Annotated in this window: 54 protein-coding genes, 2 other RNA genes and 4 pseudogenes (1 of these 60 cut by a window edge); 43 read left to right on the top strand and 17 right to left on the bottom strand. The window is 66.4% G+C overall.

Annotated features, from left to right (window positions below):
- Positions 1–117, bottom strand: a pseudogene (locus tag F7R02_RS11970) (IS5/IS1182 family transposase); the annotation flags it as partial.
- Positions 118–255: 138 nt separating this feature from the next.
- Between F7R02_RS11970 and F7R02_RS11975 the strand changes: the two are divergent.
- The 11 genes from F7R02_RS11975 (at position 256) to F7R02_RS12030 (ending at position 11097) form a co-directional block, all read left to right on the top strand.
- Complete coding sequence (locus F7R02_RS11975; RefSeq protein ID WP_003488448.1) at positions 256–888, top strand: ParA family protein; 633 nt, start codon at positions 256–258, stop codon at positions 886–888.
- 15 nt (positions 889–903) lie between these two features.
- Positions 904–1380 (top strand): SixA phosphatase family protein, encoded by a 477-nt coding sequence (locus F7R02_RS11980; protein WP_003488452.1) that lies wholly within the window; start codon positions 904–906, stop codon positions 1378–1380.
- A 3-nt stretch (positions 1381–1383) separates the two neighbouring features.
- Positions 1384–1956 (top strand): YceI family protein, encoded by a 573-nt coding sequence (locus F7R02_RS11985; protein ID WP_003488454.1) that lies wholly within the window; start codon positions 1384–1386, stop codon positions 1954–1956.
- A complete protein-coding gene (locus F7R02_RS11990) occupies positions 1953–3971 on the top strand; it encodes a phospholipase D family protein (protein WP_029827816.1) in 2019 nt (672 codons plus the stop codon). Before F7R02_RS11985 ends, F7R02_RS11990 begins: the two co-directional genes overlap by 4 nt.
- A 348-nt stretch (positions 3972–4319) precedes the next feature.
- Complete coding sequence (locus F7R02_RS12000) at positions 4320–4748, top strand: hotdog fold thioesterase (RefSeq protein WP_003488457.1); 429 nt, start codon at positions 4320–4322, stop codon at positions 4746–4748.
- A 75-nt stretch (positions 4749–4823) separates the two neighbouring features.
- Positions 4824–5669 (top strand): lysophospholipid acyltransferase family protein, encoded by an 846-nt coding sequence (locus F7R02_RS12005; protein WP_015471568.1) that lies wholly within the window; start codon positions 4824–4826, stop codon positions 5667–5669.
- A gap of 59 nt (positions 5670–5728) precedes the next feature.
- The gene (locus tag F7R02_RS12010; protein ID WP_005912163.1) at positions 5729–6718 is read left to right on the top strand and encodes a YheT family hydrolase; all 990 of its coding nucleotides are present in this window, start codon (positions 5729–5731) and stop codon (positions 6716–6718) included.
- 20 nt (positions 6719–6738) lie between these two features.
- A complete protein-coding gene (locus F7R02_RS12015) occupies positions 6739–7002 on the top strand; it encodes a hypothetical protein (RefSeq protein ID WP_033485749.1) in 264 nt (87 codons plus the stop codon).
- Positions 7003–7128: 126 nt separating this feature from the next.
- On the top strand, positions 7129–9201 hold the full coding sequence (locus F7R02_RS12020; protein ID WP_033485748.1) for a tetratricopeptide repeat protein: 2073 nt from the start codon (positions 7129–7131) through the stop codon (positions 9199–9201).
- Between the two features lie 190 nt (positions 9202–9391).
- Positions 9392–10003 (top strand): YbhB/YbcL family Raf kinase inhibitor-like protein, encoded by a 612-nt coding sequence (locus F7R02_RS12025; RefSeq protein ID WP_078568451.1) that lies wholly within the window; start codon positions 9392–9394, stop codon positions 10001–10003.
- An 83-nt stretch (positions 10004–10086) separates the two neighbouring features.
- Positions 10087–11097 (top strand): zinc-dependent alcohol dehydrogenase family protein, encoded by a 1011-nt coding sequence (locus F7R02_RS12030; protein ID WP_016848723.1) that lies wholly within the window; start codon positions 10087–10089, stop codon positions 11095–11097.
- A gap of 54 nt (positions 11098–11151) precedes the next feature.
- On the opposite strand, the gene F7R02_RS12035 is transcribed toward F7R02_RS12030, so the two are convergent.
- Both F7R02_RS12035 and F7R02_RS12040 read right to left on the bottom strand, forming a co-directional pair.
- Positions 11152–11967, bottom strand: a complete 816-nt coding sequence (locus F7R02_RS12035) for an META domain-containing protein (RefSeq protein ID WP_078590774.1) — start codon at positions 11965–11967, stop codon at positions 11152–11154.
- Between the two features lie 278 nt (positions 11968–12245).
- Positions 12246–13043: an undecaprenyl-diphosphate phosphatase gene (locus tag F7R02_RS12040; protein ID WP_003488476.1), complete on the bottom strand. Its 798-nt coding sequence runs from the start codon at positions 13041–13043 to the stop codon at positions 12246–12248.
- 221 nt (positions 13044–13264) lie between these two features.
- Between F7R02_RS12040 and glnA the strand changes: the two genes are divergently transcribed.
- The 7 genes from glnA (at position 13265) to F7R02_RS12080 (ending at position 21234) form a co-directional block, all read left to right on the top strand.
- Positions 13265–14674 (top strand): type I glutamate--ammonia ligase, encoded by a 1410-nt coding sequence (glnA, locus tag F7R02_RS12050; protein WP_003488480.1) that lies wholly within the window; start codon positions 13265–13267, stop codon positions 14672–14674.
- A 276-nt stretch (positions 14675–14950) separates the two neighbouring features.
- Positions 14951–15289 (top strand): P-II family nitrogen regulator, encoded by a 339-nt coding sequence (locus tag F7R02_RS12055; protein ID WP_002808480.1) that lies wholly within the window; start codon positions 14951–14953, stop codon positions 15287–15289.
- Positions 15290–15311: 22 nt separating this feature from the next.
- A complete protein-coding gene (locus F7R02_RS12060) occupies positions 15312–16754 on the top strand; it encodes an ammonium transporter (RefSeq protein ID WP_033482816.1) in 1443 nt (480 codons plus the stop codon).
- Positions 16755–17018: 264 nt separating this feature from the next.
- Positions 17019–18074 carry a two-component system sensor histidine kinase NtrB gene (locus tag F7R02_RS12065; RefSeq protein ID WP_003488485.1) on the top strand — a complete coding sequence of 352 codons (1056 nt, stop codon included), beginning with the start codon at positions 17019–17021 and terminating at the stop codon, positions 18072–18074.
- The gene (gene ntrC, locus F7R02_RS12070; protein WP_033480317.1) at positions 18067–19494 is read left to right on the top strand and encodes a nitrogen regulation protein NR(I); all 1428 of its coding nucleotides are present in this window, start codon (positions 18067–18069) and stop codon (positions 19492–19494) included. Before F7R02_RS12065 ends, ntrC begins: the two co-directional genes overlap by 8 nt.
- A gap of 441 nt (positions 19495–19935) precedes the next feature.
- Entirely contained in the window at positions 19936–20538 is a 603-nt protein-coding gene (locus tag F7R02_RS12075) for a superoxide dismutase family protein (RefSeq protein WP_167521019.1), read from the top strand.
- Positions 20539–20586: 48 nt separating this feature from the next.
- Positions 20587–21234 carry a superoxide dismutase family protein gene (locus tag F7R02_RS12080; RefSeq protein ID WP_139371085.1) on the top strand — a complete coding sequence of 216 codons (648 nt, stop codon included), beginning with the start codon at positions 20587–20589 and terminating at the stop codon, positions 21232–21234.
- 149 nt (positions 21235–21383) lie between these two features.
- On the opposite strand, the gene F7R02_RS26895 is transcribed toward F7R02_RS12080, so the two are convergent.
- Genes F7R02_RS26895 through F7R02_RS12095 form a run of 3 tightly spaced genes read right to left on the bottom strand, consistent with a single transcriptional unit; the run spans position 21384 to position 23084 of the window.
- Positions 21384–21737, bottom strand: a complete 354-nt coding sequence (locus F7R02_RS26895; protein WP_235900892.1) for a hypothetical protein — start codon at positions 21735–21737, stop codon at positions 21384–21386.
- Positions 21738–21765: 28 nt separating this feature from the next.
- A complete protein-coding gene (locus F7R02_RS12090; RefSeq protein WP_167521020.1) occupies positions 21766–22203 on the bottom strand; it encodes a VOC family protein in 438 nt (145 codons plus the stop codon).
- Positions 22200–23084: a hypothetical protein gene (locus tag F7R02_RS12095; RefSeq protein WP_172397280.1), complete on the bottom strand. Its 885-nt coding sequence runs from the start codon at positions 23082–23084 to the stop codon at positions 22200–22202. The genes F7R02_RS12090 and F7R02_RS12095 overlap by 4 nt, the downstream gene beginning before the upstream one ends.
- Before the next feature lie 88 nt (positions 23085–23172).
- Between F7R02_RS12095 and F7R02_RS12100 the strand changes: the two genes are divergently transcribed.
- Positions 23173–24468 carry an acetyl-CoA C-acetyltransferase gene (locus tag F7R02_RS12100; RefSeq protein ID WP_078591056.1) on the top strand — a complete coding sequence of 432 codons (1296 nt, stop codon included), beginning with the start codon at positions 23173–23175 and terminating at the stop codon, positions 24466–24468.
- 214 nt (positions 24469–24682) lie between these two features.
- Here the strand turns inward: F7R02_RS12100 and F7R02_RS12105 are convergent, their stop codons facing one another.
- The 3 genes from F7R02_RS12105 to F7R02_RS12115 form a co-directional block, all read right to left on the bottom strand.
- Complete coding sequence (locus tag F7R02_RS12105) at positions 24683–25948, bottom strand: heme biosynthesis protein HemY (protein ID WP_078591057.1); 1266 nt, start codon at positions 25946–25948, stop codon at positions 24683–24685.
- The gene (locus tag F7R02_RS12110; RefSeq protein WP_078591058.1) at positions 25945–26922 is read right to left on the bottom strand and encodes a uroporphyrinogen-III C-methyltransferase; all 978 of its coding nucleotides are present in this window, start codon (positions 26920–26922) and stop codon (positions 25945–25947) included. The genes F7R02_RS12105 and F7R02_RS12110 overlap by 4 nt, the downstream gene beginning before the upstream one ends.
- 103 nt (positions 26923–27025) lie before the next feature.
- Positions 27026–27805 (bottom strand): uroporphyrinogen-III synthase, encoded by a 780-nt coding sequence (locus F7R02_RS12115; RefSeq protein ID WP_005921156.1) that lies wholly within the window; start codon positions 27803–27805, stop codon positions 27026–27028.
- A 204-nt stretch (positions 27806–28009) separates the two neighbouring features.
- Between F7R02_RS12115 and F7R02_RS12120 the strand changes: the two genes are divergently transcribed.
- The 7 genes from F7R02_RS12120 (at position 28010) to F7R02_RS12150 (ending at position 32373) form a co-directional block, all read left to right on the top strand.
- On the top strand, positions 28010–28819 hold the full coding sequence (locus F7R02_RS12120; protein WP_005912201.1) for a glycosyltransferase family 25 protein: 810 nt from the start codon (positions 28010–28012) through the stop codon (positions 28817–28819).
- A gap of 323 nt (positions 28820–29142) precedes the next feature.
- Positions 29143–29613: a YiiD C-terminal domain-containing protein gene (locus F7R02_RS12125; protein WP_017156408.1), complete on the top strand. Its 471-nt coding sequence runs from the start codon at positions 29143–29145 to the stop codon at positions 29611–29613.
- Between the two features lie 28 nt (positions 29614–29641).
- A complete protein-coding gene (locus F7R02_RS12130; protein ID WP_003488512.1) occupies positions 29642–30064 on the top strand; it encodes a hypothetical protein in 423 nt (140 codons plus the stop codon).
- Positions 30065–30138: 74 nt separating this feature from the next.
- On the top strand, positions 30139–30573 hold the full coding sequence (locus F7R02_RS12135; RefSeq protein WP_005912207.1) for a rhodanese-like domain-containing protein: 435 nt from the start codon (positions 30139–30141) through the stop codon (positions 30571–30573).
- Positions 30574–30682: 109 nt separating this feature from the next.
- On the top strand, positions 30683–31195 hold the full coding sequence (gene secB, locus F7R02_RS12140; protein WP_003488515.1) for a protein-export chaperone SecB: 513 nt from the start codon (positions 30683–30685) through the stop codon (positions 31193–31195).
- Positions 31196–31210: 15 nt separating this feature from the next.
- Positions 31211–32236 (top strand): NAD(P)H-dependent glycerol-3-phosphate dehydrogenase, encoded by a 1026-nt coding sequence (locus F7R02_RS12145; protein WP_003488517.1) that lies wholly within the window; start codon positions 31211–31213, stop codon positions 32234–32236.
- A gap of 60 nt (positions 32237–32296) precedes the next feature.
- A non-coding RNA gene (locus F7R02_RS12150) (sX9 sRNA) lies at positions 32297–32373 on the top strand.
- A 317-nt stretch (positions 32374–32690) separates the two neighbouring features.
- Here the strand turns inward: F7R02_RS12150 and F7R02_RS12155 are convergent.
- Positions 32691–33287: an OmpO family porin gene (locus F7R02_RS12155; RefSeq protein WP_003488520.1), complete on the bottom strand. Its 597-nt coding sequence runs from the start codon at positions 33285–33287 to the stop codon at positions 32691–32693.
- A 376-nt stretch (positions 33288–33663) separates the two neighbouring features.
- On the opposite strand from F7R02_RS12155, the gene poxB reads away from it, so the two are divergent.
- The 6 genes from poxB (at position 33664) to F7R02_RS12185 (ending at position 41180) form a co-directional block, all read left to right on the top strand.
- On the top strand, positions 33664–35373 hold the full coding sequence (poxB, locus tag F7R02_RS12160; protein ID WP_172397282.1) for a ubiquinone-dependent pyruvate dehydrogenase: 1710 nt from the start codon (positions 33664–33666) through the stop codon (positions 35371–35373).
- Positions 35374–35422: 49 nt separating this feature from the next.
- Positions 35423–36865, top strand: coding sequence for a sensor histidine kinase (locus F7R02_RS12165; RefSeq protein ID WP_078591059.1), 1443 nt, complete (start codon positions 35423–35425; stop codon positions 36863–36865).
- Positions 36850–38196: a sigma-54-dependent transcriptional regulator gene (locus tag F7R02_RS12170; protein WP_078591060.1), complete on the top strand. Its 1347-nt coding sequence runs from the start codon at positions 36850–36852 to the stop codon at positions 38194–38196. Before F7R02_RS12165 ends, F7R02_RS12170 begins: the two co-directional genes overlap by 16 nt.
- A gap of 189 nt (positions 38197–38385) precedes the next feature.
- Positions 38386–39138, top strand: coding sequence for a hypothetical protein (locus F7R02_RS12175; RefSeq protein WP_078591061.1), 753 nt, complete (start codon positions 38386–38388; stop codon positions 39136–39138).
- A 102-nt stretch (positions 39139–39240) separates the two neighbouring features.
- The gene (locus tag F7R02_RS12180) at positions 39241–39858 is read left to right on the top strand and encodes a hypothetical protein (protein ID WP_005912215.1); all 618 of its coding nucleotides are present in this window, start codon (positions 39241–39243) and stop codon (positions 39856–39858) included.
- 92 nt (positions 39859–39950) lie between these two features.
- Positions 39951–41180, top strand: a complete 1230-nt coding sequence (locus F7R02_RS12185; protein ID WP_005928629.1) for an MFS transporter — start codon at positions 39951–39953, stop codon at positions 41178–41180.
- 348 nt (positions 41181–41528) lie between these two features.
- Here F7R02_RS12185 and F7R02_RS12190 read toward each other — a convergent pair whose 3' ends face one another.
- Positions 41529–42005 carry a tRNA (cytidine(34)-2'-O)-methyltransferase gene (locus tag F7R02_RS12190; RefSeq protein ID WP_078591062.1) on the bottom strand — a complete coding sequence of 159 codons (477 nt, stop codon included), beginning with the start codon at positions 42003–42005 and terminating at the stop codon, positions 41529–41531.
- A 26-nt stretch (positions 42006–42031) separates the two neighbouring features.
- The gene (locus F7R02_RS12195; RefSeq protein ID WP_078591063.1) at positions 42032–42493 is read right to left on the bottom strand and encodes an XAC0231 family protein; all 462 of its coding nucleotides are present in this window, start codon (positions 42491–42493) and stop codon (positions 42032–42034) included.
- Between the two features lie 386 nt (positions 42494–42879).
- On the opposite strand from F7R02_RS12195, the gene F7R02_RS12200 reads away from it, so the two are divergent.
- The 4 genes from F7R02_RS12200 (at position 42880) to F7R02_RS12215 (ending at position 46617) form a co-directional block, all read left to right on the top strand.
- On the top strand, positions 42880–43200 hold the full coding sequence (locus F7R02_RS12200) for a DUF4156 domain-containing protein (RefSeq protein ID WP_003488921.1): 321 nt from the start codon (positions 42880–42882) through the stop codon (positions 43198–43200).
- Between the two features lie 101 nt (positions 43201–43301).
- Positions 43302–44318 (top strand): 3-oxoacyl-ACP synthase III, encoded by a 1017-nt coding sequence (locus F7R02_RS12205; protein WP_005912222.1) that lies wholly within the window; start codon positions 43302–43304, stop codon positions 44316–44318.
- Between the two features lie 111 nt (positions 44319–44429).
- The gene (locus F7R02_RS12210; RefSeq protein WP_172397281.1) at positions 44430–45599 is read left to right on the top strand and encodes a Fic family protein; all 1170 of its coding nucleotides are present in this window, start codon (positions 44430–44432) and stop codon (positions 45597–45599) included.
- A 115-nt stretch (positions 45600–45714) separates the two neighbouring features.
- A complete protein-coding gene (locus tag F7R02_RS12215; protein WP_078591064.1) occupies positions 45715–46617 on the top strand; it encodes an alpha/beta fold hydrolase in 903 nt (300 codons plus the stop codon).
- 154 nt (positions 46618–46771) lie between these two features.
- On the opposite strand, the gene F7R02_RS12220 is transcribed toward F7R02_RS12215, so the two are convergent.
- Complete coding sequence (locus tag F7R02_RS12220; RefSeq protein ID WP_078591065.1) at positions 46772–47155, bottom strand: YkgJ family cysteine cluster protein; 384 nt, start codon at positions 47153–47155, stop codon at positions 46772–46774.
- A gap of 321 nt (positions 47156–47476) precedes the next feature.
- On the opposite strand from F7R02_RS12220, the gene oleC reads away from it, so the two are divergent.
- The gene (gene oleC, locus F7R02_RS12225; RefSeq protein ID WP_078591075.1) at positions 47477–49138 is read left to right on the top strand and encodes an olefin beta-lactone synthetase; all 1662 of its coding nucleotides are present in this window, start codon (positions 47477–47479) and stop codon (positions 49136–49138) included.
- Here the strand turns inward: oleC and F7R02_RS12230 are convergent.
- A non-coding RNA gene (locus tag F7R02_RS12230) (sX9 sRNA) lies at positions 49133–49205 on the bottom strand. The genes oleC and F7R02_RS12230 overlap by 6 nt on opposite strands.
- 163 nt (positions 49206–49368) lie before the next feature.
- On the opposite strand from F7R02_RS12230, the gene oleD reads away from it, so the two are divergent.
- Together oleD and F7R02_RS12240 are read left to right on the top strand one after the other, a co-directional pair.
- On the top strand, positions 49369–50379 hold the full coding sequence (gene oleD, locus F7R02_RS12235; RefSeq protein WP_078591066.1) for a 2-alkyl-3-oxoalkanoate reductase: 1011 nt from the start codon (positions 49369–49371) through the stop codon (positions 50377–50379).
- A 64-nt stretch (positions 50380–50443) separates the two neighbouring features.
- The gene (locus tag F7R02_RS12240; RefSeq protein ID WP_003468167.1) at positions 50444–50602 is read left to right on the top strand and encodes a DUF1328 domain-containing protein; all 159 of its coding nucleotides are present in this window, start codon (positions 50444–50446) and stop codon (positions 50600–50602) included.
- An 84-nt stretch (positions 50603–50686) separates the two neighbouring features.
- On the opposite strand, the pseudogene F7R02_RS27325 reads toward F7R02_RS12240, so the two are convergent.
- A pseudogene (locus tag F7R02_RS27325) lies at positions 50687–50901 on the bottom strand (hypothetical protein); the annotation flags it as partial.
- 126 nt (positions 50902–51027) lie between these two features.
- Positions 51028–51159 (bottom strand): annotated as a pseudogene (locus F7R02_RS27330) (D-alanine--D-alanine ligase A); the annotation flags it as partial.
- A 221-nt stretch (positions 51160–51380) separates the two neighbouring features.
- Between F7R02_RS27330 and F7R02_RS12260 the strand changes: the two are divergent.
- From F7R02_RS12260 to F7R02_RS12275, 4 genes and pseudogenes are all read left to right on the top strand, one after another.
- Positions 51381–52025, top strand: a complete 645-nt coding sequence (locus tag F7R02_RS12260; RefSeq protein ID WP_011050185.1) for a ubiquinone biosynthesis accessory factor UbiJ — start codon at positions 51381–51383, stop codon at positions 52023–52025.
- Positions 52022–53695, top strand: a complete 1674-nt coding sequence (ubiB, locus tag F7R02_RS12265; protein WP_078591068.1) for a ubiquinone biosynthesis regulatory protein kinase UbiB — start codon at positions 52022–52024, stop codon at positions 53693–53695. Before F7R02_RS12260 ends, ubiB begins: the two co-directional genes overlap by 4 nt.
- 9 nt (positions 53696–53704) lie before the next feature.
- On the top strand, positions 53705–54208 hold the full coding sequence (locus tag F7R02_RS12270) for a cupin domain-containing protein (RefSeq protein ID WP_078591069.1): 504 nt from the start codon (positions 53705–53707) through the stop codon (positions 54206–54208).
- Positions 54209–54456: 248 nt separating this feature from the next.
- Positions 54457–55226, top strand: a pseudogene (locus F7R02_RS12275) (pseudouridine synthase).
- Positions 55227–55615: 389 nt separating this feature from the next.
- On the opposite strand, the gene F7R02_RS12285 reads toward F7R02_RS12275, so the two are convergent.
- A protein-coding gene (locus F7R02_RS12285) for a DUF2059 domain-containing protein (RefSeq protein WP_139370909.1) crosses the window boundary here: on the bottom strand, positions 55616–56122 show its 3' portion. 72 nt of this gene lie beyond the right edge of the window; 507 of the gene's 579 nt are visible here — the last part of the coding sequence; its start codon lies beyond the right edge, outside the window; it ends in the stop codon at positions 55616–55618.

The raw sequence follows: 56122 nt of genomic DNA on the forward strand, positions 1-56122 counted from the left end.
GATCAGCCCGAGCAGTTGCTGCCACGGAACCACCTGCTCCATCTCGGCCAGGAAGATCTCGCGCCGGGTCTGCTTGCGCTTGCCCAGGCCCTCAGCGTCACCGAACGTCAGCTGCATAGATGATCCTATACATGATGAGGCGGGTAGTGTCGCGTATCTGTGGTGCGTTGTTCAGAGCTTCCTTAACGCGTTTCGACTACTTCCTCACCTTGCCGCGGTGTACGCTGCCGGCTTGCTCCCGGAAGCGAGGCGTGCATGAAGACAGTCCTGGTGGCCGCCTCCAAAGGCGGCGTCGGCAAGACCACGATCGCCACCAATCTGGCCGCACATGCGGCGTTGCAAGGCCAGCGCACCGTGCTGGCAGATGCCGATCCGCAAGGCTCGTCCACCCGCTGGGCAGAGCGCCGCGCCAGCCTGGAAAGTGCGGTCTTGCCGATCGATGCCACCAAGCGCCGCAGCTGGCAGAGTGCCGTGCCGGACGGCACCGATACCCTGATCGTCGATGCGCCGGCCGGCGCCATGGCCGAGGACCTGAGCGGCTTTCTCGACCACGTCGATGCCATCGTGGTGCCGGTGTTGTCCTCGGCGCTGGATATCGAAGCGGTGGTCGGATTTCTCAACACGCTGGCCAAGGTGCCGCGCGTGCATCAGCGCAAACTGCCGGTGGGCCTGGTGCTCAATCGTGCCCGCCCCTGGACCCAGACGTCGCAACAGGCCGCCGACATGATCGGCAGCTGGCCGTATCCGCTGGTGACCCAACTGCGCGACACCCAGGCCTATGTGGTGATGGCCGGGCTGGGACGCAGCTTGTTCGACTACCGCTCGGCGCAGGTGCGCGACCATCAACAGGACTGGGAGCCGCTGTTCAAGTGGCTCAGGAAGTCCTAGAACCGGAAAGTTCCTATGCGCGAATTGATCTTGTTGCGACACGCCCACGCCGAACCGGCCGATACCGGCCAGGCCGATTTCGATCGCCCGCTGTCGCCGCATGGCATTGCCGAGGCCGAAGCGGCCGGGCGTTGGTTACGCGAGCAGCGGCTGGTGCCCGACCGGGTGCTGTGCTCACCGGCCCGCCGCGCCCGCGAAACCCTGGAGGCGGTGCTCGAGCTCACCGGCTACATCGAACAACGGCTGGACGAACGCATCTATGAGGCCACGCCCGGCACCCTGGCCAGCCTGGTGGACGAACATCGCGAGGCCGAGCGCCTGCTGCTGGTGGGCCACAACCCTGGCCTGGAACGGCTGGCCGCGCTGATGCACAGCGGCCAGACCGGCGATTACCGCGGCATGCCCACCGCCTCGATCGCGTTGCTGGCATTGCCGCTGGACGCCACCATCGAGCCGGGCATCGCCCGCCTGACCGCCTTCTGGTGGCCTTGATCCGTGTCATCGTCGCTGCGCTGGTACGCCTGGCTCGCGCTCTGGGTCGTGTTCCCCTGCATGGCGCAGCAGAAGGTGCAGTCCATCGACCCGGCGCAATCGCGCTTCGGGTTCGAGATCAAGACGCGCTTCGGGACGAAGATCGAGGGGTTTTTCCCGCGTTTTCGCGGTGACGTAGTGACGTTGGCCGATGGGCGTCAGCAGGTGCGTTTCCGGCTGGACGCCACTCAGGTGGAGATCCCCGGCAAGGACCGGTATACCAGCTGGATGCGCGGCGAAGATTTTTTCGACGTTGCGCAGTACCCGGTCGTCGAATTCGAGTCGCTGCCGTATGTCGACGAAGTGGTGAAGCAGGGGGGGGACATCGTCGGCAACCTGACCATCCGCGGAATCACGCATCTGGAAACGCTGCATGTGGTGCCGGCCGAATGCACGCGGCCGGGCTATGATTGCGACGTGATCAGTCGAGGGACGGTCCTGCGTGGACGTTACGGAATGAATGCGTGGCAGATGGCCCTGGGCGACAGGGTGACGTTCATTCTGCGTGGGCGCTTGCAGGAGGCGCGGCGCCCGTGACGTATCTGTTGAGGGTTTGCGTGCTGGCAACGTTGTTGCTCGGCACCGGATGCGCCAGCCTGTCACAAACCGAACGCAACCGTGCCGCCGGTGTCGCCGCTGCGGCACGCAGCACGGTGGTCAATTGCACCCAGGCCAATCGCTGTGCGCAACCCTCGCCATTGCGCGCGCTGGGCGGCGAAGCGATCACCGCCTCCACACCAGTAGCGCCGCGGCATTACGCCACCATCGTCGACCATGGCGAAGAATCGCTGGTGGCCCGGCTCAACCTGATCCGAAGCGCCACCCGCAGCATCGATCTGCAGACCTACATTTTCGATAAGGACGACAGCGCGCGCATGGTGCTGGACGCACTGGTGGACGCCGCCCAGCGCGGGGTCAAGGTGCGCATCCTGATCGATCAGTTGTCGGCGATCGCCGATCTGCAGATTCTCGGTGCGCTCGCCAGCAGCCATGAAAACCTGCAGCTGCGCATCTACAACCCCACCTTCGGCAAGGTCAAGCTCAATTACTTCGATTATGCCGGCAGCGTGCTGTGTTGCTTCCGCCGCTTCAACCAGCGCATGCACAACAAGCTGCTGGTGGTGGACGACGTGCTGGGCGTGGTCGGTGGACGCAATTACCAGGACGACTATTACGACTGGGACAGCGAGTACAACTTCCGCGACCGCGACGTGATTCTGGCCGGGCCGGAAGTGCGCGCCATGGCCGCCAATTTCGATGCGTTCTGGCGTGCCCGGCGCAGCGTACCGGCCGAGCGTCTGAACGATGTCGGGCGCCTGCTGCTGGAGCAGGGCGTGCCGACGATGCCGCCGGCCGAGTTCCGCCGGCCCGACCGGGTGGCGCGAGTGGACCGCGAAGCGCGCGACCCGCAATTCGTGCGCGACGCCTTCGTGACCCCGGCCATGCCGGTGAAGCGTGTGCTGTACGTGGCCGATCTGCCGCAAAAACACCGCCGGGAACATGCGGCCAAGGCAGTGTCCACGGCGCCGGAACTGGATGGCCTGATTGCCGGCGCGCAGCAGGAAGTGCTGCTGCAGACCCCCTACCTTGTGTTGTCCGACCAGGCGCAGGCGATCTTCCGCACGTTGCGCAAACACCCGCAGCCGCCGCGCATCGTGGTGTCGACCAATAGCCTGGCCGCCACCGACAACCCCATCGTGTATGCGCTGTCGTACAAGTTCAAACGCCGCAACATGCGCGAGCTGGGCTTCAATGTGTACGAGTTCAAGCCGTTTCCGCTCGATGCCCCGGTGGATTACGCCAACCTGGTGACGGACCCGCTCAACCCCGCCTCCGACGTCAATCAGGACAGCCGCAACAATCGCCTGATCGGCGGCAGCGCAGCGGGCAATGCGATGCGCGGCAGCAGCGGCCCGGAGGGCAACGCCAGCGCGAGCGCCGGCAGCGTGCTGCGCGGCAGTGGTGGCGGCCGTGCGCCGGGCGGGAGCGAAGTCGATCGGCGCGTGTTGCGGACCGAAACGCGGCCCTCGTTCCTGGGCACGCGCGCGGTCAACAAGCCGCTGCCGGTGACCCGCGCCGGTGCGCGCATGGGCTTGCATGCCAAGTCGTTGGTGGTGGATCGCCGCATCGGCGTGATCGGGACGCACAACTTCGACCCGCGCAGCGAAAACTACAATACCGAAGCGGCCGTGGTGATCGACGATGCGCGCTTTGCGCAGGCGTTGGCTGCCAGCATCGAACGCGACATCGCTCCGGAAAATGCGTGGACGGTGGCGCCGCGCGAAAAGCCGCCGGTGCTGAGCGGGTTGAACTACAGTGTGGGCAAGGTCTCCGAAGCCTTGCCGGTGCTGGACTTCTGGCCATGGCGCTACGCCACCAACTACCAGTTCCAGCCCGGCCCGGATTGTCCGTTTCCGCTCAAGCGCCAGGACCCGCAGTTCCGCCAGTGCTATGTGGCGGTGGGCGATTTCCCGGAGGTCAATGTCGGCCCGAAGTGGCTGCTGGTGCGCATGCTGACCGCTTTCGGCGCCGGGCTGGTACCGATTCTCTGATCGGCTGGCGTGCCACGCAGGTCGCAGCAGCGGATGCCTGACCGTGCAGCACGTTGTGGTTGGATGGACGCAGTTTGGCTGCGGATCGGCTCCTGGACGCCGGAAATCGTCGAAGCGGCTGCAGTTGCCACGGGCCAGGGTCGCGCAACGCAGCGGCGCCGCCAACGAATGCTGTCAGGCGCGGTACCACTGCCCAGTTGCATCGCACCCCAGGCGGCAGGATGCTCTTGCGCTTCCCGCTTCCCGCTTCCCGCTTCCCGCTTCCCGCTTCCCCATTCCCCATTCCCCATTCCCCATTCCCCATTCCCCATTCCCCATTCCCCATTCCCCATTCCCCATTCCCAGCCCATGACCTTCCGCGAACCCGTCGATCTAGCCGCCCTCAATGCCGCCAGCCGCGATACCTTGATCGAGCATCTGGGCATCGTCTTCACCGAGGCCGGTGACGATTGGCTGCGCGCCACCATGCCGGTGGATGCGCGTACCAGGCAGCCCTATGGCCTGCTGCACGGTGGCGCCTCGGTGGTGCTGGCCGAAACGGTGGGCAGCAGCGCCGGCAACCTGTGCGTGGATATGACGACCCAGATCTGCGTGGGGCTGGAGATCAATGCCAATCACCTGCGCGCTGCCACCCAGGGGCTGGTGACCGGCACTGCGCGGGCGGTACATGTGGGGCGTAGCACGCATGTCTGGGACATCACCATCGAAAACCCGGCCGGCAAACGCGTCTGTGTGTCGCGATTGACCCTGGCGGTGGTTCCACGCAGCAATGGCTGAGCTCGCCCGGCAGCGGCATGCACGGAACAGCGTCATCCGCTGCCGGCACTGCGCGGCGGCCACGCTGCTGTCACAATGGTTGCGCCTCCTTCCCCCGTTACCGGTTCCGTTCGTCGAATGAGCGAGTCATCCCTGGACGCCACGCGCGACGCTGGCGGCGCGTTGCGTTGGTTCCGGTATCTCTACCGGGTGCCACTGTTGTTGCTGCATCTGTGTCTCGGCCTGCCGGTCACCATGCTGTGCGTGGTGGTACCGGCGCTGGCGCGGATCCGCATCGGGCACGACGACACTCTGGAGGAGCGGATGATCCGCTGGTGGCAGGGCACCTTGATGCGCGTGTTCGGCTTCCGCCTGCGTCGCTTCGGGACGCCGCTACCGGGCGCGACCCTGTTCGTGGCCAACCACGTCAGCTGGGTGGATATCTCCATCCTGCACAGCCAGCGGGTGATGGGGTTCGTGGCCAAGCGCGAAATTGCCGGCTGGCCGCTGGTGGGCTGGCTGGCGACCAAGGGCCAGACCATCTTCCACCAGCGCGGCAATACCGAATCGCTGGGCGGGGTGCTGCAGGAAATGCTGCTGCGCCTGCAAAGCGGCAAGCCGGTGGGGGTCTTCCCGGAAGGACGTACCCGTGGGGGTACCGAAGTGGGCCCGTTCCATGCGCGCATCTTCCAGGCAGCGGTGGAAGCCGGCGTGCCGGTACAGCCGGTGGCGCTGCGGTACGGGTTGCGCGGCAACGCGCAGGCGGTGGTGGCCTTCGGTGAGCGCGAGAGTTTCTTCGCCAATATCGTGCGCCTGCTGGGCGAGCCGTCGCGGCTGGCCGAAGTGCATTTTCTCGAGCCGATTCGCGCGCTGGATATCGAAGGCCGTCGTCGCATGGCCGAGACCTCGCGCCAACGGATCGTCGCAGCGATGGAGTCCTAGCCGACGATGCGCACGCGCCTCTCCCCTGCGGTCAGCCGCAACGCCGGTGCGATACGCGCATGAACGCCTCCGACTACTTGCCGCCGCGCTGGCTGCGCAATCCGCACGTGCAATCGGTGCTGGGCAGCAGCGCCCTGCGGCGCATCCGCAGCCGCCAGTTGCTGGCCGCCAGCGGCGCTGTCACCAGCGAACATATCCTCGATGGCGGTGACGGTGTGCGCCTGCAGGGCTGGATGAGCGTCCCGCCCGGCGATGCGCCGCCACGCGGCACCGTGCTGTTGCTGCATGGCTGGGAGGGCAGCGCCGATTCCAATTACATGCGCCTGACCGCCGCGCGCCTGCTCGGTCTGGGCTACCAGGTGTTCCGGCTGAACTTCCGCGACCACGGCGGTACTCACCATCTCAATGTGGACCTGTTCCACTCCGACCGCATCGAAGAAGTGGTCAATGCCGCAGGCGATCTTTGGCGGCGTTTTCCTGCGCCGCAATTGCTGGCTGCAGGGTATTCGCTGGGCGGCAATTTCGCGCTGCGGCTGGCGCTGCGTGCGCCCGCCGCCGGCCTGCCGCTGGCGCGCGTGGCGGCGGTGTGCCCGTTGCTGGACCCGGCCGCCACCATGACCCAGCTGGAAAAGGGCCCGCAGTTCTACGATTGGTACTTCCGCCGTAAATGGCGCGAATCGCTGCTGCGCAAGCGCAAGCTGTTCCCCGAGCAGCACGGGTACGACGACGCCACCCTGGCGCTGGACATGCGCGGGCTGATGGCCTGGCTGGCGGTGAAACACACCGGGCATGGCTCGCTGGAAGCGTACTTCGACAGCTATTCGATTGCCGGCCAACGCCTGGCCAACCTGCAGGTGCCGGTCGACATCCTGATGGCCGAAGACGACCCGGTGATTCCGTTCGAAGATTTCGCTGCCTGGCAGTTGCCGGCGCATGCGCAGCTGGAAATCGCGCGCTGGGGCGGGCATTGCGGCTTTCTGGAAAACGCCCGCGGCGACGGCTTTGCCGAACGTTGGGTGGCCGAGCGGCTGGCGTCAGCGCGCCAATGATGTCGAGACGACATCCGTCCATGGATGCAATGGTCGCCGTCTTGGCAGTGGTTGTCGGTTGCGCGATGGTCTACTTCAGCGCGATCAGCCTCTACACCTATCTGCAGACCGGGGAGATCCTGTTCCGCTCACGCGCAGGGTCGGTTTCCGTGGGCGCCCATGCTGCGCTCTGGCATCTGGGCCAGGTGGTGTTTGGGGCGTTCTGCGTGGCCTATGGCGCCAGCGTGCTGCGTCGGAAGTTGGCATGCGTTTCAACCTCTGGCCGGGGCGAACGAGCGATGTGAGTTCGCACCGCCGATAACGCCCACCTTGCACGCCGGCGCCGCGCCAGACGGCAGCGTCCGTTGCACATGCAAGCCGCCGCAGCGCGCATCGTTACAATAGCGGTTTGTCCGGGACCCGCCGCCGCCATGCAAGACGCCATTCTTCAAGCCCTGCGCCGCAATGCGGCCGACGATGCGGTGGCGCTGGCCCGCGAGTGGGTCACCAACGCGCCAGACCACGCCGCCGCCCACCGCTGGCTGGCGCTTGCGCTGCAGCAGCAAGGGCAGCCGGCGCTGGCGCTGGACAGCATCGACACCGCGCTGACGCTGACGCCCGAAGACGCCGACCTGCACCTGCTGCGCGCCGGCGCGTTGCTGGCCACGCGCGATCTGTCTGCCGCCGATGCCGCGCTGTCGCGCACCACTGCGCTGGATCCCAACCAGTTCAATGCCTACGTGATGCAGGCGCATCTGGCGGTGGCGCGCGGCGATCTGGACGAGGCCGACCGGCTCAGCCGCACCGCCGCGCGGCTGGCGCCGGAACATCCGCAATTGCTGGCGGTCGATGGCGTGGTCGAGATGCGCCGCGGCCAGGACGACCGCGCGCTGTCGCTGCTGACCCGCGCTGCCGAGCAGTTGCCCGACGATGCCCGCGTGCTGTTTTCGCTGGGCTTTGCGTATCTGCAGAAAGAGCATTTCGCGTTCGCCGAGCGTGCCTTCGAGCGCGTGATCGAGCTCAATCCGCCCGGCACCGCGCTGCGCGCCTTCATTGCCCAGCTGGCCCAGCGCCAGGGCCGCCTGGACGACGCGCTGGCGGCGATGCAGGGCGTGCTCGACCAGCCCGACGGCGATCTGCCGGCCATGCGCCGGCTTGCCGGCGAGATGGAACTGCAGGCCGGTCGCCCCGATCAGGCCGCCGCGCACCTGCGCCTGGCACTGGCGCACTGGCCGGCCGACCGCCGCACGCTGCACGCGCTGCTCACCGCCTGGGAGCGGCTGGGCGCGGTGGACGATGCGCGCGACACCCTGGATGCGGCGCTGGCCACCTCGGCCACTGCGCACGACCTGTGGCTGGCGCGCCTGGCAGTAGAGCCGGTCGGTGGGCCGCAGGCGCAGGCAGTGATCGAGCGCTGGCTGCTGGCCATGCCCGAACACCTGCCGGCCCTGGAAGCGCTGATGCGCGTGCACGACATGCAGGGCCAGGCCGACGAGGCGGAAATGGTGGCGCGCCAGATCGTGGCGGTGGAGCCGGGCCGCATCAGCGGCGAGCAGCGCATTGTCGAAGCCTTGCTGCAACGCGATCCACCGGCGGCGATCGCCTGCGTCGAATCGTTGATCGAATCGCTGCCTGCACCGCAGCAGACCGTGCTGCGGCCATGGTTGGGCAATGTGCAGGACCGCGCCGGCCAGCCCGATGCCGCCGTGGGTACCTGGATGCAGTTCCACCGCGAACAGGCCCAGCATCGGTTGCCGTTGCCGCCGCAGGCAGCCAGGCAGCCGACGCAGTGGCCTGCGCTGGGCAGCATTCCCGACACCGTCACCGCACGCCCGCTGTTCGTGTGGGGCACGCCCGGCTCGCATGTCGAACGCCTGGTCGCGGTGATGGGGGCGGCCACCCCGCTGGTCCGCGGCGACCGCTATGGCACCACGCCGCCATCGGATGCGCTGCAGAGCTACCGCACCCTCGAACAGCTGGCCTCCGGCGAACTGGCACCGACGGCGCTGGTGGAAGGCTGGAAGGCGCAACTGCCGCGCCGCGGCATCGACGATGGCAATGTCATCGACTGGTTGCTGTGGTGGGACAACACCTTGTTGACCGCGCTGCGCCCGCACCTGCCCGAGGGCAGGCTGGCGATTGCGCTGCGTGACCCGCGCGACATGTTGCTGGACTGGCTCTCGGCCGGTGCGTCGGCGCCGCTGGCACTGCAATCGCCGCAACAGGCCACCGACTGGTTGCTGATCGCGCTGGAACAGCTGGCCACGCTGCACGAGCGCGACCTGTACCCCCACCGCATCATCCGGCTGGACGGGATCGAAGACGACCCGCAGGGAATTTCGACGGCCCTGGAACAGGCGTTCGGGCTGAGCTTCCCGCTGGTCGAACCGCGTGGCCCGGCGCGGTTGGCCTCCGGCCGCTGGCGCGATTACCGCGGCGTGCTCGGCGCCCAGTTCGATCTGCTCACCCTGATCGCGGTGCGCTTCGGTTACCCCCAGGACTGAGGCGCCATCAACGCGGTCGCGCCCACGGCAGGTGGGCGTGGCCGCATTCGCGTCGTTGCATCGTGTGCAGGCGCGGTACGTACGCGGCGGTAAACCCGGCCGAGCGCATCAGAAGGTTCCATGGCGGCGTCTTCCGCTGTGGCGCAGACCCAGGCACCCTGACCCGTATCGCTTCCCTCGGAGACCCGCCATGCGTCTGACCAGCAACAGCATCGAAAACGGCAAGCCCATCGCGGTGGAGTTTGCCGCCGGCACGCCGGAGGGCTTTGCGCCCAACCGCAATCCGCACCTGGCCTGGAGCGAGACGCCGGCCGGTACGCAGTCGTTTGCGCTGCTGTGCCTGGACCCGGACGTGCCGACCGTGCCCGACACCGTCGGCCGCGACGACTTGCAGATTCCCGTCGAGCAGCCACGCACCGATTTCGTGCATTGGGTCATGGCCGATATCCCCGCCGATGTGCATGAGATTGCGGCGGGAAGCTGCAGCGACGGCTTCGTGGTCAAGGGCAAGCAGCAGCCAGCCGGCCCGGCCGGTGCCCGGCAGGGCCTGAATTCCTACACCCAGTGGTTCGCCGGCAATGCCGACATGGCCGGCGACTACCGCGGCTACGACGGCCCGTACCCGCCGTTCAACGACCTGCGCGTGCACCGGTATTTCTTCCGCGTGTTCGCGCTGGACGTGGCCAAACTTGGCCTGCCCAGCAGCTTCACCGCCGCCGACGTGCTGTCGGCGATGCAGGGTCATGTGCTGGCCGAAGCGGCGTTGTACGGCACCTACACGCTGAACCCATCGCTGCGCTGAGTGATCGCGCCGATGGCGGCGGTCGCTCCATCCCCCACGACGCCAGCCACGTTCGGCCGGCGCCGCAGCACAGGCAATCCCCCTTGAAAGCATTCCAGATTGGCAATCAAACCGGCCTTGAGAGCCTGGTTGCGGTCGAGATGCCCGAACCAGTTGCAGGAGCCGGTGAGGTCATCGTCGCTCCGCGACTGGTCGGGCTGATCAACCGCGACCTGCAGATCCTGAAAGGCACCTACGGCGGCAAGCTTGCGCCTACGCGCGTTCCGGTTGCCGAGGGTGTGGGCATCGTGACCTGCGTCGGAGCCGGCGTCAGCCAGGTCGCGCCAGGCGACCGTGTCGTCAGTGGGCACTTTCCCACCTGGCTGGATGGCAGGTTCCGCGCCGAGATGTTCGCCCACGACCTGGGCGTGACCCATGACGGCTGGCTGGCCGAAAAGGTGTCGCTGCCCGCCAGCGCCTTGATCAAGGTGCCTGCGTCGCTGGAGGACGCGGATGTCGCTGCGCTGGCATCGGCCGCGGTGACTGCCTGGCACGCCCTGGTGGAAGTGGCCAGGATCAAGGCCGGCGACCTGGTGCTGTGTCTGGGAACCGGTGGCGTCTCGATGGCCGCGCTCCAGCTGGCCAAGCTCCACGGCGCCCGCGTGGCCATCACCTCGTCCAGCGACGACAAGCTCGAGCTCGCACGCCGCCTGGGCGCCGACATCACCGTCAACTACCGCACCCACCCCGACTGGGCCGAGGCGGTGATGCAGCTGTCCGGCGGCGGCGCGGACGTCGTCATCGAGACCGGCGGGCAGGACACCTTGGGCCAGTCGATCAAGGCGGCGGCCGCGAACGCGACCATCGTGGTGGTCGGCGTCACCCCGGGCGCGGCGTCGCCAATTCCCGATTACGTGGCGTTGATCCGCAAGAACGTGACCATCCGCGGGATCGCCAACGGAAGCCGGGCGATGTTCGTGGACCTGCTGCGGGCGATCGAGCAGCACCGCATCAAGACCCTGCACAGCAAGACGTTCCGGTTCGACGAGGCGCCCCAGGCCTTGGACTATTTCGCCAGGGCGCAACACGTGGGCAAGGTCCTCATCCGGTTGTGATGCGGGCGGCGGCGGCGCGTGCGAGGCCGTTGCCGGCCCAATGCTGCGGCCGCGCTAGCTGCCGGCCTCGATCATCTGGTCGAGCACGTACACCGGTTTGGCGCCAGGCTCGCTGCCGGCCGGGTAGCGGGTCACGCGCAGCACGGTGCGTATGCCGTCTTCATGGACGAAACCCTCGATCGCGCCCTCGTAGGGCTGCCATGATGTAGCGGCCTGTACGGTGGCAGGTGCGTCCGGGGCGTGCTCGCGCACTTGCAGGCAGCGGCGCGCAGGGTCGGAAACGCAGGGCACGGTATCTGCGGCTACTTCGATCAACAGCGTCTGCCCCGGCCCGCCATACCGGGTGTCCGCAGTGGGCGTGCCGCCGAAGATCAGCACAGTGCCGTCGCTGCGGGTCAGGGTCAGGCGGGGCGCAGCTGCTGCGTTGTCCATGATCACTGCGAAGCGCCCGGACAACAGGTCGCTGGCCGCGCGCTCCTGCGCCATCCGGCGTGCATCGGCGCACATTCGCTTGCTCGAGACCACCCGGCCAATCTGCACGTGCGCCTCGGCCACGCTGTAGTTGGCGCCCAGCGCGTTGCAGGTCTGGCTGACCTGGATGCGCTGATCGCCGAAATCCAGTTGCACTGGCGGCACGCCGTCGACGAACAGGCTGCGCAAGGCCGTGCCATGCGCATCGCTGGCCCGCTGCAGGTGCCAGTGCTGCGCGCGCAAGGCGGCGCGCAACGGGACATTGTCCGTGTCAGGGGGGACGGCGACCGGCGCCCGCGCAGCAACGTGGCTGGAGCCGGGCGGGTCCGGCGATGCACCCGACCCGCAGGCCGTCACGCCTGCCGCCAGCAATGCTGGGGCCAAGAACACGGCACGCATGCGCAGCTCCCGGTGATCGATGCGCCAGTGATACCGCCAGCGTGCGCCCGGGGCAATGACCGGCGTCACGACGTGGACGCCCCAAAGCCGCCAATCAAGCGAGTGCATCCAATATCAGGCGGGGCGGCCGCTGCCCGGAATCGGCTGGCAGCGCTCGTACGCGGCAGTGCCGAACGCGCCACCCACAACTTCTTGGGGACGGCGCTTTACGTTGTTGGCCGCCCCTGGCCTGCACATCGCACCCGTCTCGGAGTGCAGGCAGGCGGTGCCGTGGCGTGTCAGCCCGCAGCCGCCGGCAGCCACAGCAGCAGGGCGGCGCCCAGCAGCATGCGGTACACCGCAAACACCGTGAAACGGTGCTTCTTGATATAGCCCAGCAGCCACTTCACCACCACAAAGCCGGTGATGGTCGCTGCCACGAAGGCCACAGCCACGTCGGCCCAGTTTTCGGTGCCGAAACCGCCTTCCTTGTACATCTCCAGCAGCGCGTAACCGCTGGCCGCGAACATGGTCGGAATGCCCACCATGAACACGAAGTCCGCCGCTGCCGAGCGCTTGCTCAGGCCCAGCAGCATCGCGATGAAGATCGTCGAGGCCGAGCGTGACGTACCGGGAAAAACACCGGCCACGACCTGCGCCAGGCCCACTGCAATGGCCACCTTCCAGGTCACCACATCGCGCTCGGGCAGCTTGCCGGCGAAGTGTTCGGCCACCAGCATCCACACCCCGCCGATCAGCAACGCCCAGGCGACCGGTTGCAGCGTTTCGGGCAATTGCCAGCCGGCCTTGCGCACGATCAGCCCGACCACCGCGGTGACCAGGAAGGCCACGCCTACCTTGAGCACGTAGTCGCGGTTGGCGCGCTCGCCCAGGCCGGTGGCCAGGCTCCACAAGCGCTGCCGCAGCGCCAGGCAGATGGCCAGGATCGCGCCGGCCTGGATGACGATATTGAAGAAGTCAGAACGGCGTCCGAGCCATTGTTCGGCGATCAGCAGGTGGCCGGTGCTGGAGATCGGCAGAAATTCGGTGAGGCCTTCGAGAATGCCCAACAACAGGGCGGAAATCAGATCGGACATCGGACTGGGCAGGGGTGAGGGAGGCGCCAGGATAGTGCATTGCGACATGCACCACATCGGTGCGGCGTGTGTCCATTTTTGCACCTGAATAGTGCAATACGGATTTTACGGTCGCGAGCGATGTAAGCAAAATCAAGGGCTTGTGAAGTGCCAGGGCTTGGCACGGTCCCTGCTGTAGTCCCGCCCACGAGCCACTTAACTCCTGCCTGAGGTTTCTTCCGATGTCCGTGGAAAATGTTGAAAAGCTGATCAAGGACAACAAGGTCGAGTTCGTCGACCTGCGCTTCGTCGATATGCGTGGTGTACAGCAGCACATCACCTTTCCGGTCAATATCATCGAGCCGGCGCTGTTTGAAGAAGGCAAGATGTTCGACGGCAGTTCGATCGCGGGCTGGAAGGGCATCAACGAGTCGGACATGGTGTTGCTGCCGGACGCCGGTACCGCGTATCTGGATCCGTTCTTCGCCGATCCGACCATCGTGCTGACCTGCGACATCCTCGACCCGGCCACCATGCAGAGCTATGAGCGCGATCCGCGCGGCATCGCCAAGCGCGCCGAGGCCTATCTGAAATCCTCCGGCACCGCCGACCAGGCGTTCTTCGGCCCGGAGCCGGAATTCTTCATCTTCGATTCGGTGCGCTTTGCCAACGACATGGGCCACACCTTCTTCCAGGTGGGTTCGGAAGAAGCGGCCTGGAACACCGGCGAAAAGTACGACGGCGGCAACAGCGGTTACCGCCCGGGCGTGAAGGGCGGCTACTTCCCGGTTCCGCCGACCGACAGCCTGCACGACCTGCGCGCGGAAATGATCAAGACGCTGGAACAGGTCGGCATCGAAACCGAAGTGCACCACCACGAAGTGGCCACCGCCGGCCAGTGCGAGATCGGCACCAAGTTCAGCTCGCTGGTGCAGAAGGCCGACGAACTGCTGACGATGAAGTACATCATCAAGAACGTCGCCTACCGCAACGGCAAGACCGCCACCTTCATGCCCAAGCCCATCGTGGGCGACAACGGCTCGGGCATGCACGTGCACCAGTCGCTGGCCAAGGGCGGCGTCAACCTGTTCACCGGCGACGGCTACGGCGGCCTGTCGCAGCTGGCGCTGTGGTACATCGGCGGCATCTTCAAGCATGCCCGAGCGATCAACGCCTTCGCCAACTCCGGCACCAACAGCTACAAGCGTCTGGTCCCGGGCTTCGAGGCGCCGGTGATGCTGGCCTATTCGGCGCGTAACCGTTCGGCGTCGTGCCGCATTCCCTGGGTCACCAATCCGAAGGCGCGCCGCATCGAAATGCGCTTCCCCGATCCGTTGCAGTCCGGCTACCTGACCTTCACCGCGCTGATGATGGCCGGCCTGGACGGCATCAAGAACCAGATCGATCCGGGCGCACCGAGCGACAAGGACCTGTACGACCTGCCGCCGGAAGAAGAGAAGCTGATCCCGCAGGTTTGCTCCAGCCTGGACCAGGCGCTGGAAGCGCTGGACAAGGACCGCGAGTTCCTTAAGGCCGGCGGCGTGATGAGCGACGACTTCATCGACGGCTATATCGCGCTGAAGATGCAGGAAGTCACCAAGTTCCGTGCTGCGACCCACCCGTTGGAGTACCAGCTGTACTACGGCAACTGAGTTCCACCGCGGTGATGGCGGAGGCCCCCCTCCCACTTCCGTCATCGCCGCACACTTGTTCGAGCGATCCGTGGCCCCGGCCGTGGATCGCAGGGGTATTGAGAGAGCACATCGTTCGCGGCGCGCGGGCCTGACCTCTCCCACGAGGCGGATGCATGACATCTGCTGGGGTCCGCGCAATCGCGAACGATCGGATGCCGGGGTAGGCATCCAGGTGACTGACACCGCCGGGCGGCGCAATGCCGGCCGATTCTTTCCACCATTCGGGGTATGCGCATGAAATTGATCACCGCCATCATCCGGCCGTTCAAGCTCGACGAGGTCCGCGAGGCCTTGTCTGCAGCAGGCGTGTCGGGCATCACCGTGACCGAGGTCAAGGGCTTCGGGCGCCAGAAAGGCCACACCGAGCTGTACCGCGGCGCTGAGTACGTCGTCGACTTCCTGCCCAAGATCAAGATCGAAACGGTGGTCACCGACGACCGCCTGGACGCGGTGGTCGAAGCGATCCAGAACGCCGCCGGCACCGGCAAGATCGGCGACGGCAAGATCTTCGTGACCGCGATCGAGCAGGTGGTGCGCATCCGCACCGGCGAGATCGGCGCCGATGCGCTCTGACCCCACCAGCCCCGGAGTTCGTATGAAGACAGCTCTTTTTGCCGGGTGGAAAGCCCGGTTCTACAGCGTGTGCATGCTGATGCTGTTCAGCGCGCTGATGGTGGGCGGCATGGGCAGTGCGCATGCGCAGTCCACGCCGCAGGTCACCCCGCTGCCGACCGAGCCGGTCACCACCGAACCGCTGCCGTCGGCGCAGCCGGCCGCCCCGCCGGCCGCCGCCGCCGAAGCCGCACCGGTCGTGGAGAAGGGCGATGTCGCCTGGATGCTGACCTCCACCTTGCTGGTGTTGCTGATGGTGGTGCCGGGCCTTGCGCTGTTCTACGGCGGCATGGTGCGCGCCAAGAACGTGTTGTCGGTGCTGATCCAGGTGGCGGTGGTGTTCTCGCTGCTGACCGTGCTGTGGGTGTTCTACGGCTACAGCCTGGCGTTCTCCGGCGAAGGCGCGTGGATCGGCAATCTGGACAAGGCGTTGCTCAAGGGCGTCACCATCGAAACCCTGGCGGCGACCTTCACCAAGGGCGTGAGCCTGCCGGAATACGTGTTCGTGGCGTTCCAGGCGACCTTCGCCGGCATCACCGGCGCGCTGATCGTCGGCGCCTTTGCCGAACGCGCCAAGTTCGCGGCGGTGCTGCTGTTCTCGGCGATCTGGTTCACCTTCGGCTACCTGCCGCTGGCGCACATGGTCTGGGCCACCGGTGGGTATCTGTTCGGGTTGGGCGCGTTGGATTTCGCCGGCGGCACCGTGGTGCATATCAACGCCGGTGTTGCCGGCCTGGTCGGCGCCTACTTCGTCGGCAAGCGTGCCGGACTAGGACGTGAGGCAATCAAGCCGCACAACGTGACCCTGACCTTCGTCGGTGCCTCGCTACTGTGGGTGGGCTGGTTCGGCTTCAACGCCGGTTCCAATCTGGAAGCCAATGCCGGTGCGGCGCTGGCCTTCCTCAACACCTTGCTGGCCACCGCCGCCGCCATCCTGGGCTGGTCGCTGACCGAGAAGATCATCAAGGGCAAGTCGTCCGCCCTGGGCGTGGCCTCGGGCATGGTCGCCGGCCTGGTCGGCATCACCCCGGCCTGCGGCACGGTGGGCCCGTTCGGCGCGATCGTCATTGGTCTTGCCGCCGGTGTGCTGTGCGTGTGGGGCGTCACCGGTCTGAAGCGCCTGCTCGGTGCCGACGACAGCCTGGACGTGTTCGGCGTGCATGGCCTGGGCGGCATCATCGGCGCCATCCTGACCGGTGTGTTCTCGGCGGCCTCGCTGGGCGGCCAGAAGGGCGGCGATTACGACATCGTCCACCAAGTCGGCATCCAGGCGCTGGGCGTCGGGATCACGGTCGGCTGGATCGGCGTGGTGTCGGTGGTGGGGTTCGTGGTTGCCAAGCTGGTGTTCGGCCTGCGCGTGAGCGAAGAAGCCGAGCGCGAGGGCCTGGACATCACCTCGCACGGCGAAGCCGCGTACGAGTCGTGAGCATGCACACCCGCGGCCGCGCTGCCGCGGGTGGCGCAACGACCCGGCCGGGACCGCCCAGCCGGGTCCGTTTTCCCCCGTCGCCCGTTGGGCGCGGAACCACTGCCGAGGTGCCTGCATGACCAGCCCCACGCCCGTGACTGCCGGCGCGGATGCACGCTGGAGCGGTGGGCCCCGCCGCCGTCTGGCCAGCATTGTTTCAACGCACGCTTCGCTTTGCGCGCCATCCGCGCATTTCCATTCTGTTTGCACTAAATTGGTGCAATGGTGACGTCCTCCTCCATGCCATCGCTGGACAGCCTGGGCACACCGGTCGCCTGGGCCGACCGCGAGGGCCGCGTGCTGGGCGTCAACCCGGCGTTTGCCCGCTGGCTCGGGGTCAGTGCACGGCGGTTGGTCGAACAGCCCCTGGCCGCGCTGGAAGTGCAGGGCGATGCGCTGGCGCGCTTCCTGCTCAACGACGAGCGCGACATATTGCGTCTGCACCGGCTGGCGCTGGGCCTGCCCAACGACGCGCCGCGCTTTGCCGAAGGCTGGCTGTCGCGGCTGGACGATGGCGGCTGGCTGCTGGAAACCCACCCGGTCGACGAATTCCCCGCGCTCGATCCCACCCACGCCCTGCCCAACGCCTTGAGCGCTGCGCTCAAAGGGTTGGCGCACGAACTGCGCAATCCGCTGGCCGGGCTGAAGGGCGCCGCGCAGCTGCTGGCACGCCGCGCGGCCGGGCGCGACGAAGACGAACGCGAGCTGATCGAGCTGATCGGCACCGAGATCGAGCGCCTCAATACCTTGCTCGAACGGCTGCTGTCGCCCACCCCGGCGCGCCCGCACGACCGCCTCAACATCCATGTGGTGCTCGAACGGGTGTTGCGCCTGGCCGAAGCCGAGGGCGGCTGGTCGGTGCAGGTGCAGCGCGACTACGACCCCAGCATTCCCGACATTCTGGGCGATGGCGACCGCCTGACCCAGGCGGTCTGGAACCTGGTGCGTAACGCCTTCCAGGCCGGCGCCACGCGCGTGACGCTGCGCACCCGCGTCGAGCATGGCCAGCGCATCCGCGACCGCGTGCATGCGATGTCGCTGCGGCTGGAAATCATCGACGACGGCGGCGGCGTGCCGGAAGAACTGGCCGAGCACCTGTTTCTGCCACTGGTCAGCGGCCGCGCCGAAGGCAGCGGGCTGGGCCTGGCGCTAGCCCAGCAGGTCTCGCGCGAACACCACGGCACGCTGACCTATCGCTCGCGTCCGGGCCATACCGTTTTCACCCTGCTGCTGCCCGAGCTGGCCGGCGATCACGACAAGGAGCATCTGCATGGCTGAGACCGCCGCCGTATCCCACATCTGGGTGGTCGACGACGACCGGTCGGTCCGTTTCGTGCTGTCCACCGCCTTGCGCGATGCCGGCTACGCTGTGGACGGCTTCGACAGCGCCGCTGCCGCGCTGCAGGCGCTCGGCATGCGGCCCACGCCGGATTTGCTGTTCACCGACGTGCGCATGCCCGGCGAAGACGGCCTGACCCTGCTCGACAAACTCAAATCCAAACACCCGCAATTGCCGGTGATCGTGATGTCGGCCTATACCGACGTTGCCAGCACCGCCGGTGCCTTCCGCGGCGGCGCGCACGAGTTCCTGTCCAAGCCGTTCGACCTGGACGACGCGGTGGCACTGGCTGCGCGCGCGCTGCCGGACGCCGATGCCGGCGTCGAAGAAATCGTCGTCACGCGGCTGGCCGAGGGCTCGGCCTCGTTGATCGGCGACACGCCCGCGATGCAGGCCTTGTTCCGCGCGATCGGACGCCTGGCGCAGGCGCCGCTGTCGGTGCTGATCAATGGCGAAACCGGTACCGGCAAGGAGTTGGTCGCGCGCGCGTTGCACAACGAATCCCCGCGCGCGCGCAAACCCTTCGTCGCGCTCAACACCGCCGCCATCCCGGCCGAATTACTGGAAAGCGAGTTGTTCGGCCACGAAACCGGCGCGTTCACCGGGGCGACCAAACGGCATATCGGCCGCTTCGAACAGGCCGATGGCGGCACGCTGTTTCTGGACGAAATCGGCGACATGCCGTTGCCGCTGCAGACCCGCCTGCTGCGCGTGTTGGCAGAGAACGAATTCTTCCGCGTTGGTGGGCGCGAATTGATCCGCGTCGATGTGCGCGTGATCGCCGCCACCCACCAGGACCTGGAGGCGCTGGTCGAACAAGGCCGCTTCCGCGCCGATCTGCTGCACCGCCTGGATGTGGTGCGCCTGCAATTGCCGCCGCTGCGCGAACGGCGCGGCGACATCGCGCAACTGGCCGAAAATTTCCTGGCCATGGCCGGGCGCAAACTCGACATGCTGCCCAAGCGGCTGTCGTCGGCCGCGCTGGAAGACCTGCGCCAGTACGACTGGCCCGGCAACGTGCGCGAACTGGAAAACGTGTGCTGGCGCCTGGCGGCGCTGGCGACCTCGGACATCATCGACGTGGTCGACGTGGACGCCGCACTGGCGCGCGGCGGCCGTCGTCACCGCAGCGGTCGCAGCGATGGGCAGTGGGACGACATGCTTTCCAGCTGGGCCGCGCAACGCCTGAGCGAAGGTGCCCAGGGCCTGCACGCCGAAGCGCGCGAGCGCCTGGACAGGACCTTGCTCGAAGCGGCCTTGCAACTCACCCAGGGCCGCCGCGCCGAAGCTGCCGCCCGCCTGGGCCTGGGCCGCAACACGGTCACCCGCAAACTCGGCCCGGGGCGCAAACGTCGCTGATTTGGGTCTAACGCCCCTCTCCCATGAGAGAGGGGTGAGGGTGCCTGTGCCGATGCAGGCGCGACTGCATGCGCACCGATCCAACGTGGCCTTGATCGAGCCGAGGCTGCCCGACATTGCCCGCGGCAAGCGTCGATGCGTGGCACGCCGCCGCATCCGGTGTCTGTCGATAACGCCACCCCAGCCCTGCCGTGCCGACGCCGTCGTCCAGGCAGTTCGCACCGTGCCTGGCGCCGCGCACACCATCTGGCAATCCGACCCAGCACACCAACCCAGCACACCAACCCAGCACACCAACCCAGCACACCAACCCAGCACACCAACCCAGCACACCAACCCAGCACACCAACCCCGTAAACTCCTGCGCTGCCAGCGGGTGCATTTCATGACACGTGAACATGCGCCCGCATAGGTTTCCAGCCTGATCAGGAGAACTGCTCGATGCGTTACCGGTCGCCCACGATCGTTGCCCTCACCGCGCTGGCGCTGGCCGCCTGCAGCAGCACGCCGCCGCCGCCCAAGGCGCCTCCGCCGCCAGCGGCGCGGGTGGTGCCTGCGCGCCCGGTGCAGCAAGCCGAGGCTGCGCTGGCATCTGCCTCGGGCAGCCTGGTCAGCGGTCGGGTGGTGCTGGTGCCGGCGCTGCAGGGTATCCGCCTCACTGGCACCATCGGCGGCTTGCGGCCGGGCGGTGTGTCCGGATTCCATGTGCACGAACGCGGCGATTGCAGCGCGGCCGATGCCAGCAGCGCCGGCGCGCATTTCAACCCGGGTGGTGCGCCGCACGGGCGTGCCGGCGGCGGCGCGCATCATCTGGGCGATATGGACAATCTGCGTGCAGACGCCGAAGGCGTGGTGCATCTGGACATGATCCTGTCCGGCATCAGTCTGGGCGACAGTGCTCCGACGGATGTGATCGGCAAATCGCTGATCGTGCATGCCGACCCCGACGACTATCGCAGCCAGCCCAGCGGCAATGCCGGTGCGCGCCTGGCCTGCGGCGTCATTCGCGTCACTCAATGGGGCACGCCCCCTTCGCAGCCCTGAGTCGGGGCATCAACGGCTGCAGTTGCGGCCTTTCTTCAGGAGTTCTCCATGCGTATTGTTCCGACCACCTTGTTTCTGGCCACCGCCCTGGTGCTGACCGCGTGCAAGCGCGACGAACCGGCGCCGGCCGAGCCGGCACCTGCACCGCAGGCCAGCACGCCGGCCGAAGCGGCGCATGGTGGCGAACACGCCGCTTCCATGGTCACCGAAGCGGCAGCCACCACCACCGCAACCGCCGAGCTAAAGCCGACCAAGGGTAATGACGTCAAAGGCACGGTGACGTTCAAGACCGTGGACGGTGCGCTGCGTGTCACCGGCCAGCTCAGCGGCCTCAAGCCCAATACCGAGCACGGCTTCCACATCCACGAAAAGGGCGATTGCAGCGCACCGGACGGCAGCAGCGCCGGCGGTCACTTCAACCCGTCCCAGTCCGATCACGGCAACATCAGCGCCGACCCGCATCACGGTGGCGACATGCCCAACATCACCGCCGACGCGCAGGGTAACGCCAGCATCGACGGCCCGGTCTCCAGCAACGTCAACCTCGGCAAGGCCGACAAGTTCGATATCGCCGGCCACGCGGTGATCGTGCATGCCGACGCAGACGACTACAAAACCCAGCCCACCGGCAACGCGGGCGGCCGCCTGGCCTGCGGTGTGATCACCACCGACAACGCGCAGGCGCCGGCCAAGTAAGTGCTCTGCGACCGTTGTCGATGCACGGCAACGGTTGAATAACGACGAACGCTGTGGTCGATGTCGGCCGACGTGCCGATGGATGTGCAGGCAGCGCGGGAGCGCACACACCAACGCCGTGGCGATATCGTCGCGGCGGTGGCGTTTGATTAGGCGCGTGGTGCAGCGTCGAAGCTTCGGTCCGACCGCGCTATGGCGCGCGTGCGGATGCATGCGCCTGGATGCGGCGGCTTGCCGATGCAGTAAGCGCAACCCGTGCGCATCCAGCGCAGCGATTGTTGAACGATCGCCGCGAACGCCGCCTTCCACTGCCCCTGGCGATCACCCGGCACTCGCTCGCGGGCGGTCATTGTGCTTCCCCAGACGCAGTTATCTGTTGTCCAAGGCCGGTCGGGCCAGAGCCAGGCGAACAAGCGGACGGTTCGCCTGGAGGCAGTGCATGGCTTCAAGGAGATCGAACCGGTGGCTTCCAGCCGGCCAATCGCGCGTTGTTGATCGATCACTGCATGCGGCTCACCCGGCAGCGATCACTCAATAATTCGCCCACAAGCCCGGTGTTGCCAATTCCAGCAGATGCGCATCGGGATCGCGGAAGTAAATGCTTTGCCCGCCGCCCGGCCATTGCGTGCGGCCTTCGATGGCGACCCCGCAGGCATGCAGGTGATTTTCCCAGCTGGGCAGGGCATCGTTTGCGATGGCCAGTGCGAAATGCTGGCGCCCGTTGCCGTCATGCGGCGGAATCGTGCCGCCCGGCAGCGTAACCGTCGCCGAGGTGCTGCCTTGCAGGAACAGCAGCAGGACCTGCGCAGGCGCGATGGCGTAGGCGGCCATGCGCGTATCGCGATGCATCGGTTGCAGCCCCAGCACGCGGGCGTAGAAGGCGCATGCCCGATCCAGGTCCGCAACATACACGCCGGTTTCCAGCACGCCCTGCAGCGCTGGGGGCAAGGCCGCCGGCGTCTGGCTCACGCCGCCAGCGCCTGCCGCGGATCCTGGCCCGGCTCAATATGCACGTACAGCACCGGCAGCCCATGCGCTTCCAGCACGGCGGCCATCTGCCGCTGGCGTGCCAGATAGTGCTCGTACACCCCGCGCAGGCGTTCGCAGTCTTCGCGGTCGTGCGCGTAGTAATCGCACCAGCCTGCCGGGTCGAACAAGGCGATGCGCACTTCGCCGTCGATGTAGCGCAACACCGGTTCGGGGGGCTGCTCCAGCCACTCTTCGGTATACGGTGCCAGCAGTGCGGCTTCGATGAGGGGCCACAGCGGCGCCAGGCCCTGATTGTCATACTGCATCGACATCATCGCCGCCAGATCGTTGGCGGTGAGATATCGCGCATGCTCGATGCGGGCGCCGAAGCTTTCCTGCGCCAGCAAGGCGGTGTCGGCCTGCGCCATGCCCTGAGCAAGCAAGATTTCTTCCATTGCATCGGCCACGGTGGCAACCGTCTGCGGGTCGCCGGACAGCAGGAACGGCAGCACGCGCAACCCACCGCCGACCAGTTGCGCATCGGCCTGGAACGGCAGCGGAATCTCGCCTTGCGCGTCGGCACCGAAGGCCAGCACCCGCGGGCCCTGGTCGCGCCCGGGTGCACGCGCCTGCAGCTCTTCCAGGCGCCGATGCAGCGGCCAGCCGGGCCGCAACACTTCCGACGGATCGAAATGCGCCAATGCCACGCTCAGTTCCAGATCGCGGACTTCCGGGATCCACTGCGCCAGGTCGCGGCCGATGCGTTCGGCCAGCATGCCGGCCTGCGCCGGCGCCAAGGCCCCGCGCTCGGGGGCGCTTCCGCCGGTCAATTCCAGCGCCAGCACACCCATGGCGGTTACGCCGTGTTCGGTCTTGCTCATGATTCGCGGTTGGCCCATCACGGGGTCGAAGCTACACTGCGGCCATTATGCCTGCCGGCCCTGTGCAGGCCATGTCCCCGAGTCCCCCATGCCAGGTCAACCGATGCCCGCAGCCCGTCCCGTCGCCATTCTGGGCGGCGTTCGTATCCCGTTCTGTCGTCAGAACACCGCGTACGCGGACGTGGGCAACCTGGGCATGTCGGTGCGCACGCTGGGCGCGTTGGTCGAGCGCTTCGGGTTGCATGGGCAGCAATTGGGCGAAGTGGCGATGGGCGCGGTGATCAAGCACTCCGCGGACTGGAACCTGGCGCGCGAGGCGGCGCTGTCGTCGGGTCTGTCGCCGCTGACGCCGGCCATCACCCTGCAGCGCGCCTGCGGCACCAGCCTGGATTCGGTCATCACCATCGCCAACAAGATCGCGCTGGGGCAGATCGACTCGGGCATCGGCGGCGGCTCCGACACCACCTCCGAAGTGCCGATCGTGTACGGCAAGAAGTTGCGCGCACGGCTGCTGGCCGCCAACCGCGCCAAGGCCACCGGCGACAAGCTCAGGGCGCTGCTGCGCGGCTTCAAGCTGGCCGAGCTCAAGCCCGAATTCCCCGGCGTGGCCGAGCCGCGCACCGGCAAGAGCATGGGCGACCATTGCGAGGACATGGCCAATGAATGGAACATCTCGCGCGATTCGCAGGACGAATGGGCGGTGGCCTCGCACCACAAGCTGGCCGCTGCCTATGAGCGCGGTTTCTTCGACGCGCTGATCGCGCCGTTCCGCGGCGTCTCGCGCGACAACATCCTGCGCGCCGACACCTCGCTGGAAAAACTCGCGACCTTGCGCCCGGCCTTCGACAAGACCTCCGGCCGTGGCACGTTGACCGCGGCCAATTCCACCCCGCTCACCGATGGCGCCGCCGCGGTGCTGCTCTCCAGCGAAGCCTGGGCGTTGGCGCATGGCCACACGCCGATGGCCTACCTGCGCGATGCACAGGTGGCGGCAGTCGACTTCGTGCATGGCGAAGGCCTGCTGATGGCGCCCACCATTGCGGTGCCGCAGATGCTGGCGCGCCAGGGCCTGACCCTGCAGGACTTCGATATCTACGAAATCCACGAGGCCTTCGCCGCGCAGGTGCTGTGCACGCTGCGCGCGTGGGAGAGCGAGGACTACTGCCGCAACCGGCTGGGCCTGGACGCGCCGCTGGGTCGCATCGACCCGGACAAGATCAATCCGCTGGGCTCGTCGCTGGCCACCGGCCATCCATTCGCCGCCACTGGCGCACGCGTGGTGGCCACCGCTGCCAAGCAGTTGGAAGAGCGTGGCGGCGGCCGCGCGTTGATTTCGATCTGCACCGCCGGCGGCATGGGCGTGGTGGCCATCGTCGAGCGCTGATGCCGCTGCGCGGTATGGGATTGGGCATGGGTGATCCGGGATTCGCAGGCGCAGTCGCCGCCTTTGTGAATCCTCTCCTTCATTCCATCGCTGCGCGTGGCAACAACGCAACGTCAACTTCTTCGATGGAGTAGATGCCCACTTGGCGAGCATTCGCCTTGTTCTTGGGGGTGCAATGCGGCGGTACGCACATCGCATACCGCCGCTGTCTCCACTACAGGATGCGATCGTCCGCTGCGTGCGGATCGATTGGCGCGGGGTCGTACGTGGTGATGACCGGCTCGCGCAACGACTGCTGTGGCATGACGTCCTGCACCGGTTCGCCACGTGCGGCGCGCAAGGCATTGGCATAGCAATGCTGTGCCGACAGCAGGTCGCCGGAGGCGGCAAAACCGTGTCCCAATTCTTCCCAGGCCTCGCTGCCGGCGCCGCTTGCGATGGCGCGATGCAGGAATTCCTCGGCCTGCGACCACTGCTGCTGGTGACGCGCGAGCCGCGCCAGTGTCAGCAACAGCCCTGGGCTGTCGGGATATTGGGTCAGCCAGCGCTGCGCGCTGGCGCGGCGCGAATCGTATTTTTCCAGCGGCAGCACGCCGTACAGGCGCACAAGCGATTCGTCCCATTGCGCGTCCAGCGCCTGCTCCAGGCTGTGCACGGCGGCATCGTCCCAATGCAGCACGGCCGCACGTTGCGCGTAGGCGCCCACCACTGCCGGCGTGGTGCGTAATGCTTTGGGCAATGCTTCCCAGCGCTCGGCCAGTGCATTGGCGTCGCTGGCCTGCAACAGGGTCTGCTCGGCCAGCGTCGCTTCCAGCGTGCTGTAAGCATCGGGCGCCAAGACCGCCTGCTGACGCAGCGCACCGAGCTGGCCATAGGCTTCGTCGGCGCGACCGATCTGCGCCAGGGCATGGGTGCGCAAGAGCAGGCCGCGTGCCGGCAACGGCTGCGCGTTGGCGCTATCCAGTGCATTGATTGCGTCGACCGGGCGCTGGCGCGCCAGGTGCCGCTCGCCCTGCAACAGCGCATATCCTGTCGGGTCGCGCTCGGCCAGTTGCTTTGCAAGTGCCGTGGCCGCCGCATCGTCGCCGCGCGCATCGGCCACGCGCACTGCGCTGGCCAGGGCAATGCCGCTCACCTCGTCGTCTTCGCTGGCACTGACCAGCAGCCGCTCGGCGCGTTGCCATTGGCCATGATCGGCAGCGCGCAGACCTTCGATCAAACGCGCACGGCCCTTGTTGCGGCGGTACTTGCCCCACACGCGGAACGGCAGGCTGATCAACGTCCATAGCAACCACAGCACCAGCAAGGCGATCAGCAGGATCAGCAGCGCCTGCGGCATGGCGGCGTGATAGTCGTTACCTCCCACACTGACAACGACGTTGCCAAGGTCGTAACTGTTCTGGTGCGATAGCCACTGTGCGCCGAGCACGCCCAGCGCCACGGCAACCAGCAGAATCAAGACGGTACGCAACACTTTCATTGGGTGGATCTCCCTTCACGCATGGCCTGCAGTTGCAGCAGGGTGGTGCCCAGTTCCGGCATGCGCGGACGCAGTGGCGCTTGTTGCAGGCTGCGCAAGCGCGCACGCAGCTGACGACGTTGCGGCGAATCCGGCCAGAGCCGGGTAGTCCAGGTCTCCACGCGGCGCAGCGATTGCGCAAAACCGGCGGCATCGCCACGTTCCGCGGCCGCGCGGGCCAGGCTGATTTCGATCTGCACTGCATCGCGCGCAGCATGCCGGTCGCCGCCGGTAAGCAAGGCGTCGCCGCGGCTGGGACGGATGTCCACCAGCGGCGCCAGCGCCTTTTGCCACCACGGTTGCGCCGCGTCGCTGGCCTGCGCGGTCTGTTCCGGCAGGCGCTGCAACTCGGCGGCCAAGGCGTCCAGATTCTTGCCGGCCTCCGCCTGCGGGCCGGCCCCGAGACGCTCCAGCGCATCGCGTTCCTGCACCAATGCCTGACGCAGATTGAGATAACCGGGGTCGTCGATGCCGTTGAGTGCGCCGTTGGCCAGCGCATAGGCGCGCCGCGCGCCATCGGCATCGCCGGCGATGCTCAGGCGCTGCTGGCCAAGCCGCAGCAGCAGCTCCACTTCATCCAGGCGCAGCGCCTGTGCGCCATGACGGTTGGGGTCGGCCAGCTTTTGCACGGTGTCTTCGAGCAATGCGCTGCGCTGAATCAGGCCCAGCATCTCGTCGCGCAGGACGCGGTTGGTGGCCGCCGCGTCCTGCAGACGCTCGTTGGCCAGGCGCTGATCGCGGCGCAGCGTTTCCAGCATTTGCTGGGTGCCGTCCCAGCGTTGCTGCTGCGCCTGCGCGGCCTGCAGCTGCGTTGCCTGATAGTTCTGCCACGCGCGCCAGCCCAGCAGCAGCGCCACACCGACGGCCGCCACGGCCACGACAAGCAGCAGCCATGCCAAGGGAAAGCGTCGCGCAGGAGCGGGCATTTCGGTCATTCGGACATCCTCGGGCAGTCACGACCGGCGCAGGCGCCGCAGTCATCGCACACAGCATGGCGTGCAGCGCCGGACGGCGGCAAGCTGTGCTTGAGTTCGCAGTTCAGCAAGGTCGCGGTGGTGTCATGACCGCCGCCTCAGCAGCAGCGGCGAGCTGCAGCGGCAACGGGCCTTCTGCGCGCATGCCATGCGCGAAGCCGGCGGCATGTGCGGCGTCGAGCATACGATCGCTGGATGCCACGACCGGACGCTGTTGCCACGCAGCGACCAGTTCGGCAGGGAGCTGTTGCAGAACCAGCGTCAGCGCTTCGGCGCTACTGAGCGCCAGCACGCTGCGCGGCAGTGCAAGCGACAACGCCTGGATGGCCGAGGCGCGCAAGCGCAGCGGGACGCGTTGATAGACATCGGCACGCACGATGCGCGCACCGCGCTGCTGCAGCGTTGGCGCCAGCATGCCGCGTCCGCCGGGGGCGGTGATCAGCCCGACGGCCTGTAGCGGCGCCTGCAGCAACGGCAGCGCAAGCAGGCCTTCGCTGTCCATGCGCGCCGGCCGCACCACGGTGTCGATGCCGCAGGCGTGCAATGCGCGCGCAGTGCCGTCGCCCACGCTGACCCAGTGCGCCTGCGCCGGGCGCTGCAGCGGCGCCAGACGATGCGCCGCCTGCACTGCCGCCGGGCTGGTGAAAATCGCAATCGGTGCTGCCAGCGCCTGCCGCAGCGCGTCTCGCGCTTGTGCGGTGTCATGGGTCTGCAAGCGCCATGGCGACAGCGCAAGTACCCGTCCGCCATGCCGCGCAACTGCCCGCCGTAGCGGCGCATGTTCACCGCTGGGGCGCAGCGAGATCAGGGTCCAGGCAGCATCGGAATGGGCAAGGCCGGTCATGGCGTGATTATGCGAGAGCGCCGGTCACCTGCGGCGCAATGTCGCCGCATCCAGGGGTGCCAGTGCGCATCGATGACGAAGTGCCGGCCGCCGGAGCGATGTTTTTGGCACCCTGACTGGCGCCCTTCGACTCGATCCAGAACCTCTTGCAACCGCTGGGAATCCGGTCACGATCCTGGCCGACAACCGTGCTGGAGCGGCGAAGTGATCAAGTCCTACCTTATCAATATGCAGCGCAGCGGCGACCGGCTGCAGGCCATGTCGGCGCGCTTGGATGCGCTGGGCCTGCCGTTCGAGCGCATTGCTGCCGTCGATGGCGCCACGTTGACGGACGAGCAGATCGCCGACTTCGTACGCGAGCGTCCACTGGAAGGGTCGGGCGATGCCTTCAGCACCGGCCCGCGCAAGTGGACAGCGTCCAACATCGGCTGCTTTCTCAGTCATCAGGCAGCGTGGCGCATTGCGGCCGATTCCGATGACGCCTACACGGCGATTTTCGAAGACGACATGCATCTGTCCGATGCGCTGCCGGCGCTATTGCGCAGCACCGATTGGCTGCCCGGCGGCAACAGCATCGTGCGGCTGGAGCCGTCCTACAACCGCATCAAGCTCGATGCCAAAGTGGCGGATGTCGCCGGGCGCCACCTGCGCCTGGTGCGGCCATCGAGGTATCAGCATTGTTGGCCGGTGTGCGCCGGCGCGCTGATCATCAGCAGGGATGCGGCGCGATTGCTGCTGGCTGCAAAGGCGCGCTGGCACACCATGGCCGATATTTTTTTGTTCGGGTGGAGCGAGTCGCCAGTGGCGCACCAGCTGTCCACCTATCAACTCTCGCCGGCTGCGTGCATCCAGGACAAGTTCTTCCATGCAGCTGCGGAAAACATCGTATTTACCAGCACGATCGATGCGCCGCTGACGCACGCACAGAAGCAGCGCAGTACGCATTGGAAAGCCAGGGCCACCGCGCTCTTGCGGGTGGCGCAGGGCTATCGCAAGGTGGTCTTTGCGCCATAGCGCGGCAAACAAACCGGCGCGCGCAGGCGTCGGTTCTGCCTGGCGGTTGCGCGGTCGTTGGCTGGCGGTTTTATGCATGGCGCGCTATCTGCAACGCCACCGGCAGGCACGTGGCGGACATCGCTTGCTGACCGAGCGGGCGATCCGGGTTGCACCAAGGTGTCGATACGTTTGTTGCACGCAACCAGAGCGATGCCGGCCTGCACATCGCACGTGGCGATGACTGCATTCACCATGCGGTGCCGCATGTCATGCAGGTGCACAAGACGCTCGCAGAACATTGCGGCATGATGCCGCCCTTCGCCGTCTTCCAGTCTTTGCCGATGACTCCTTCGTGCACGCTCGCATCCGCCCTGCAGTCGCTGCAGCAGCAGTTCATCGCCATGCCGCCGGTCCTGTCGATGGGCATCGCTGTCGACGGCTTGCACGATGGTGCGTTGCGCCTGCGGGCACCGCTGCAGGCCAACGTCAACGACAAGGCCAATGCATTCGGCGGCAGCCTGGCCTCGCTGATGACGCTGGCCAGCTGGGGGTGGCTGACCCTGCAGCTGCAATTGGCCGGGCACCACGCCGATGTCTACGTCGCCGACAGCCAGCTGCGCTATGTCGCGCCGGTGTACGAAGACCTGGTCGCCAATGCCGAGCCGTCCGAGCTGGGGAGCTGGGAGGCCTTTCTGGCGACGTTCCGGCAGCGCGGCAAGGCGCGCATCGGCATGCGCGCGCAGATCGCGCTGGGCTCCGGTGCCGCCGCGGCCACGTTGAGCGGGCGCTTCGTGGCGTTTCCAAAACGGTAGGATGCCGGCTGGATCCGGGGGAATACGCATGCGTGCAGTCATTACAACGATCGTGCTGCTTGGGCTGGCACTGCTGAGCGGGGTGGCCAATGCCGGCAGCCGTGCCCAGGCGCGTGCGCTGGAAACCACCCAGGCCGCCTACACGGCCGCCGTGCGCTGGAACGATTTCGACGCCGCGCTGGGCTTCGTCGAGCCGGCATATGCCCAGGCGCATCCGCTCAGCGACCTGGAACGTTCGCGCTACGAGCAGGTGCAGATTTCCGGCTACCGCGAAGTGCGCGTGGGCCAAGACCCCAACGGCGACCTGCGGCGCGAGGTCGAGTTGCGGGTGATCAACCGCAATACCCAGGCCGAACGGCTGGTGCGCAGCATCGAGATCTGGCGCTGGAATCCCGAGCAGAAGCGCTGGTGGCTGGCCAGCGGCCTGCCCGACCTGTGGAAGGGCCAGTAGCCTGCCCCTGCGCGCCAGGCGTCGCGTGCGCCAGCTGTGCGACAATTCCCGCCCGCTCGACTGACCCTGACCCCGTGAATTTCGAAGAGCTGCAGGCCTTTGTCGGCCGCAACCCCATGTTGTCGCTGGCCCTGGTGGGCCTGACCATCGCCCTGATCGTCACCGAGGTCGCGCGCCTGTTCCGCGGCTATCGCGCGCTCAAGCCGGCCGAGCTGACCCGTCTGATCAACAGCGAAAACGCGCTGGTGATCGACCTGTCGCCCACTGCCGACTTCGAAAAAGGCCACATCGCCGGCAGCCGGAACGTGGCGCTGGCCAAGTTCGACCCAGCCGGCAAGCTCTTGGCCAACGCCAAGGCCTCGCCGGTGGTGGTGGTCTGCCGCAGTGGCACCACCTCCGCCGGTGCAGCCAAGACGCTGAAGAAAGCCGGTTTCGAACAGGTGTACTGGCTCGAAGGCGGCGTGGCCGCCTGGCAGATGGCCGAGCTGCCACTGATCAAGGGCCGCTGATCGGCCTTGTGCGGCACCCGGCACGCCCCCATTGCTGGCGTGAGAGACTCGCGCTTTCACGTTCGCATCACTCAACGCTGCATCCACCGAACCGTTTCTGGAGTTAGGAATGTCCGACGAAATCCTCAACGGCGCCGCTGCGCCGGCCGACGCCGCTGCTGGTCCCGCCTTCACCATCGAAAAGATTTACGTCAAGGACGTGTCCTTCGAATCTCCGAACGCACCGGCCGTCTTCAATGACGCCAACCAGCCCGAGCTGCAGCTGAACCTCAACCAGAAGGTGCAGCGCCTCAACGACAATGCCTTCGAAGTGGTGTTGGCCGTGACCCTGACCTGCACCGCCGGTGGCAAGACGGCCTATGTGGCCGAAGTGCAGCAGGCCGGCGTGTTCGGCCTGGTCGGCCTGGACCCGCAGGCGATCGACGTGCTGCTCGGCACCCAGTGCCCGAACATCCTGTTCCCGTACGTGCGCACCCTGGTCAGCGACCTGATCCAGGCCGGCGGCTTCCCGCCGTTCTACCTGCAGCCGATCAATTTCGAAGCCCTATATGCGGAAACCCTGCGTCAGCGTCAGAACGAAGGGACCTCGCTGGCCGATTCCGAGCCGGCTGGCAACGCCTAAGCGTTGATTGCGCCGATGAGCGATTTGACCCACAAGATCGCCGTTCTCGGCGCCGGTTCCTGGGGCACGGCCCTGGCCGCGCTGCTCGCCAGGCATGGTCACCCGACCGTGCTCTGGGGGCGCGATGCGGCGATGGTGGATACCATCGACCGCACCCACGAGAACGCGCGCTATCTGCCGGGCATTGCACTGCCCGACAGCCTGCGTGCCACCACCGACCTGCAGGCGGCGGTCGCTGACGCCACTTGGATCCTGGTGGTGGTGCCCTCGCATGCGTTCACCGAGACGATCCGGCTGATCGCACCGCTGCGCCCGCCCGGTGCCGGCGTTGCGTGGGCGACCAAAGGCTTCGAACCGGGTTCCGGGCGGTTTCTGCATGAAGTGGCGCGTGACATCCTCGGCCCCAGCGTTCCGCTGGCCGTGGTGACCGGACCTTCCTTCGCCAAGGAAGTCACGCTCGGCCTGCCGACCGCCATCACCGTGCACGGCGACGATGCGGCGTTTGCGCAAGTGGTGGCCGACGCGATGCATGGCCCCACTTTCCGCGCCTACACCGGCGACGACATGGTGGGCGCCGAGCTCGGCGGGGCGATGAAGAACGTGCTGGCGGTGGCCACCGGCGTGGCCGATGGCATGCAGCTTGGTCTCAATGCACGTGCCGGTTTGATCACACGTGGCTTGAACGAGATGCTGCGTCTGGCGGCGGTGATCGGCGCTCGTCCGGAGACCTTGATGGGCCTGGCCGGGTTGGGCGATCTGGTGCTCACCTGCACCGGCGATCTGTCGCGCAACCGTCGCCTGGGTCTGGCCTTGGGGCGCGGGCAGAGCTTGGACGAGGCGATCCGCGAGATCGGTCAGGTGGTCGAATCGGTGCAGACGGCCGATGAGGTCATGCGTCAGGCCGAACACCACGGCATCGAACTGCCGATCTCCAATGCCGTGCGTGCGGTATTGCACGGTGAAATCACCCCGGAAGCAGGCTTGAAGGAATTGCTGGCACGCGAGCGCAAGCCAGAGTACCCGCAGACCTTGTTCACCTGAGAACAGCTGACAAAACGCTGCCCTCACCACCAGGCCTGCGTGGCCGGTGCTCGGAATCTCGCGTACCACTCTTTCATTGTGGTTCCGCGCGCACCGTCCACACCCACTGGATGATCGCTCGCTACGTTTTGTTCGCCGCTCCAAGACCGGTAGCGTTTCGGCGTCTATTGCGAAGATGCACAACACAACGCCCGGCACGACCGGGCGTTTTTGTGTGGCCGCGTGCCGCGGCGCAAGCAGGGCTTTGGCGGATCAGACGTCAGGTATGTGGGGGCGCCCAACGCACGCATGGCCAACCCTCGTGGCGCAGGCGCATCGTTGGCGAGGTTCCCTGTGCGAAGCGATGCGTATCGTGACGTGCGTGTGCAAACCGCCAAAAGAAAGAAGCCCGGTCGGGGGACCGGGCTTCCAGTGCAACGCGGGAGAGAGATCGCGTTGCAGTCAAACGTGCGGCTTACCAGCTGAAGCGCGGGCCGACCGACCATTCCTTGTTGCCGTCGCCATCCATACGGATGTCGCCGTTGATGCCCCAGTTCTGGTTCAACTTCACCTGGGCGCCAAGACGGCCGTAGAAGTTGTCGCCGATGTCGATGCCACGCTTCTTGGAGAAGTCTTCGTAGCCAGCCAGTGCATAGACTTCGAAGTGCTCGCCGAAGGCGTTACGCAGACCGGCTTCAACGCTGTAGCCGTCGAAGTTGATGTTCGGGGTGTCCAGGTCCAGCTTGCGGTAGGCAACGCGCGCAACGAAGTCGGTGCTCGTGGCGATTTCGTGGTTGAAGCCAACGCCGACGCCCCACTGCTGGAAGTCCGAGTCGGTGTTCTCGAACACGTTGTTGTTGTCGTCAGCGTTCTGCTTGCTGTAATCGCCGAACACATGGAAGTTCGGAGCGATGGCGTAAGAGGCCTTCACGCCCCAGCCATCCGCATCGCGACCTTCGGTCGGCGTGCGCACGTAATCGCCTTCGACGAAGTTGTAGGAGAGGTTTTCAGCAGCCGAAGCCGCAAACGGCAGAGCTGCGAGAAGGCCGAGGGCCAGCAAAGAAGTCTTCATGATCGGGATACCTGTACTTATTTGATTGGACCGGCGCTGAGGCGAATGCCGTTAGCTGCCGAGATGTAAATTCTCCGTTATTCGATGGAACGCGACATGAATTTTGGACTGACCAGTTGATGAATCATCGCGCCAGATTCAGCTGCGCTTTCTTGTGTAGCGTGCAGATACGCGCACAGCACGTGCAAAACGTGACGCTCTAGCGCTTACGTTGCGCCGATGTGAGGCGTACGTGCATAAACGCAATAAACCGCTTGGTTTCCAGCGTTTTACCTGCGCTCGCTAGACAAGCACATTGCACTGACGCAGTCGCTGGGAGCATTGCACGCCTGTTGAACACACCTTGTGGAGCTGCATCGTGGCGAAGAAGAGGACGTTGGCGCGCTTTCTGGCCGAGACGCTGCAGAGCGCCGGGGTCGAGCGGATCTGGGGCGTCACCGGCGACAGCCTCAACGGCTTGACCGATGCCTTGCGCGAGATGCAGACCATCGAGTGGATGCATGTGCGGCACGAAGAAGTGGCCGCATTCGCCGCAGGTGCCGAGGCGGCGGTGACCGGCCAGCTGGCGGTGTGTGCGGGCAGTTGCGGGCCGGGCAATCTGCACCTGATCAACGGGCTGTTCGATTGCCATCGCAGCTGCCAGCCGGTACTTGCGATTGCCGCGCATATCCCATCGTCCGAGATCGGGCTCAGCTACTTTCAGGAGACCCACCCGCAAGAGCTGTTTCGCGAGTGCAGTCACTTCGTGGAGATGGTGATCAACCCGGCGCAGCTGCCGGAAGTGCTGCATCGGGCGATGCGCACGGCCATCCTGCAGCAAGGCGTGGCGGTGGTGGTGATTCCCGGCGATATCGCGTTGCTGGAGGTCGACAAACATGTCTCCAGTGCGTGGTCGGCGCTGCGTCAGCCACGGCTGCTGCCTGCCGCCGAGGATGTGCGGCAATTGGCCGAGCTGCTGCAGCAGAGCAAGGCAGTGACGCTGTTGTGCGGCAGTGGCTGCGCCGGCGCGCATGACGCAGTGGTGGCGTTGGCCGACACGTTGGGTGCGCCGGTGGTGCATGCGCTGCGCGGTAAGGAATACGTGGAGTGGGACAACCCGTTCGATGTCGGCATGACCGGCCTGATCGGTTTCAGTTCCGGTTATCACGCGATGCTCAATTGCGACACCTTGCTCATGATCGGCACGGATTTTCCGTACCGGCAGTTCTACCCAAAGGACGCGACCATCGTGCAGGTGGATCGCGACCCAAGCGCGCTCGGTCGGCGCACGCCGTTGCAGCTGGGCATTGCCGCCGATGTGGGCGAAACCATCGCAGCGTTGCTGCCGCAGCTGCAGCGCCGCGAAGAACGTGGCTTCCTGGAAAAGTCGCTTGCGCAATACCGCAAGGCGCGCGAAGGGCTGGACGATCTGGCGGTGCCGGCAGATCCCGGCCAGCCGCTGCACCCGCAGTTCGTGACCCGGCTGATCAGCCAGATTGCCGATCAGGATGCAGTGTTCACATGCGATGTCGGCACGCCCACGGTGTGGGCCGCCCGCTACCTGCGCATGAACGGCAAGCGCCGCTTGCTGGGGTCGTTCAATCACGGCTCGATGGCCAACGCGATGCCGCAGGCGCTTGGCGCGCAAGCAGCATTTCCTGGTCGGCAAGTCATTTCGCTATCGGGCGATGGCGGTTTTGCGATGCTGATGGGCGATTTCATTTCGCTGGCGCAATTGCATCTGCCGGTGAAGGTGGTGGTGTTCAACAACGCCTCGCTGGGATTCGTGGCGATGGAGATGAAGGCCGCCGGTTATCTGGATACCGGTACCGAGCTGCGCAATCCGGATTTCGCGGCGATGAGCAACGCGATGGGCATCCTGGGCATTCGTGTCGATGAGTCGTCGCAACTGGAGCGTGCATTGCGCCAAGCCTTCGCGCATTCGGGTCCGGCGCTAGTGGATGTGCGGGTCGCCACGCAGGAGCTGGCGGTGCCGCCGGCGATCAAGCTCGAACAGGCCAAGGGGATGGGCCTGTATCTGCTCAAGGCAGTGATGAGCGGGCGTGGCGACGAGGTCATCGCGTTGGTAAAGACCAACCTGCGTTAATTCAGTTGCACTCACGCACACTGGCTGTCCTCTTCAGGCCGCTTCGTCCATGCCCCGTTCGCTGCTCCGGCAACTGTTGCTGATCTGGATGGTGATCGTGGCCGCCTGTGTGGGCGTGGCCACGATGTTGTACGGCCTGTATCGGCAGACCGAGGGAGTGCGGCTGGAGGAGGCGCGCCAGCAATTGGGCGGGCAATGCGCGCGCATCGTGCAACGCTATGCCGGGGCAAGCGAGGCAGCGCGTCGCGGCGACGATGGCGCTGGCCTGGCAGCGGTGGTGGTGCAGCTGGTGCTGGCCGATGCACCAGGTGTCGAAGGCGGTGTCTGGGACCTGCACAAGGGCTTTGTTGCCTACGCGTACCCGACCTACGACGGCAGCGACCACAAGACCGATATTCCCGCCGCTGAGTGGGCCAACATCGTCAACACGGCGCAGCAGAGCGTGACGACAAAGCAAGCGGCGCAATACCGTCGCGACGGTCGCCGCGAGGTACTGCTGATCAGCGCCTGTCCGTTGGCATCCGGCAGCGCGGCATGGACGATGACGCGGGTGCCGGCCAGCAAGGCCGACGCGTGGCGGCCCCTGGTCGTCGGCATGCTGCTGATCTTCGCAATGGTGGCGATATCGGCCATTGCGCTGGGCGTGCTGGTGCGGCGCTGGAGCCAGCGCCTGCAGCGTATCCAGCAAGCGCTGGCCGCCGACACCGAGACGCCGCACATTCCGCCGACCGGGACGCCGGAACTGGACCGGCTGGGCGCGGCGGTCAACGACTATGCGCAGCGCAACGCGCAGGCGCTGGCGCAGACGCGCCGGCTGGCCGACGAGCTGTCGCGGCACGAACGGCTTGCCGCGCTCGGGCGTATGACGGCCACTGTGGCGCATGAAATCCGCAACCCGATTGCCACGATGCGGTTGGCGCTGGAAAACGAGATCGCGCGCGGCGATGCGACGCCGGACGCTGCTGCGCATGGCGAGTTGATGCTGGGGCAGATTCGTCGCCTGGATGGTGTGGTCGAGAGCCTGCTCGGCATGGTGCAGCCGATCCGTCTGCAGCTGGAGACGGTGGTGGTGCAGGACTGGCTGGCGACGCTGCTGGAGCACAGTCCGTTACCGCCCGGCACGTCGCCGCCCCGCGTGCTGCTGCCGGCTGCGCCGTTGCGCTGGACCCTGGATCCGCAGCAACTGGGGCGCGCGGTGCACAACCTGCTGCGCAATGCCGCGCAGCACGCCGATCCAGGCAGCGAGGTTACGCTGCAAGCGGCAGCAGTGGAGGGCATGTTGCAACTTCAGGTCTGCAACCATGGCGCGCCGATCGCAGAACCGATCGCCGCACACTTGTTCGAACCGTTCGTCAGTGGCCGCGCCGACGGCAATGGCCTGGGGCTGGCGCTGGTGCGCGAGATCGCGCGCGCGCATGGCGGACACGCGCGCTACGCACATGCCGACGGGCTGACCCATTTCATTCTGGAGTTGCCATGGCGCGCATCCTGATCATCGATGACGATGCCGCGTTTCGCACCACCTTGCAGGCCACCTTGCGCTCGCTCGGGCATACGGCAGTCGCCGCCGAGAATGGGCCGGACGGGCTGGCCCGGTTGAGCGAAGGCGGCATCGACATGGCGTTTGTGGATTTCCGCATGCCGGGCATGGATGGCATCGCGGTGCTGCGCGCGCGCCTGGACGATGCGCAGGCGCGTCAGGTGCCGCTGGTGATGCTGACCGCCCATGTGTCCAGCGGCAACACGATCGAGGCGATGACGCTGGGCGCCTTCGATCATCTGGTCAAGCCGGTTGGTCGTGCCGACATCGTGGAGGTGGTGGAGCGCGCACTGCTCAGTCGCGCCGATGCGCAGGCTGCAGCGACAGACGCGTTGTCTGCGCCGGTCGAGGACGACGATGCACTGGTTGGCCACAGCCCGGCGATGCGCACCGTGCACAAGCGCATCGGCTTGGCGGCCGCCTCTGATCTGCCGGTGCTGATCACCGGGGAAACCGGCACCGGCAAGGAATTGGCGGCACGCGCGCTGCATCGCGCCAGCCCGCGCGCCAGTGCGCCATTCGTTGCAGTCAACTGCGCGGCCATTCCGCTGGAATTGATGGAGAGCGAGCTGTTCGGCCATCGCAAGGGTGCGTTTTCCGGCGCCAGCAGCGACCGACGCGGGTTGATTCGCGAAGCCGATGGCGGCACGTTGTTTCTGGACGAAATCGGCGACATGCCATTGCCGATGCAGGCCAAGCTGCTGCGTTTCCTGCAGGAAGGCGAGGTGACGCCATTGGGTGGCAGCGGCCCGCAGAAGGTGGATGTGCGGGTGCTGGCCGCCACCCATCGCGACCTGGCGGCCTGCGTGGCCGACGGGCGCTTTCGTAGCGATCTGCGTTACCGCCTCAATGTGGTGCCGATCGAACTGCCGCCATTGCGCGAGCGTGGCCAGGACATCCGGTTGCTGGCGCAGCACTTCCTGAGCGCCAATGCAGCGCGTGCGCAGAGCCTGTCGCCGGCGGCGCAGGAGCGCCTGCTCGCGCACCGCTGGCCTGGCAATGTGCGCGAATTGCGCAACGTCATGCAGCGCAGCCAGGTATTGGTGCGCGGCGCCAGCATCGATGCGGCGGATCTGGAGGAAGCGCTGGGCGAGGCTGGCGAGGCGCCGCCAAATGGTGCATCGGCGTTGACCAGCACCCTGCCTGAGGCGGTGGCGCAGCTGGAAAAACAGATGATCCAGTCGGCGCTGGAACAGAGCCAGGGCAATCGGGCAGAGGCCGCGCGCCGGTTGGGGATCCACCGGCAATTGCTCTATCGCAAGCTGGAGGAATACGGCTTGTGACACGCGCGCACGCGTCGATCGCAGACTGCGCGACAGCTGTCCCAAAACCGGACAGGGTGGATGAAATGCAGACGTCTCTCTTCGGCTGTCGGCCAATGAAAGTCATTTAAAAACAATTACTTATCAATTGGCACGATTGCTGCTTTACCTCTGGTACGCGGCCCCTTCCCGCCGCGCAGGAGACATCCCATGTTGCGTCAGACTGTTCTTGCAATTGCCCTGGCCTGCACCATCGGCGCCGCCGCCGCACAAGTGGCCGCCCCGCCGCCGCCGCCGGCTCCCAATGGCCCGATCGGCGGTCCGCCGGCCCCGCCGACCCCGGTCGCCGCCACACCGGTGAGCGTGAGCGGTACCGTCGAGCGCTTCCTGCTCAATCCCAATGGCGACGTCGACGGACTGTGGCTGCGCGACGGCACCCAGGTCGGGTTTCCGCCGCATCTGTCCAGCGAGGTGAAGGCGGCCGTCCGTGCCGGCGACAGTGTCGTCGTGAAGGGCTTCCGCCTGGGCAATCTGCCGGTGCTGCAGGTCAGTTCGATCAGCTCCGGCCGTAGCGGCCGCGAGGTGGTCGACCGCCCGCCGACCTTCGGCGCGGCCCCGCCACCGCCGCCGCCCCCCGGCCAGCTGACCCCGTTGCAGTCCGATGGCACGATCCAGCGCCTGGTCTATGGGCCTGCCGGCGAGATCAATGGTGCGCTGGTCAGCGATGGCACGGTGGTGCGGATGCCGCCGCATCTGGCGCTGCAGTTTGCCGATCTGCTGCGCGTGGGCGCACCGCTGAGCGCCAGCGGCCTGGGTGTGGCCACCCCGGACGGCCGTGCGATCGAGGCGACCCAGTTGGGGCGTGATCGCTCCTCGCTGCGCGCGCTGTTCACCGCGCCGCGTCCGGACGGCCCGCTGCCGCCGCCCCCGCCGGGCGCTCCAGTCCCGCCGGCCGGCCGTTGAGTCGTACCACCCCTGTCTTGTTCGTTGGTTTCCTCCGCTGGTCACGCAGCCGCGTGGCCAGCGGCTTGACCGGCAATGCCGGTCCTTTTTCGGAGTAACACCATGCATTGGGTCGACCCTGATTTCCTCCCCGCCACCCGCGGCACCCTGGCGCGTTTCCTGCTCAACCCCAAGGCCGATATCGACGGCCTGCTGCTCACCGATGGCACCGAAGTGCACACCCCGCCGCATCTGTCCGAGGCGCTGCTGAAGGCGCTCAGGCCGGGCAGCGCGCTCACCGTGCGTGGCCTCAAGCCGCGCGACGTGGAGATGTTGGTGGCGTTGGCAATCGATCCGGAAGGTGGCAAGCGCATCCTCGATGAAGGCCCGCATGGGCCGCATGCCAAGCCCAAACCCAAGCCACCCGGCAAACCGCCCAAGCCGGAAGTGGCCCAGCACAGCGGCACCATCACCCGGTTGCTGCATGGTCCGCACGGGCAGGTGCATGGCGTGCTGCTGGACGATGCGGTCACGGTGCGGTTTCCGCCGCATGCCGGTGGCGACTTCGCCAAACAGCTGGTGGTCGGCAAGCCACTGGTGGCCGAAGGCGAGACCAAGGCCACGCCGCACGGTGTACTGATCCATGCCCATGCCTTGGGTGGCAAGGCGGCGACGCTGAAGCAGATCGAGCATCCGCCGCACGGGCCCGCGCATAAACCCAAGCCCAAGCCCAAACACTAGGAGCCGGACATGCGGCCACCGCGCGCCACTGAGATGCTTGCCCCCTGGTCTGCCACGTGCGCCTTCGTGCGCGCTCGCAGTGGAGCATTGCCATGCCGATGACCAAGACCAGGCCCCGTGGCACGCGCGCGCTGGAAGCACTGCATTTCAGCGTGGCCGATGTGCAGGACGGGCTGGGGCCGTTCCTCAGCGTGTTCCTGCAATCCAAAGGCTGGTCGGTGGCGGCGATCGGCACGGTGATGAGCGTGGGCGGCATCGCCGGCATGCTCGCCACCACACCGGCCGGCGCGCTGGTCGATGCCACCCGGCGCAAACGCGCAGTGGTGGTGATCGGTTGCCTGGCGATCTTGCTGGCCACCGCCTTGATCTGGCTGCAGCCCACCTCTTCCGGCGTGGTCGCCGCACAGATCGCCTCGGCGTTGGCGGCGGCCGGCATCGGCCCGGCATTGACGGGCATTACCCTGGGGCTGGTGCACGCGCGCGGTTTCGACCATCAACTGGCGCGCAACCAGGTGGCCAACCATGCCGGCAACGTGCTGGCCGCGGTGCTGGCTGGCTGGTTGGGATGGCGTTACGGCTTTGCCGCAGTGTTCCTGCTGACCGCATTTTTCGGCGCCCTGGCGCTGGTGGCCGTGCTGGCGATTCCGGCTGCGGCCATCGACCACCGCGCAGCACGCGGTCTTGCGAGCAACAACGGTGGCGATGCGCTGAGTGGTTGGCGCGTGCTGCTGACGTGCCGCCCGTTGGCGCTGCTGGCGGTGACGCTGGGGCTGTTCCATCTGGGCAATGCGGCGATGCTGCCGCTGTACGGCATGGCGATCGTGGCGGCGCATGCCGGCGACCCGAGTGCGTTGACGGCCACCACCATCGTGGTGGCACAGGCCACGATGGTGGTGGTCGCGCTGCTGGCGATGCGCTGGATCCGCGTGCACGGGCACTGGTGGGTGCTGCTGGTGGCGTTCATGGCCCTGCCGTTGCGTGCCTTGGTGGCGGCATCGGTGATCCATGGCTGGGGCGTGTTTCCGGTGCAGATCCTCGATGGGCTCGGCGCCGGCCTGCAAAGCGTGGTGGTGCCGGCGCTGGTCGCACGCTTGTTGCAAGGCACCGGGCGCGTCAATGTCGGCCAGGGCGCGGTGATGACGGTGCAGGGCGTCGGTGCGGCACTGAGTCCGGCGTTCGGTGGCTGGTTGGCGCATGCCTTCGGTTACCGCATCGCGTTTCTGACCTTGGGTGCGATCGCGCTGTTGGCAGTGGCGTTGTGGGCCGGCTGTCGCGGCATGTTGCAGGCAGGGGCCTCCGTACAGGCCGAGACAATGCTGTGACCGATGCGCAGTGCGCGCACGAAGGTGGCTACCGATCGCTGGCCGTTGCGGCTTGCGCGGTATCGACCGCACTGCGCCGGCGAGGGTGAGCAAGTGCGATCTGATCCGGGGCGTGTCCTGTCGGCCAGGAGGCCCGGCATACGCGCAGATGACGCGGCGCGCAGCATCGCTTCGTTAATCCGGATCGATGCAGTGTCTATCGCCGTCGAACGATGACAGCCGACACCGATGAGGCGTCTTGGCGAGATATCAGGTGCGACAGCCAGGATCTCACCGCGCATGTGGCAATGCGGCCTGGCAGCGGGCAGGTAGGCGCATGTCGTTGCGCACAGTTCCGGCTATTGCGTGCTACTGGCCGCCAGCGAAATTCCATTGCCGCCAGGCTTCGAACACCATCACCGCAACGGTGTTGGACAGATTGAGGCTGCGGTTGTCCGGGCGCATCGGCAGACGTAGCCGGTGCTGCGGCGGAATCGACTCCAGCACCTCGGCCGGCAGGCCGCGGGTTTCCGGACCGAACAAAAACGCATCGCCATCGGCGAACTGCGGTGTGTCGTAGCGCACCGTACTGCGGGTGCTCAGTGCGAATACGCGCTTGGGCGCGATCGCGGCCAGTGCGCTGGGCAGGTCGGCGTGCACCTGCAATGGTGCGTATTCGTGGTAGTCCAGGCCGGCGCGCTTGAGCTGCTTGTCGCTGAGGTCGAAGCCGAGCGGCTCGATCAGGTGCAGGCGCGCGCCGGTATTGGCGCACAAGCGAATCACATTGCCCGTATTGGGCGGAATTTCGGGCTGAAACAGGATGACATCGAGGACAGGTGCTAACATGCGCGCAAGTGTAGCTGCGCGCCCGCTTAAAGGCTGATGGCGGCGTTGACCAGCGCTTCCAGTTCGGCCGGCGAGGGCTGCAGTTGCGGCGTCGGCAGGTTCACGATGACCTGGCCCATCAGTGCACCGATGGCGCCAGCTGCCTGGCTGGAGGCGCTCTGCGCGCTGGCGGCGGCGCTGCGTACCACCAGGTCGCCACGCTGCTCGGCCGAAGGGCGCACCTGCACCGCCGCCAAGGTGACGATGCGCGGGCCGGCCTGTTCGGCGGCCAGGGCGGCCACTTGCTCGGCCGAGGGACGCACCTGCACGGCGGCCAGGGTGCGGATGTCGCTGTTGCGTTCCAGTGTCTGCTGGGCGATCTGGTCGGCGGCCGGGTGGACCTGCACGGTCTCCAGGGTGGTCAGGTTGGTGGCTTGGGCAAAGCCGGCCAAGGTGGCGCCAGCGAACAGGGCGGTGGAGAGGGCGATGCGCAGGGTCTGGGTCTTCATGGCGAGGTCTCTTGGTGTTGTTAGGCAGTGGTGTGGTAGTAAGGTAGTACACCGTTCCGGTATGCACAAGAACTTTTGCATGGCTTTTGATTTTGTTCAGCGAAAAGTCAGTCTCAGGTGCGGCCCGTGGTTGCGAAATAAAGCAGAGCAAACGGTGTGCCAACTAAAGATCATTGTTTTTGAAGGGTTTTCAGACGGGTAGAGGTGTCCGCGTCCGGACACCCGGACGCGTTGCACGGCGGCGGACATCGTGCTCGAACGGGTACCCGCGCTTAAGGCAAGGCGGTTCGGCGCGCTGAATGGGTGGATTGCGTGTGCTACCGCGCGCCGGATCGCCAGCAGGCAACTGCGGCACAATCCGGCTTTCCCCACAGGTGTGATGACTTATGCGCGTGCTGATGCTGTCTGTTCTGGTTGCCACCTCCACTGCGGCGTGCACCTGGGTGCCGATCGAACAAAGCGGCAAAAGCGTGCGGGTGCTGCCCGCAGGCCCTGTGCCAGCGGGGTGTCAGCAGCAGGGCGAAGTGGTGGTGACGGTCAAGAGCAAGGTCGGCTTCTACAACCGCAACCCGCTGCGCGTGCAGGAAGAGCTGGAAACGCTGGCGCGCAACGAGGCCCCCGGCGCCAACGCCAATGCGGTGCAGGCGCAAGGCCAGCCGGCTGACGGCAGCCAGCGTTTCAACGCCTTCCGCTGCCCGCCGCGCTGAACCGTTGGGCTGGGGCGCAGGCGTTTCAAATGTAAAGATGCGGTAAAACCAGCCAGCGGCTAGACTAGCGCCCCCTCGCCTGACGCCATGGCGCTACTTCGATGCTCTTCCAGAATGTCTCCATCGCGGGACTGGCGCATGTTGATGCGCCGCACACGCTGACTTCCAAGGAAATCAACGAACGCCTGCAACCGACCTACGACCGCCTCGGGATCAAGACCGACGTGTTGGGCGACGTTGCCGGTATCCATGCACGGCGCTTGTGGGACCAGGATGTCCAGGCCTCGGACGCCGCCACCCAGGCCGCGCGCAAGGCGCTGATCGACGCCGGTATCGGCATCGAGAAGATCGGCCTGCTGGTCAACACCTCGGTGAGCCGCGACTACCTGGAGCCGTCCACGGCGTCCATCGTGTCCGGCAACCTGGGCGTGGGCGACCACTGCGTTACCTTCGACGTGGCCAACGCCTGCCTCGCCTTCATCAATGGCATGGACATCGCCGCGCGCATGCTCGAGCGCGGCGAGATCGACTATGCCTTGGTCGTGGATGGCGAAACTGCCAACCTGGTGTACGAAAAGACCCTCGAGCGCATGACCTCGCCGGACGTCACCGAGGAGGAGTTCCGCAACGAACTTGCCGCGCTGACCCTGGGGTGCGGTGCAGCAGCCATGGTCATGGCGCGTACCGAGCTGGTGCCCGACGCCCCGCGCTACAAGGGCGGCGTGACCCGCTCGGCCACCGAGTGGAACAAGCTATGCCGGGGCAACCTGGACCGCATGGTCACCGATACCCGCTTGCTGTTGATCGAAGGCATCAAGTTGGCCCAGAAGACCTTCATGGCCGCGCGCCAGGTGCTGGGTTGGGCGGTGGACGAGCTGGACCAGTTCGTCATCCACCAGGTCAGCCGCCCCCACACCGCCGCCTTCGTGAAGTCGTTCGGCATCGACCCGGCCAAGGTCATGACCATCTTCGGCGAGCACGGAAACATCGGTCCGGCCTCGGTGCCGATCGTGTTGAGCAAGCTCAAGGAGCTGGGCCGCCTGAAGAAGGGCGACCGCATCGCGCTGCTGGGCATCGGCTCGGGCTTGAATTGCTCGATGGCGGAAGTGGTTTGGTGATGCGAGGTTGCACGGCATGCCTTGCTGCATGCCGTGCAACCTCGCCGCTTAAGAAAAAAAGTGCTATCTAAGTTTCCTTGCAAGAACCATTGCTGCCTGTAAGGAAGGAAGATGCCGCATCGCACGACTGGGCATTATGTTGCCGGAGCCCTTGCCGGCAGCCGCTATCAAGCGTTCGTGCCCAGCCCACTGCCGCCGGAGCCGGCATTGGACTTCTCCCTGGTTGCGTTGGTTGCGCGCAAGGAGCTTGCCGATCAGGCATTGGGGCGATTGGATGGCATCACGCTGATGCTGCCGGACCCGGAGCTTTTCCTCTATCAGTACGTGCGCAAGGAAGCCTTGCTGTCATCCCAGATCGAGGGGACGCAATCGTCACTTTCGGATTTGCTGTTGTTCGAAATGGACGCGGCACCGGGCGTCCCCATCGACGATGTTGAGGAAGTCTCCAACTACGTTACTGCCCTCAATCATGGTCTGCGTCGCCTGCGAGAGGACGATTTTCCGCTATCGCTGCGGTTGATCCGCGAAATGCATGCGTTGCTGCTGCAGGGTGGCCGCGGCGCCAGCAAGCAGCCCGGCGAGTTCCGTCGCAGTCAGGTATGGGTAGGAGGGGCATCGCCCGCACTCGCCCATTTCGTTCCGCCACCGCCAGATGCACTGCCCGATACGCTAGCGGCACTCGAACAGTTTCTGCATGCGTCGCAGGGCCAGATGCCCTCGTTGGTGAAAGCTGCCCTTGCGCACGTGCAGTTCGAGACCATCCATCCTTTCAGCGATGGCAACGGAAGGCTGGGACGGCTCCTGATTACCCTGATTCTGTGTAGCGAAGGTGTGCTGCGAGAGCCGAGCCTGTACCTCAGCCTGTATTTCAAGCGGCGCCGCGCCGATTACTATGACCGCCTCAACGCAGTCCGGCTCAATGGCGACTGGGAAGGGTGGCTGGGTTTCTTTCTGGACGGCGTGGCCGAAACCGCCCAGCAAGCTGTCGATACTGCACAGCGGTTGCTGGCGCTGTTGGCGCGCGATCGTGCACGCATCGCAGCGCTAGGCCAGCGAGCAGGCAATGTGGGCTTGGTGTTTGAGCAATTCGCGCGGCGTGTGGTGCTGGCGGTACCGCAGGTTGCGCCGCACCTGTCGCTGAGTGTGCCGACCATTCGCGCAGCGGTACGCACGCTGCAAGAGTTGGACATCGTCAACGAACTCACAGGCCAGCAGCGGCATCGCATCTTTGCCTATCAGGCGTATCTCGACATCCTCAGCGAAGGCGCGCAACCGCTGTGAGCGATTTCCTCGCACACCACTGTTGCAAACAGTTCAACCTTGCAGCGATGGTGAGGTGCGATGTCTTAGACGAATCGCCAGACGCATTTCAGTCCCTGCTTTACATCGAGAGATCATGAACTACCCCGGCTATCCCTTTCCCCCCAAGCGCCTTGAGGTGCGCCCCGGCGTTGCGATGTCGTATCTGGACGAAGGTCCGCGCGACGGCGAGGTTGTGGTGATGCTGCACGGCAATCCGTCGTGGAGCTATCTGTGGCGGCATCTGGTGAGCGGTCTGTCCGATTGCTACCGTTGCATCGTGCCCGACCATATCGGCATGGGCTTGTCCAACAAGCCGGACGATGCGCCCGACGCACAGCCGCGCTACGACTACACGCTGCAATCGCGCGTGGACGATCTGGACACCTTGCTGCGGCATCTGGGCATCACCGGCCCGGTCACGCTGGCGGTGCACGACTGGGGCGGCATGATCGGGTTCGGTTGGGCGCTGTCGCATCATGCGCAGGTCAAGCGGCTGGTGATCACCAACACGGCTGCGTTCCCGTTGCCGGCGGAAAAGCCGATGCCGTGGCAGATCGCGATGGGCCGGCACTGGCGGCCGGGCGAGTGGTTTATCCGCACGTTCAATGCGTTTTCGTCCGGCGCGTCGTGGTTTGGCGTCTCGCGGCGCATGCCGGCCGATGTGCGCCGCGCTTACGTGGCGCCGTACAACAACTGGCGCAACCGCATCTCCACCATCCGCTTCATGCAGGACATACCCCTGTCGCCGGCCGACCAGGGCTGGTCGTTGCTGGAGCGCTCGGCGCAGGCATTGCCCGCGTTCGCCGACCGCCCGGCCTTTATCGCCTGGGGCCTGCGTGATATCTGTTTCGACAAGCACTTTCTGGCCGGCTTTCGCAGGGCGCTGCCGCAGGCCGAAGTGACTGCATTCAACGATGCCAATCACTACGTGCTGGAAGACAAGCACGAGGTGCTGGTGCCGGCGATTCGCGCATTTCTGGAGCGCAATCCGCTGTAGCGCACTGCGCCGGCAGCAGCGTGCGGCTACGCGTCAGCTCACTGCACGCAATGACTGGAATGACTGCATCGACATCCGATGCAGCGCACCGGTCATCTCGGCCAGATGCCTGCCGAGGCTGTTGCGAGCACAACACAGGTGCTGCGCTACGGCGTTACACCGGCGGCAGCGGGTTGCGTTGCGCGTCGTCCACGCCGACCCAATCGGCATCGGTCAATGTGTGCAGGCCATGCGCCAAGCGCGATTTATCGCATTGCGCACTGCGCTGCCCGAATTCCAGCGAGGCCGGCACGGCCGCGCAGGACGACGGGCGGCGGTCGTGGATGCTGCAGCGGCTGTAGCGACCGATGTCTGCGTCCAGCGCGATACAACGCGGCTGCGATTGCGAGGTGCCGCGCATCGCCCGCTCATGCGTGCGTAGCGCCTCGGTCAGCTCGATCGGCACCCTGCCGCCCAATGCGGGATCGGCTTCGCTCCAATGGAAACTGACGCGGAAATAGGCGCAGCAGGCGCCGCAGGTAAGGCAGGGGTGTGCCATGGAATGCCGGGCCTGGCGCGGCGAAATCGCGTGGGAAGCGCGGCATTTTGACCGAACCGCGCCGCGATACAAGTAGCGTGCTGCGGTGACCGGTTAGCGATTCAGATGCGCTCCGCCACGCCCGGGTATGCGGCGCTCCGCAGGTGCCATAGCGCTCTGGCATGCGCTGCAAACGCGTTGCGGCGGTTGGGTCGGCCACTGCGCGCATCGATGCGTCATGCCGCCGCACGATGAGGAGCCGCGCTTGCGCCCGCGTCGCGCGTTGCCTTCAGGCAGCCTGCAAGCGGCCGGCGCCATCGGCGCATGGGTGATAATGCGCCGATGACGACCCTCTGCAATATCGCGGCCACCCTTCCGCAACTGGCGCGCGAGCGCCCCGACCAGATCGCCATCCGTTGCCCGGGCGGTCGCGGCGCCAATGGGTTTGCCGCCTACGATGTAACCTTGAGCTATGCCGAGCTGGATGCGCGCAGCGATGCGATTGCCGCCGGCCTGGCACGCCACGGCATCGGTCGCGGCGCGCGTGCGGTGGTGATGGTGCGGCCGTCGCCGGAATTCTTCCTGCTGATGTTCGCCTTGTTCAAGGCTGGCGCGGTACCGGTGCTGGTGGACCCCGGCATCGACAAACGTGCGCTCAAGCAGTGTCTGGACGAAGCGCAGCCGCAGGCATTTATCGGCATTGCGCTGGCGCAGCTGGCGCGTCGCCTGTTGCGCTGGGCGCGCTCGGCAACGCAGATCGTTACCGTCGGCGGACGTTACGGCTGGGGTGGAGTCACGCTGGCGCGGGTGGAGCGCGATGGCGCCGGCGCAGGCAGCCAGCTGGCCGACACCGCGCCGGACGATGTGGCGGCGATCCTGTTCACCAGTGGCTCGACCGGTGTGCCCAAGGGTGTGGTGTATCGCCACCGGCATTTCGTTGGCCAGATCGAATTGCTGCGCAACGCATTCGGCATGCAGCCCGGCGGGGTGGATCTGCCGACGTTTCCGCCTTTCGCCTTGTTCGACCCGGCGCTGGGGCTGACCTCGGTGATTCCGGACATGGACCCAACGCGTCCGGGCAGCGCCGATCCGCGTAAGTTGCACGATGCGATCAACCGCTTCGGCGTGACGCAGTTGTTCGGTTCGCCCGCCTTGATGCGCGTGCTGGCCGACTATGGGCAGCCGCTTCCCAACGTGCGCCTGGCGACTTCCGCCGGTGCGCCGGTGCCACCGGATGTGGTGGCGAAGATCCGCGCGCTGCTGCCGGCCGATGCGCAGTTCTGGACCCCGTACGGCGCCACCGAGTGCCTGCCGGTGGCCGCGATCGAAGGGCGCACCCTGGACGCCACGCGCGCCGCCACCGAGGCTGGTGCCGGCACCTGTGTGGGCCATGTCGTGCCGCCCAACCAGGTGCGCATCATCGCCATCGACGATGCGGCCATTGCCGACTGGAGCGGCGTGCGCGAGCTGGCGACCGGTGAGGTCGGCGAGATCACCGTCGCCGGGCCCACCGCCACCGATACCTATTTCAACCGTGATGCGGCCACGCGCATCACCAAGATCCGCGAACGCTGCAGCGATGGCAGCGAGCGTGTCGTGCACCGCATGGGCGATGTCGGATATGTCGACGCCGAAGGGCGCTTGTGGTTCTGCGGGCGCAAGACCCACCGCGTGGAAGCCGCCAGCGGCCCGCTGTACACCGAACAGGTGGAGCCGGTGTTCAACGTGCATCGGCAGGTGCGGCGCACCGCGCTGGTTGGCGTAGGTGGGCCCGGACAACAGCAACCGGTGCTGTGCGTGGAGTTGCAGCCGGGGGTGTCTGCGTCGGCGTTCGCACAGGTGGAAATCGACCTGCGCGCGCTGGGCGCTGCCCACCCGCACACCGCAGGCATCGCGCGTTTCCTGCGCCATTCCGGCTTTCCGGTCGACATCCGCCACAACGCCAAGATCGGCCGCGAAACGCTGGCGGTCTGGGCTGCGCAGCAGCTGCATAAGCGCGGCTGACAACAGGTAGCGCGCAGTGGTCAGTCGGGCGTGGAGGGCGCACTCAGAACGGCAGTGAGCGGTACATGCCGATTCCGGCAACGTCCACGCCCGACTGACGTGAGCGCAGGCATGTGTTGGCCGTTCCTGGTCGTCGATGTCCAGACTGCATGGCTACGCGTCGACGAGCAGATCGCCAAGTCGGGTGTGGCCGGCTATGGTGTCGTCCCTCAGAGGCGAGGTGTGGTGCGATGAAGGTATTGGTGACCGGTGGTGGCGGCTTTCTTGGCCTGGCGTTGTGCCGCGGCCTGCGCGCGCGTGGGCACGAGGTGGTGAGCTTCCAGCGCGGCGATTACCCGGTGCTGCAACGCCTGGGCGTGGGCCAGATCCGCGGCGACCTGGCCGACCCGCAGGCGGTGCGGCATGCCTTCGCCGGTATCGATGCGGTGTTCCACAACGCCGCCAAGGCCGGCGCATGGGGCAGTTACGACAGCTATCACCAGGCCAATGTGGTGGGCACGCAGAACGTGATCGAGGCCTGTCGCGCCAATGGCGTGCCGCGGCTGATCTATACCTCCACGCCCAGCGTCACCCATCGCGCCACCAACCCGGTGGAAGGACTCGGTGCCGATGAAGTGCCGTATGGCGACGATCTGCGCGCCGCCTACGCGGCGACCAAGGCCATTGCCGAACGTGCAGTGCTGGCCGCCAACGATGCCCAGTTGGCGACAGTGGCACTGCGACCGCGCCTGATCTGGGGGCCGGGCGACAATCATTTGTTGCCGCGCCTGGCAGCGCGTGCGCGTGCCGGGCGGCTGCGCATGGTCGGCGATGGCGGCAATCTGGTCGACAGCACGTACATCGACAACGCCGCGCAGGCGCATTTCGATGCGTTCGAACACCTTGCCGTGGGCGCTGCCTGCGCGGGCAAGGCGTACTTCATTTCCAACGGCGAACCGCTGCCGATGCGCGAGTTGCTCAATCGATTGCTGGCTGCGGTGGATGCGCCGGCAGTCACGCGCTCGCTGTCGTTCAACACCGCCTACCGCATCGGTGCGGTGTGCGAAACGCTATGGCCACTGTTGCGTCTGCCAGGCGAAGTGCCGTTGACGCGTTTTCTGGTGGAACAGCTGTGTACGCCGCATTGGTACAGCATGGAGCCGGCACGTCGCGACTTCGGCTATGTACCGCGCATCAGCATCGAAGAAGGCCTGCAACGGCTGCGATCCTCATCTTCCAACGACATCGCCATCACCCGATAAAGACCGGCATATCCACAAGATACGTCTGCGCCGATTCGGCACGACAACTTCTGGATACCTTGCCATGCTGCATTACGCCATCATCTTCTTCGTCATCGCCATCATCGCTGCTGTGCTGGGCTTTAGCGGTATCGCCGGTGCGGCGACCAACATCGCCTGGATCCTGTTCGTGGTGTTCCTGATCCTGGCAGTGATCTCGATGTTCCGTCGCGGCAAGGTATAACGCTTCGCTGCGATACGTCACGGCAGCGGCGCTGCCGGTTGGCGCTCACAGGGCCCGCGTCCGCAAGGACGCGGGCCCTGTGCGTTATGGCGGAATATGACCGGGTTTTGGCTGATGACAGCTGTTTTCCAGACACTGCACATGCTTGCCATTGGCCAGCACGGCATCGCCGATCGCGCAAACTCCAGCGGCCGATGCAGCGCCATCGAGGCGGCCAGCATCAGATTGACCTCGCACACCAGCCGCCGCTGTCTTACTGCATGTGGCTGACGGATGAGTTCGTCATGCAGCTGCGTAGCAGATCGCGCCGACGTGCATGCGCGCCATCACGATGCGATCGACATACAAACGCGTGCAAAGCGATCGGCCATCCGCCCCCCCGAAATTCGCAGTGGCATGAGGCGCGTCCTGGTCCAGCGCGAGCAATCGATACCGATCAGCACCGGCTCGAAGCGTCGCGGGTCCAGCGCATCCAGGATATTGCGCGCCGATTGCAACGAGACTTCGTGCTCGGCCGATTTGCCTCCGAAGATGAGGCCGACCCGAATCGTGCGCATTGCCTGCTCCTGCCATTTGAAGTGGACAGGATGCCTGTGGCGTATGCGCTGAAGGACGTCTTGCCGCAGACAGTGCTGGCGAACAACGCCGGCATGCCCGATGCGCCTGACCATGCGTCGCCGTGCCTAGCAACGACCGCACGACCGCCACACCGGCAGCCGGCGCACGTGCCACACCGCCGTCAAGCAGCTGCGACATGCAGGGGCGGTAGAATGCGGGCATGCCCGGATCACTCTTCAATTCCCTCAAGCCGCTCGCCGGCCAGGCCCTGCAGGCAGCGCTCAACCGTGCGCTGGCGCTGGACCCGGATACCCGCGAGGCCCTGCTGCCGCTGGAAGGCCAGCGCATCGCGTTGACCCTGGAGGCGCCTGCGCTGGCCCTGCAGATTCGCGTGCACGAGCGCCGGTTGCTGGTCGGCCCGGTCGATCAGGCACAGGAACCCGACCTGGCGGTGCGCAGCAGCCTGGCCGGCTTGCTCGGGCAACTGCCGTTTCTGGCCAATGCACGTCGCACCGGCGCGCCGGCCGGTCGGCTCAAGGTTTCCGGCGATGCCGAACTGGCGCGCCAGCTGCAGCAACTGGCCGGCCGCTTCGACCCGGATTGGCAGTTGCCGTTCGTTGCGGTGTTCGGCGACATCCTGGGCGTGCAGATCGCCGGCGCGGTGCGTGCAGCGCTGCAGCAGGCACGGCGCAGTGCGGTGGATCTGGCGCAGAGCGCGGCCGAATTCGTCACCGAAGAATCGCGCGATGTGGTGCCGCGCGCCGAGCTCGAGGCGTTCCACGACGACGTGGACGAGCTGCGCGATGACGTCGAACGGCTGGCCGCGCGCGTGAGCCGCCTGCGTGCGAGCGGAGGCGCGGCATGAAGGCGATCCTGCGGGCCAGCCGCATTGGCCGGGTGATCCTGCGCTATCGCCTGGACGCCTTGCTGGAAGGCACCCCGGCCGAGCGCTGGCTGCGTTTGGCCAAACCCTTCGTGCCGCGTGCCAGCGCCGAAATCGCCGCGCAATCGCGCGGTGCGCGGCTGCGCCTGGCGCTGCAGGAGCTGGGACCGATCTTCGTCAAGTTCGGGCAGATTCTGTCCACCCGGCGCGATCTGATTCCGGCCGACGTGGCCGAAGAACTCACCTTGCTGCAGGACCGGGTCAAGCCGTTCGATGGCCAGGCCGCGCGCCTGATCGTCGAAGCCGCACTCGGCCTGCCGGTGAGCGTGGCGTTTGCCAGCTTCGATACCGTGCCGCTGGCCTCGGCGTCCATTGCGCAGGTGCATGCAGCCACGTTGCCGCCCGATGCCAACGGCGTGCGCCGCGAAGTGGTGGTCAAGGTGCTGCGCCCGGAGATCGAGCGCCAGATCGATGCCGATATCGCGTTGCTGCACTCGCTGGCCACCTTGGTCGAGCGCACCCACCCGCGTGCCGACAAGATCCGTCCGCGCGAAGTGGTGGCCGAGATCGAAGGCACGCTGGCCGCCGAACTGGATCTGCAGCGCGAAGGCGCCAACGCCAGCGTGTTGCGCCGGTTCTGGGAAGGCTCGGACGATCTGTATGTGCCGGAAGTGATCTGGTCGCACACTGCCGAGCGCGCGCTCACGCTGGAGCGCGTGTACGGCATTCCGTCCGACGACATCGCCAAGCTCGACGCGGCCGGCATCGATCGCAAGGCGCTCGCGGCCAAAGGCGTGCGCGTGTTCTACACCCAGGTATTTCGCGACAACTTCTTCCACGCCGATGCGCACGCCGGCAACATCTGGGTCGATTCGGATCCGGAACGCCGCCTCAATCCGCGCTTCATCGCGCTGGATTTCGGCATCATGGGCCAGCTCTCGCAGGAAGATCAGTACTACCTGGCGGAGAACTTCATGGCGATCTTCCACAAGGATTACCGCCGCATGGCCGAGTTGCACGTGGAGGCTGGCTGGATGCCCAGCAACGTGCGCATCGACGAACTGGAAGCGGCAGCGCGCTTGGTGTGCGAGCCGTATTTCACCCGCCCGCTGTCGGAGATTTCGCTGGCGCAGGTGCTGATCAAATTGTTCCGCGTGGCGCAGCGGTACGAGTTGACGTTGCAGCCGCAGCTGATCCTGCTGCAGAAAACGCTGCTCAATATCGAAGGCGTGGGCCGGCAACTGGACCCCAGGCTGGATATCTGGGCGGTGGCGCGACCGGTGCTCGAACGCATCCTGCGCGAGCGTTACAGTCCGCGCCGCGTGCTGCGCGAACTGAGCAAGCGTCTGCCGGAGATCATGACCCATGCGCCGGACATGCCGCGGCTGGTGCACAGCTGGCTGAAGCAGCAGGTGGAAGGCCGCCATCAGATCGCCATCCGCTCATCCGAACTGCTTGCCCTGGACCTGAGCCTGCGCAAGCTGCAAACCCGCGTGGTGACCGCCATCACCGGCAGTGGGTTACTGGTTGTCGCGGCCGTGCTGTACGGCCTACATCCGGATGGCTGGTATCTGGGCACGGTGCCGGTGTGGAGCTGGATCAGCGGCGGCGCCGGTTCGGCCGCGCTGCTGGTCGCCTGGTTGCGGCGATAGGAGACGACCATGTCCGACGCAACCGATGCCTTGGACGCAAGCACACCGGTTGCCGGGATTGCCGCGCTGGATGCGCCACCGCGCACGCAACATTCCAGCTATCCGCCGGTGTTCGCCGCGCAGATGGGCGGCCGCCAGAAGCGCGCACTGGGCGAGGTGTTCGGGCTGCGCAACTTCGGCGTCAACCTGACCACGCTGGCGCCGGGTGCGCGCTCGGCGCTGCGGCACGGGCATTCGCAGCAGGACGAATTCGTCTACATCGTCAGCGGCGCGCCCAGCCTGATCACCAACGCCGGCGAGCAGTTGCTGCAGCCGGGCATGTGCGTTGGCTTCCGCGCCGGTGATGGCGATGCGCATTGCCTGATCAATCGCAGCCAGGCGGTGGTGACGTACCTGGAAGTGGGTGGCCGCAGCCCCGGCGATTGCGTGACCTATCCGGACGATGACCTGATGCTGGTCCCCATGGCGGATGGGCAGCGCGCGTACCGGCACAAGGACGGCACGCCCTACTGAGCGCGCGGGTGGTGGTCCATCTGTTGGCTTTGAATGATGCAACACGCCACGCTACGCGCATCGCCCGCTCTGACGGCGTGGTTCGGTCGCGTGAGATGCGAAGCAGCCACCCGCGCATTGGGCAGGCATCAGCTGCGTGGTAGCGCGCAGCAACCGCACCGTACGAGCGGTGCGGGTCGCAGCCGTTGCCGTGCGCGTGGCCTGGCGACGACACAGTCGTTTGTTCGCTGCGGCAGCGCGGCGATGCAGTGGCATGCGGTGTCGGCGATGCGGATAATCCGCAGGTGAGCATATCCCCCAAACATCTGCAGATTCTCTACCAGGACGATGTCCTGGCCGTCGTCGACAAACCCGCCGGCCTGATGGTCCATGACAGCAAGCTGGCGCGTGGAGAGGACGACTTCCTGGCCGACCGCCTGCGCGAGCAGCTGGGCAAGCCGATCTTTCTGGTGCACCGGCTCGACCGCGCCACCAGCGGCTGCCTGCTGTTGGCCTTCGATCGCGACAGCGCCAGTGCGCTGGGCAAGGCTTTGATGGCCGGCGAGGTGGAGAAACAGTATCTAACCGTCTGTCGCGGCTGGCCGGCCGAGGAGCGCTTCATCGTCGACCATGACCTGGACGGCGGTCCGGGCAAGCCGGTCAAGAAGCCGGCAGTGACGCATTTCCAGCGTCTGGCCACCGGCGAGCTGGAGATTCCTTCCACCGGGTTCACCACCTCGCGCTACGCACTGCTGCGCTGTCAGCCGCAAACCGGCCGCTTCCGGCAGATTCGCCGGCATATGAAGCATCTGTCGCATCACATGATCGGCGACACCAGCCACGGCGACGGCCGCCACAACCGCAGTTCCGCATGCTCGGCATCCACCGCATGTTGCTGCACGCCGAACGCCTGGAATTTCCGCATCCGGCCGATGGCAGGCGCATCGGCGTCACCGCGCCGCTGGATGTCGAATTTTACAGGGCCTGCGCGTTGTTTGGGTGGGAGATGGCGGGGTTGGGAGTCATGCAGACGGCGTGATGTGGCGTGCCTGGTTCGCAGATCGAGACGTTCACTCAGTCTGCTAGACATCTGCGCAAACGTCCCCTCACCCCAACCCCTCTCCCGCCGGCGGGAGAGGGGCTCAAGCGCGCGGGGCGGGAGAGGGGCTCGAGCGCGGCGCCCAATGCTCGCCTGCCGTGCTGCTTCCTTCCCCCGCTTGCGGGGGAAGGTGCCCGAAGGGCGGATGGGGGCCTGCTTGCAACAGGCGCTCTCCCGCGGGGAGTAAGGAGGCACCGTGTTCTTCCGTCACCGAAAGGTAAAGCACCGCCATCACCAACAACGCAATCCCACACCCACACTCGCACCCACACCCATCGCAGCGATCACGCGGTTCCCACTCCCCAATCTCGATTCTCCAATCCCGCCCCTCAGGGCTTCTTGGCCGGCGCAGGTTCGTTGACGATCTTCTCCAGATCCTTCTGCAGGTCGGCAAACAGCGGCAGCATCCTTTGCTGGATGGCGCCCATCAGGTTCTGGGTCAGGGCGGGGGTCTTGTCGAGCAGGCTCTGGCCGGCCGAGCTCTCGTAGAACTCGGCCATGGCCAGCACGTCCTCGCGCGAGAACGAGCGCTTGTAGATATCCACATACATCGGCCGCAGTTCCGACCACGACAGCGCCTTGCGCACGGTCTGGCGGGTGCGTTCCTGGATGCGTTGCAGCTGCGCCTGTTGGTCGGCGTCGAGCTGGCGCTGTGCGGTGAGCTGGGCGAATTGCTGCTGCTGCAATGCTTCGATCTGCGGCAGCATCGTGTCCAGCATGGTCTGCGCGCGCGAGGCGGCCAGCAGGCGGTTGATGTCGGCATCGCTGGGCGCTTGCGCCCACGCGGCCGGGGCGGCCACGGCCAGCAGGGCCGACAGCAGCAGCCGGCGGGCAAG

The sequence above is a fragment of the Xanthomonas cissicola genome (assembly GCF_008801575.1).
Lineage (GTDB): Bacteria > Pseudomonadota > Gammaproteobacteria > Xanthomonadales > Xanthomonadaceae > Xanthomonas > Xanthomonas cissicola.

Coding starts and splice junctions, on each gene's coding strand:
- F7R02_RS12220 (WP_078591065.1), bottom strand. CDS start 47,155: ATGGCACACCCCTGCCTTACCTGCGGCGCCTGCTGCGCCTATTTCCGC.
- F7R02_RS12240 (WP_003468167.1), top strand. CDS start 50,444: ATGCTGCATTACGCCATCATCTTCTTCGTCATCGCCATCATCGCTGCT.
- F7R02_RS12215 (WP_078591064.1), top strand. CDS start 45,715: ATGAACTACCCCGGCTATCCCTTTCCCCCCAAGCGCCTTGAGGTGCGC.
- F7R02_RS12075 (WP_167521019.1), top strand. CDS start 19,936: ATGCGTTACCGGTCGCCCACGATCGTTGCCCTCACCGCGCTGGCGCTG.
- F7R02_RS12020 (WP_033485748.1), top strand. CDS start 7,129: ATGCAAGACGCCATTCTTCAAGCCCTGCGCCGCAATGCGGCCGACGAT.
- F7R02_RS12260 (WP_011050185.1), top strand. CDS start 51,381: ATGCCCGGATCACTCTTCAATTCCCTCAAGCCGCTCGCCGGCCAGGCC.
- ubiB (WP_078591068.1), top strand. CDS start 52,022: ATGAAGGCGATCCTGCGGGCCAGCCGCATTGGCCGGGTGATCCTGCGC.
- F7R02_RS12170 (WP_078591060.1), top strand. CDS start 36,850: ATGGCGCGCATCCTGATCATCGATGACGATGCCGCGTTTCGCACCACC.
- F7R02_RS12040 (WP_003488476.1), bottom strand. CDS start 13,043: ATGTCCGATCTGATTTCCGCCCTGTTGTTGGGCATTCTCGAAGGCCTC.
- F7R02_RS12115 (WP_005921156.1), bottom strand. CDS start 27,805: ATGACCGGCCTTGCCCATTCCGATGCTGCCTGGACCCTGATCTCGCTG.
- F7R02_RS12010 (WP_005912163.1), top strand. CDS start 5,729: ATGAACGCCTCCGACTACTTGCCGCCGCGCTGGCTGCGCAATCCGCAC.
- F7R02_RS12125 (WP_017156408.1), top strand. CDS start 29,143: ATGACTCCTTCGTGCACGCTCGCATCCGCCCTGCAGTCGCTGCAGCAG.
- ntrC (WP_033480317.1), top strand. CDS start 18,067: ATGGCTGAGACCGCCGCCGTATCCCACATCTGGGTGGTCGACGACGAC.
- F7R02_RS12025 (WP_078568451.1), top strand. CDS start 9,392: ATGCGTCTGACCAGCAACAGCATCGAAAACGGCAAGCCCATCGCGGTG.
- F7R02_RS12195 (WP_078591063.1), bottom strand. CDS start 42,493: ATGAAGACCCAGACCCTGCGCATCGCCCTCTCCACCGCCCTGTTCGCT.
- F7R02_RS12035 (WP_078590774.1), bottom strand. CDS start 11,967: ATGCGTGCCGTGTTCTTGGCCCCAGCATTGCTGGCGGCAGGCGTGACG.
- F7R02_RS11980 (WP_003488452.1), top strand. CDS start 904: ATGCGCGAATTGATCTTGTTGCGACACGCCCACGCCGAACCGGCCGAT.
- F7R02_RS12205 (WP_005912222.1), top strand. CDS start 43,302: ATGCTCTTCCAGAATGTCTCCATCGCGGGACTGGCGCATGTTGATGCG.
- F7R02_RS12270 (WP_078591069.1), top strand. CDS start 53,705: ATGTCCGACGCAACCGATGCCTTGGACGCAAGCACACCGGTTGCCGGG.
- F7R02_RS12095 (WP_172397280.1), bottom strand. CDS start 23,084: ATGAGCAAGACCGAACACGGCGTAACCGCCATGGGTGTGCTGGCGCTG.
- F7R02_RS12200 (WP_003488921.1), top strand. CDS start 42,880: ATGCGCGTGCTGATGCTGTCTGTTCTGGTTGCCACCTCCACTGCGGCG.
- F7R02_RS12155 (WP_003488520.1), bottom strand. CDS start 33,287: ATGAAGACTTCTTTGCTGGCCCTCGGCCTTCTCGCAGCTCTGCCGTTT.
- F7R02_RS12185 (WP_005928629.1), top strand. CDS start 39,951: ATGCCGATGACCAAGACCAGGCCCCGTGGCACGCGCGCGCTGGAAGCA.
- F7R02_RS12000 (WP_003488457.1), top strand. CDS start 4,320: ATGACCTTCCGCGAACCCGTCGATCTAGCCGCCCTCAATGCCGCCAGC.
- F7R02_RS12190 (WP_078591062.1), bottom strand. CDS start 42,005: ATGTTAGCACCTGTCCTCGATGTCATCCTGTTTCAGCCCGAAATTCCG.
- F7R02_RS12165 (WP_078591059.1), top strand. CDS start 35,423: ATGCCCCGTTCGCTGCTCCGGCAACTGTTGCTGATCTGGATGGTGATC.
- F7R02_RS12100 (WP_078591056.1), top strand. CDS start 23,173: ATGCCAGGTCAACCGATGCCCGCAGCCCGTCCCGTCGCCATTCTGGGC.
- F7R02_RS12145 (WP_003488517.1), top strand. CDS start 31,211: ATGAGCGATTTGACCCACAAGATCGCCGTTCTCGGCGCCGGTTCCTGG.
- F7R02_RS12105 (WP_078591057.1), bottom strand. CDS start 25,948: ATGAAAGTGTTGCGTACCGTCTTGATTCTGCTGGTTGCCGTGGCGCTG.
- F7R02_RS12060 (WP_033482816.1), top strand. CDS start 15,312: ATGAAGACAGCTCTTTTTGCCGGGTGGAAAGCCCGGTTCTACAGCGTG.
- F7R02_RS12005 (WP_015471568.1), top strand. CDS start 4,824: ATGGTTGCGCCTCCTTCCCCCGTTACCGGTTCCGTTCGTCGAATGAGC.
- F7R02_RS12015 (WP_033485749.1), top strand. CDS start 6,739: ATGGATGCAATGGTCGCCGTCTTGGCAGTGGTTGTCGGTTGCGCGATG.
- F7R02_RS12080 (WP_139371085.1), top strand. CDS start 20,587: ATGCGTATTGTTCCGACCACCTTGTTTCTGGCCACCGCCCTGGTGCTG.
- F7R02_RS12110 (WP_078591058.1), bottom strand. CDS start 26,922: ATGACCGAAATGCCCGCTCCTGCGCGACGCTTTCCCTTGGCATGGCTG.
- F7R02_RS12055 (WP_002808480.1), top strand. CDS start 14,951: ATGAAATTGATCACCGCCATCATCCGGCCGTTCAAGCTCGACGAGGTC.
- F7R02_RS12175 (WP_078591061.1), top strand. CDS start 38,386: ATGTTGCGTCAGACTGTTCTTGCAATTGCCCTGGCCTGCACCATCGGC.
- F7R02_RS12065 (WP_003488485.1), top strand. CDS start 17,019: ATGGTGACGTCCTCCTCCATGCCATCGCTGGACAGCCTGGGCACACCG.
- F7R02_RS12130 (WP_003488512.1), top strand. CDS start 29,642: ATGCGTGCAGTCATTACAACGATCGTGCTGCTTGGGCTGGCACTGCTG.
- F7R02_RS11975 (WP_003488448.1), top strand. CDS start 256: ATGAAGACAGTCCTGGTGGCCGCCTCCAAAGGCGGCGTCGGCAAGACC.
- oleD (WP_078591066.1), top strand. CDS start 49,369: ATGAAGGTATTGGTGACCGGTGGTGGCGGCTTTCTTGGCCTGGCGTTG.
- F7R02_RS12210 (WP_172397281.1), top strand. CDS start 44,430: ATGCCGCATCGCACGACTGGGCATTATGTTGCCGGAGCCCTTGCCGGC.
- oleC (WP_078591075.1), top strand. CDS start 47,477: ATGACGACCCTCTGCAATATCGCGGCCACCCTTCCGCAACTGGCGCGC.
- secB (WP_003488515.1), top strand. CDS start 30,683: ATGTCCGACGAAATCCTCAACGGCGCCGCTGCGCCGGCCGACGCCGCT.
- F7R02_RS12180 (WP_005912215.1), top strand. CDS start 39,241: ATGCATTGGGTCGACCCTGATTTCCTCCCCGCCACCCGCGGCACCCTG.
- glnA (WP_003488480.1), top strand. CDS start 13,265: ATGTCCGTGGAAAATGTTGAAAAGCTGATCAAGGACAACAAGGTCGAG.